Source organism: Streptomyces sp. S4.7 (genome assembly GCF_010384365.1).
In the GTDB taxonomy this organism is placed as follows: domain Bacteria; phylum Actinomycetota; class Actinomycetes; order Streptomycetales; family Streptomycetaceae; genus Streptomyces.
Window position 1 is genome coordinate 5,828,966 of record NZ_CP048397.1, and the last position, 57,671, is coordinate 5,886,636.

A 57,671-nucleotide genomic window follows, 5' to 3' on the forward strand; every position below is an offset into this window, starting at 1 on the left:
GCTCCGGACCGCCGGACGGGTCCGAGGGGAAGGGCTTCACCGTGCGTCTGCGAGTGCCCGTATGACGGCCCGGGTGATCGTGGCCGACGACCAGGCGGTGGTGCGCGAGGGCATCGTCATGCTGCTCGGGCTGCTGCCCGGCATCGAGGTCGTCGGCGCCGCGAAGGACGGCGAGGAGGCGGTGGCCCTCGTCGGTGAACTCGCCCCCGACGTCGTGCTGATGGACCTCCGTATGCCGCGCTGCGACGGGGTCGAGGCGACCCGCCGGATCCGCGAGCGGCATCCGGCGACCCAGGTCGTGGTGCTCACCACCTACGCCGACGACGACTCGCTGTTCCCCGCCCTGCGGGCGGGCGCGCGCGGCTATCTGACCAAGGACGCGGGCGGCGACGAGATCGTCCGGGCGGTCCAGGACGTCATGGCCGGGGACGCGGGGCTCGCCCCCGCCGTGCAGCGGCGGCTGCTGGAGCGGGTCAGCGCGGTCGCCCCCGTACCGGCGCGCGAGTCGCCGCCCGACGGGCTCACCGCCCGTGAGACCGAGGTGCTGTCCCTGGTCGCAGAGGGGTTCTCCAACAAGGAGATCGCCGGGCGCCTGCACATCGGAGCGGCCACGGTGAAGACCCACATCAACAACATCTTCGCCAAGGCCGGGGTGCGCGACCGGGCGCAGGCGGTGCGCTACGCCTATCAGCACGGACTCATCCGGTCACCCGGGACAAACGTCACCTGATGGGGTGAAGCCCAGGGGAGAAGAGTCCGGGATCTTCCCATTCCGCCCATCCTTGGGGCGCGGCCGAAAGGGTCGGCTGACAAGGAGAGTTGACCGGTGGAGAAGCAGGAAGGGCGCGGCGCCGCGACCGTGCGGACCGACGACCCCTGGTACGACGCGCTGGCCTCCGGCTGGGGCGAACTGGACGGTACGGGGGCGCCGACGACGCCTGTCGCGCCCGCGACCACGCCCGCCACAGCCACAGCGACAGCCACGGTTCATGCCGGCGGCGGAGCAGGTGAGCCCGGCGAGGCGGCGGAGCACGGGCTCGGCGCCGCCGACATCTATCTGGAGGTCCAGCGGAGCGCGGCGTTCCAGGAGGTACGCGCCCGCTACCGCCGGTTCGTCTTCCCTGCCACCGCCGCCTTCCTGGTCTGGTACCTGGCGTACGTCGTCGCCGCGACCACGGCGCCGGATCTGATGGCGCGCCCGGTGGCGGGGGCCGTGAACGTGGCGATGGTCGCGGGGCTCGGACAGTTCCTCAGCACGTTCCTGCTGACCTGGGCGTACTCGCGCCACGCCCGGCTGCACCTGGACCGGGACGCGCTCGATCTGCGCTGGAGCGTCTTCGACCTGACGAGGTCGCGGGAGCTCGGTACGGCGCGGCAGTCCGGGACGCCGGGCGAGCCCGGTACGGCGCGGGCAGGGGAGCGGCGGCGATGAGCGGCGATCACCAGAGCCTGGCGCTGCTGCTGTTCAGCGTTTTCGTCGCGGTCACCCTCGGCATCACCACCTGGGTGAGCCGCCACCGGCAGGGCTCGGCGGAGGAGTTCTACACCGGCGGACGCCTCTTCTCACCCATGGAGAACGGTTTCGCCATCGCCGGCGACTACATGTCGGCCGCCTCCTTCCTCGGTATCTCCGGCCTCATCGCCCTCTTCGGCTACGACGGCATGCTCTACTCCGTCGGCTTCCTCGTCGCCTGGCTGGTCGTGCTGCTGCTGGTGGCCGAACTCGTCCGTAACTGCGGCCGGTTCACCATGGCCGACGTCGTCGCCACCCGGATGCGCGAGCGCCCCGTCAGGATCGCGGCGGGCACTTCCTCCGTCGCCGTCTCCATTCTCTATCTGGTGGCGCAGATGGTCGGGGCGGGCAGTCTGGTCGCGCTGCTGCTCGGGGGAACGAGCGAGGCCGCGCGCGCCTGGACGGTGATCGGCGTGGGCGCGCTGATGGTCGTCTACGTGACGCTCGGCGGGATGCGGGCCACCACCTGGATCCAGATCGTCAAGGCCGTGCTGCTGATGGCGGGCACGGTCGCGCTGACCGTGCTCGTACTGGTCCGTTTCCACGGCGACTTCAACGCGCTGCTCAACACCGCCGCCGAACGCAGCGGCCACGGCAAGGAGTTCCTGTCACCGGGCCTCGCCTACGGCGGGGGCTGGACCGCGCGGTTCGACTTCATCAGCCTGGGGCTGGCCCTGGTGCTCGGCACGGCCGGACTGCCGCACATCCTGTCCCGCTTCTACACCGTGCCGACCGCCCGCGCCGCCCGCAGGTCGGTCGTCTGGTCCATCGGGCTCATCGGGAGCTTCTACCTGATGACGATCGTGCTCGGCTTCGGCGCCGCCGCCGTGGTCGGCACCGCCGAGGTGCGCGCGTCGAGCGCGGCGGGGAACACGGCGCTGCCGCTGCTCGCCCTGGACCTGGGCGGCGGCGCGGGGTCCACCGGCGGAACGGTTCTCTTCGCCGTGGTCGCCGCCATCGCCTTCGCGACGATCCTCGCCGTCGTCGCCGGCATCACCCTCGCCTCGTCGGCCTCCGTCGCGCACGATCTCTACGCCTCCCTCAAGAAGCCCGAGAAGCCCGAGAAGCCGAGAACCGGATCCTCAGCCGATGCCCGCTTTGGACTCCGCGCCGACTCCCGCGCCGACTCCCGCGCCGAGCCGCGCGGCGAGGTCGCCGTCGCCCGGATCGCGGCGGCCGGTATCGGCGCCGTGGCCATCGCGCTCGGGCTGCTCGCCCGCGACCTCAACGTCGCCTTCCTGGTGGGTCTCGCGTTCGCCGTCGCCGCCTCCGCCAATCTGCCGGTGCTGCTCTACTCGCTCTTCTGGCGGAACTTCACCACGCGCGGAGCGGTCTGGTCGGTCTACGGCGGACTGGTACCGGCGGTGCTGCTGGTGGCGTTCTCCCCCGTGGTGTCGGGGAGCCCGGAGGCGATCTTCCCGGGCGTCGACTTCCATGTCTTCCCGCTCCAGAACCCGGGCCTGGTCTCGATCCCGCTCGGCTTCCTGGCGGGCTGGATCGGCACGGTCCTCTTCCGCGAACACGCGGACGAGACCAAGCACGCGGAGTCCGAGGTGCGTTCACTCACCGGCGCGGGCGCCGTCTGAGCGGGCGCGGTCCCGCGTGCCCCGGTTCAGCCGCTCGTCGCCCAGGCGTAGCGGTGCTCCGGGCGGCCCGTCTCGCCGTACCGGAGACTGAGCCGGACCCGCCCCGCCCGCTCCAGCAGTTTGAGATAACGCTGCGCCGTCTGCCGGCTCATCCCGGCGCTCTCGGCGATCTCGTGGGCGGACAGCGGCCCTTCGGCGCCGAGCAGCACCTGGCGCACCACCTCGGCGGTGCTCGGCGAGTGCCCCTTGGGCAGTTCGGGCGTGGCGGACGCCGAAAGCGCGCCGAACATCCGGTCCACATCGGCCTGTTCGGCCTCGCCGCCGCTCTCCAGTGTGCGGCGCAGCGTCGCGTACGCCTCCAGCTTGGTCCGCAGCCCGGCGAAGTTGAACGGCTTGACCAGGTACTGGAGCGCCCCGTGGCGCATCGCCGACTGGACGGTGGCGACGTCGCGCGCGGCGGTCACCATGATCACGTCGGTCCGGTGGCCGAGCCCGCGCAGTTCCCGTACCACCGAGAGCCCGTCGCGGTCGGGCAGATAGTGGTCGAGGAGGATCAGGTCGACGGGCCGCTCGGTGAGCCGGGTGAGTGCCTCCGTCCCCGAGTGCGCCTTGGCGACGACCCGGAATCCGGCCACCTTCGCCACATAGGCGGTGTTGATGTCGGCGACCCGGATGTCGTCGTCCACGACCAGTACGTCGATCATCGTGTCTCCCCTGTGGTGACGGGCTCTGCCGGCTCGCGGACGACGTGGTCCGGTGGCGCGGCGTCCCGTGTCACGCGCTCCGTATCGGCGAGTGCCTCGGGCAGGACGACGGTGAACTCCGCGCCCCCGTCGGCGGATTCGGTGACGCGAGCGCTGCCGCCCTGGCGCTCGGCGAGCCTGCGCACCATGGCGAGGCCCAGTCCGCGCCGGCCGTGGGTGGGCAGTTCCTTCGTGGTCCAGCCCTCGGTGAAGACCAGTTCGCGCTGTTCCCGCGGGACGCCGGGGCCGCTGTCGGAGATCCGCAGGACGACCGTACGGCCCTCGGCCCGTACCTCCACCTCGATGCGCGGGTCCTCGGAGCCGGCCGCCGCGTCCAGCGCGTTGTCCACGAGATTGCCCAGGACCGTGACGAGCCCCTGCGGGTCGACGAGCCGGTCGGGCAGCAGGGTGGCCGGCGAGATGCGCAGCGAGACGCCCCGCTCGGCGGCGACGGTGGCCTTGCCCACCAGCAGCGCGGCCGGCAGCGGGTCGTGGATCCGCTCGGTGACCTGCTCGGCGGTGGCCCGGTGCACGCCGACGACCTCGGTCACGAACTCCACCGCCTCGTCGTGCATCTCCAGCTCCAGCAGGCCCATCACCGTGTGCATCCGGTTGGCGTGCTCGTGGTCCTGGGCGCGCAGGGCGTCGATGAGACCGCGGGTGGCGTCCAGCTCCCGGCCGAGCTGTTCCAGTTCCGTACGGTCACGGAGTGTGGCGACCGCGCCGCCGTCGTCGGTCGGCATCCGGTTGGCGATGAGCACCCGGGCGCCGCTCACGGTCAGCAGGTCGTCGCCGGCCACCCGGCCGGCCAGTACGTCGGTGGTACGGCCCGGTCCGAGGACCACGTCGAGCGGTTGTCCCGTGGCCTCGGGCCCGAGGCCGAGCAGCCGCTGCGCCTCGTCGTTCATCAGCCGGATCCGCCCCGTCCCGTCGAGTGCGATCACTCCCTCGCGCAGGCTGTGCAGCATGGCCTCGCGCTCCGCGAGCAGCGCCGAGATGTCGGAGAAGGCCAGGTCATGGGTCTGGCGCTGAAGGCGCCTGGAGATCAGGAAAGCGGCCAGCGCGCCGACGGCCAGGGCGCCGCCCGCGTACGCGAGCAGGCCGGGGATCGTGGCGAGCAGACGTTCGCGGACGCTGTCGTACGCGATGCCCACCGACACGGCGCCGACGATCCTCCCCGATTCGTCGCGCAGCGGGACCTTGCCGCGCGCCGAGCGGCCGAGGGTGCCGCTGTCGATCTCCATGACGTCGTGGCCGGCTATCGCCTCGCTGGGATCGGTGGAGACGATCCTGCCGATCTGGCCGGTGTCGGTGTGTGACCAGCGGACCCCGCGTCTGTCCATGATCACGACGTACTCGGCGCCGGTGGCCTCTCTGATGCGTTCGGCCTCCTCCTGCACCGGTCCGTCCACCGAGGGCCGCGACGCCAACAGCGCGTCCGCCACCGGTTCGGACGCCGTCGTCTCGGCGATCGCCAGTGCCCTGCGCATGGCCTGGTCGTCGAGCTGGTCGCTCAGCGGCCGGAGGAACATCCCCGTGGCGAGCACGGCGGTGCCCGCGGCGATGGCCAGCTGCATCAGCAGCACCTGGGAGAAGACGCGCCGTGGCCAGCCGAATCGCCGTCGTCGCGGTGGGGTCGTCGGTCCGGCGTTCATGTCTAGGAACGGTAGACGGCGCCGGTGCCTTTCTGAAATTTTCAGATTTACGCAAATGATTTACGTAGTTTGCGGCTCGCTTGCGGTGTGCTGAAAGTTCGCTGGAAAGCTGACAGATAGGAGCTGGTGGGTCCGGCTTGAGTGTCTTCGAGCCAGAGAACGGCCGGGTTGGTCCTGTCGCACTGGTGAACTCTCTCGCATTTCTCTGCAACTCTCTGACCGCACAACGCAAAAGATTTTGCTCCGCAGTGCAGAAACGCTAGTCACACCAGCCAGGTGGCACCAGCCATGCAGTCAGAGCCGCGCCTCGCCGCGCCCCCGCGCCGAGGCCGAAGATCGGGGACACATGAGATCTCACCGATGGAGATGGCGGGCGATCTCCGCCGCCCTCACCACCAGTCTCCTGATGGTCGGCGTGCCGTCGCTCACCGCTTCGGCGGCCGACGGACCCAACATCGCCGCGGGCGCCACCGCGGCGGCGAGCAGCGCGTCGAACGACCACTGAGCCCGAATGGTCGCCGACGGCAATCAGTCGACGTACTGGCAGGGCTCGGGCAAGAGCCTCCCCCAGTGGGTCCAGACCGATCTGGGCTCCGCCGCCCGGATCGACCAGGTGACGCTGAAGCTCCCCGCGCACTGGGAGACCAGACGGCAGACCCTCGCCGTCCAGGGCAGCGCCGACGGCACCAGCTTCTCGACCCTGAAGACCTCCGCCTCGTACACCTTCAATCCGGGCAAGGCCAACGAGGTCACCGTCTCGTTCCCCGCCACCCGGACGCGGTACGTCCGCCGCGTGAACATCACGAAGAACTCCGTCGCCTCCGCGGGCCAGCTCGCCGAGCTCCAGGTCCACAGGGCCGCCGCGGCGTCGGTCAACCTCGCCGCGGGCCGGACGCTCACCGAGAGCAGCCACACCGAGGTGTACGCGGCGGCCAACGCCAACGACGGCAACAAGGCCAGCTACTGGGAGAGCCGTAACGGCGCCTTCCCGCAGTGGCTCCAGGCCGACCTCGGCTTGTCCGTGGGCGTCAGCAGCGTCGTACTGAAACTCCCCGACGGCTGGGAGGCCAGGAGCCAGACGCTCAAGCTCCAGGGCAGCACCAACGGCTCGGCCTTCACCGACCTGACGGCGTCCAAGGCCTACCAGTTCGCGCCCGGGTCCGGTAACACCGTGACGATCCCCTTCGACGCCACCACCACGCGCTACGTACGGGTCCTGGTCACCGCCAACTCCGCCCAGCCCGGCGCCCAGTTCTCCGAGCTGGAGATCTACGGCCCCGAGACGGGGGACACCCAGGCCCCGACGGCCCCCACGGAGCTGGCGTGCACCGAGCCCGCCTCCGGTCAGATCAAGCTGACCTGGAAGGCGTCGACCGACAACACGGCGGTCACCGGCTACGACGTCTACGCCGACAACGTGCTGCGCACCAGCGTCGCCGGGAACGTCACCACCTTCACCGACACCCAGCCCGGCAACACCGAGGTCTCGTACCACGTACGGGCCAAGGACGCCGCGGGCAATGTGTCGGGCAACAGCAACACCGTCACCCGTAAGCCGGCCGGCGGCGACACCCAGGCGCCGACCGCGCCCACCGGCCTCGCCCACACGTCGCCCTCGTCCACCCAGGTCAAGCTCACCTGGCAGGCGTCCAGCGACAACACGGCGGTCACCGGCTACGAGATCTACGCCAACAACGTGCTGCGCGACACCGTCGCGGGCAACGTCCTGACCTTCACCGACACCCAGCCGGCCGGCACCATGGTCGCGTACTTCGTACGGGCCAGGGACGCGGCGGGCAACCGGTCGGGCAACAGCAACACGGTGACACGCACCGGCAGCAGCGGCTCGGTCTCCAACCTGGCCGTCGGCAAGCCGATCAGCGCCTCCTCCGTGGTCCACACGTTCGTGGCGGCCAACGCCAACGACAACTCGACGTCGACCTACTGGGAAGGCGCCGGCGGCAGTTACCCCAACACGCTGACCGTGAAGCTGGGCGCCAACGCCTTCGCCGAGAGCGTCGTCGTCAAGCTCAACCCGGACAGCGGCTGGGGACCGCGTACCCAGAACATCCAGGTGCTGGGCCGCGAGCAGAACGCCACGGCCTTCACCAGCCTGGCCGCCGCGAAGGACTACGCGTTCAGCCCGGCCTCCGGGAACCAGGTGACCATCCCGGTCTCCGGGAACGTCGCCGACGTCCAGCTCAGGTTCACCTCCAACACCGGTTCCGGCGCGGGCCAGGTGGCCGAGTTCCAGGTGCTCGGCGAGCCGGCGCCCGACCCCGACCTCCAGGTCACGGCCCTGACCGCCAACCCCGCCGAGCCGGTCGAGTCGAACCCGATCACCCTGACGGCGACGGTACGCAACAACGGCACGGTCGCCGCGGCGGCGAGCTCGCTGGAGTTCCGCCTCGGTGACTCCAAGGTCGGCACGGCGGCGGTGGGCACCCTCGCCCCCGGCGCGTCGGCCAATGTCAGCGCCGCGATCGGACCGCGCGACGCGGGCTCGTACGAACTCAGCGCGGTCGCCGACGTGGCGGAGGCGGTGATCGAGCAGAACGAGACCAACAACACCTACACCGCCTCGGCCCCGCTGGTGGTGAAGCCGGTCGCCAGCTCCGACCTGGTCGCGACGGTCGGCACCTCTCCGTCCGCCCCGGCGGCCGGAGACACGGTCAACTTCTCCGCCACGGTCAAGAACCAGGGCACCGTCGCCTCCGCGGGCGGCAGCCACGGCGTCACCCTGACCGTGCTCAACTCCGAGGGCGCCACGGTGAGGACCCTCACCGGCGCGCACACCGGGGTCGTCGCGGCGGGCGCCACCACCGCCCCCGTCCCGCTCGGCACCTGGACCGCGGCCAACGGCTCGTACACGGTGAAGGTGGTGCTCGCCGACGACGCCAACGAGGTGCCGGTCAAGCGCGAGAACAACACCAGCACGCAGTCGCTGTTCGTCGGCCGCGGCGCCAACATGCCGTTCGACAGGTACGAGGCCGAGGACGGCACCACCGGCGGCGGCGCCACGAAGGTCGGTCCCAACAGGACCGTCGGCGACATCGCGGGCGAGGCGTCGGGCCGCAGGGCCGTCAACCTCGACGCCACCGGCGAGTACGTCGAGTTCACCACCCGGGCCAGCACCAACACCCTGGTGACCCGCTTCTCCATCCCCGACTCGGCGGGCGGCGGGGGCATCAACTCCACGCTCAACGTCTACGTGGACGGCGTCTTCCTCAAGGCGATCGACCTCACGTCGAAGTACGCCTGGCTGTACGGCGCCGAGGCGGGACCGGGCAACTCCCCGGGCCAGGGCGCGCCCCGTCACATCTACGACGAGGCGAACGTGATGCTGGGCAAGACCGTCCCGGCCGGCAGCAAGATCAAGCTCCAGAAGGACGCGGCCAACAACACCACCTACGCGATCGACTTCATCAACCTGGAGCAGGTCGCGCCGACCGCCAACCCGGACCCCGCCACCTACACGGTCCCGGCCGGGTTCACCCACCAGGACGTGCAGAACGCCCTTGACCGGGTCCGGATGGACAGCACCGGCACCCTGAAGGGCGTCTACCTGCCCGCCGGTGACTACCAGACGGCCAGCAAGTTCCAGGTGTACGGCAAGCCCGTGCAGGTGATCGGGGCCGGTCCCTGGTACACCAAGTTCCACGCCCCGTCGACGCAGGACAACACCGACATCGGCTTCCGGGCCGAGGCCGCAGCCGCGGGTTCGTCGTTCAAGAACTTCGCGTACTTCGGCAACTACACCTCGCGCATCGACGGTCCGGGCAAGGTGTTCGACTTCTCCAACGTGCGCGACATCGAGATCGACAACATCTGGAACGAGCACATGGTGTGCCTCTACTGGGGCGCGAACACCGACGACATGACCATCAAGAACTCCCGTATCCGCAACATGTTCGCCGACGGCATCAACATGACCAACGGCAGCACCGGCAACCTCGTGACCAACAACGAGGCGCGGGCCACGGGAGACGACAGCTTCGCGCTGTTCTCGGCGATCGACGCCGGCGGCGCGGACATGAAGGACAACGTCTACGAGAACCTGACGTCGATCCTGACCTGGCGCGCGGCGGGTGTGGCCGTCTACGGAGGCTTCAACAACACCTTCCGCAACATCCATATCGCGGACACGCTCGTGTACTCGGGCATCACGGTCAGCTCGCTGGACTTCGGCTACCCGATGAACGGCTTCGGGACCGAGCCCACGACGATCGAGAACGTGTCGATCGTGAGAGCCGGCGGCCACTTCTGGGGCGCGCAGACGTTCCCCGGTATCTGGCTGTTCTCCGCGTCCAAGGTGTTCCAGGGCATCCGCATCAACAACGTGGACATCGTCGACCCGACGTACAGCGGGGTCATGTTCCAGACCAACTACGTAGGAGGACAGCCACAGTTCCCGATCAAGGACACCATCCTCAGCGACATCTCGATCACCGGTGCGAAGAAGAGCGGTGACGCCTACGATGCCAAGTCGGGCTTCGGGCTGTGGGCGAACGAGCTGCCGGAGGCGGGGCAGGGTCCCGCGGTCGCTGAGGTCACCTTCAACGGTCTCAGGATGAGCGGCAACGCATTGGACGTGAAGAACACCACGCCCAACTTCAAGATCCATATCAACCCGTAGCGGCAGGGCGCGCCGCTGTGGTGCCGACCGGGACCTCTCGGGCGGCACCATGGCTGTGCAGGCTCTTTACGCTCGGAAGCAAGTAGCTTGCATTATTTGCGCTAGTCTTGCGTGTATGACGCGACGACTTGCTCAGGTGGCTAAGAAGGTTGGGGTCAGCGAGGCCACGGTCAGCCGGGTGCTCAACGGCAAGCCGGGAGTTTCCCAGGCCACCCGGCAGTCCGTGCTGACGGCACTGGACGTGCTCGGGTACGAGCGGCCGACACAGCTGCGCGGTGAGCGCGCCAGGCTGGTCGGCCTCGTCCTGCCCGAACTCCAGAACCCGATCTTCCCCGCCTTCGCCGAGGTGATCGGCGGCGCGCTGGCGCAGCAGGGGCTGACCCCCGTCCTGTGCACACAGACCAAGGGCGGCGTCTCCGAGGCGGACTACGTCGAACTGCTGCTCCAGCAGCAGGTGTCCGGAGTCGTCTTCGCCGGCGGGCTCTTCGCCCAGGCCGACGCGCCCCACGAGCACTACCGCCAGCTCCACGAGCGCCGGATCCCGGTCGTGCTCATCAACGCGCCCATAGAGAACCTCGACTTCCCCACCATCTCCTGCGACGACGCCGTCGCCGTCGAGCAGGCGTGGCGGCATCTGGCGTCGCTCGGCCACGAGCGCATCGGCCTCGTCCTCGGCCCGGCCGACCACGTACCGTCACGGCGCAAGCTGGCCGCCGCCCTGGCGATCGTGAAGGCGGCGGGGGAGTCCCTGCCCGACGAGTACATCGAGCGGTCGATGTTCTCCCTGGAGGGCGGCCAGGCCGCCGCCGCGCGGCTGCTGGACCGCGGTGTCACCGGCATCATCTGCGCGAGCGACCCGCTGGCGCTGGGCGCCGTACGGGCGGCCCGCCGGCGCGGTCTGGACGTCCCCGGCGAGGTCTCCGTCGTCGGGTACGACGACTCCGCCTTCATGAACTGCACCGAGCCCCCGCTGACCACCGTCCGCCAGCCGATCGAGGCCATGGGCCGGGCGGCGGTGGAGCTGCTGTGCGCGCAGATCCAGGGCGGCGCCGTGCCGCCGGGTGAGCTGCTGTTCGAGCCGGAGCTGGTCGTACGCGGCTCCACGGCGCAGTCGCCGCGGTAGGCCGCCCGACCTGCTCACGCAAGCCCCTTCCAGGGCCCCCTCGGGGGCCCTGTGGCGCTCCCGGGGGTCCTGTCTGACAAATCCCGCCCTGTCCAACTCCGGCTCCCGGGGCGGCCCGTGGCCGATGCGGAGGACTGTCAAACTTTTACGAAAACAGCGCGAGATATTGCGGTCCCCTGTCGGCGGTGGTTGAGTGTGCCGCGCCCCGGCAGAGTTTCAGCCGTGGGCCTTCCACGCTCATGCCCGAAGGGGACCACCGATGAGAAGTGCTGGGTTCCGCCGTATTCGCCGTACCGACCGCACCGCCGCGGCCGCCATTGTCACCGTGCTCGCCCTGACTCTCGCCGCCTGCGGCACGAGCAGCAGCAGTAGCGACGACGACGGCGACTCCGGCGGCGGGTCGTCCGACCCGTCAGCGCCGTTGGACCCGAAGGCCAAGGTGACACTCTCGATCGACTGTATGCCGCCGGCCGCGAAGGCCGCGGAGCTGAAGGAGTGGAACGAGGACGTCAAGGAGTTCAACAAGACGTACCCGAACGTCAAGATCAACGGGAAGTCCACGCCCGGCCAGTGCCTGGAGCCGCCGCGCTTCACCGCGATGCTCAAGGCGAAGTCCCAGCCCGACGTGTACTACACGTACTTCACCGACCTCCAGCAGGTGCTGGACAACGACGGGGCCGAGGACATCTCGGCGTACGTCAACGACGAGTCCGTGCCCGCGCTGAAGGACATCGACCCCAACGTCCTGGACGTGCTGAAGCAGGACGGCAAGCTCTACGGCCTGCCGACCAGCAACTACACCATGGGTCTGCTGATCAACCGCAAGCTCTTCGAGGAGGCGGGACTGGACCCCAACTCGCCCCCCACCACGTGGGAAGAGGTCCGTACGGCCTCGAAGAAGATCGCCGGCATCGGCGGCGGCGTCTCCGGCTTCGGTGAGTACAGCGCCGGCAACAACGGCGGCTGGCACTTCACCGCGTCGATCTACGGTCTCGGCGGCGAGGTCGTCGACTCCACCGGCAAGAAGGCCGCGTTCAACACCGACCTGGGCAAGCAGGTCCTGCAGAACCTCCACACCATGCGGTGGGAGGACGACAGCATGGGCAAGACCCAGCTGCTCAAGTGGGGCGACCTGCAGAAGCAGATAGCCACCGACAAGCTGGGCATGTTCCTCGCCGCGCCCGACGACATCACGTACATGGTCCAGCAGCTCGGCGCCAAGTACGAGAACTTCGGCATGGGCCCGATCCCCGGCGCCGAGGCGACCCTCTTCGGCGGAAACAACTACATGATCAAGAAGGGCAGTTCGCCCGACAAGATCAAGGCCGCCGTCGCCTGGCAGAACTTCAAGTTCCTCACCCCCGGCAAGGGCCAGTTCCAGTGGGACCGCAGCAAGGCCGACAAGCTCCCCGTCGGACTGCCGCAGCCGAACTTCTGGCTCGGTGACTCCAAGGCCAAGGACGACGCGCTGCGCAGCGAGCACGCCACCATGCCCGTCGAGAACTTCAAGCCCTTCATGGACAACCCGGTCAAGGGCAAGGCCGAGCCGCCGAAGGCGCAGGAGATCTACAAGATCCTCGACGTCGCGATGTCCGGCGTGCTGACCAACAAGGACGCGGACCTCGACAAGCTCCTGTCGACCGCCGAGAAGCAGGTCAACCAAGTCCTGGCGACTCAGTAACGGACGGGCGGGACCGGGTCACGCGGACCCGGTCCCCGCCAGTCGGCGAGTGAACGAGTCTGCGCACCGGCACCGAGGAGAGACCATGTCGGCCCCCACCCTGTCCAAGAGCAAGGCGGCCCCGCCGGGCCACGGACGCCCCGGCTCCCGCCGGACGGACTTCGCCCGCGAGGAGTTCGTACGGTCCGTGCGCCGCAATCTCTCGGCGCACGGGTTCCTGATCGGAGCCGTACTCTGCTTCTCCTTCTTCTCCTGGTATCCGATGGTCAGGGAATTCATCCTGGCCTTCCAGAAGAACGAGAACGGGAAGACCACCTGGGCCGGCTGGTCCAACCTCACCTACATCTTCAACGACCCGGCCTTCTGGCAGGCGTGGCGCAACACCCTGCTCTTCACCGGTCTCGCCCTGCTGCTGGGATTCGTCGTCCCGTTCCTCGTCGCCGTCGTACTCAACGAGTTCCGGCACGGCCAGGGATATCTGCGGCTGCTCGTCTATCTCCCGGTGATGCTCCCGCCGGTCGCCTCCGTGCTGCTGTTCAAGTACTTCTACGACCCCGGATACGGCCTGTTCAACCGCATCCTGGAGACCTTCGGACTACCCGCCCAGCAGTGGCTCCAGGACACCGACACGGCCATGCTCTCCGTGGTCATCGCGGCGACCTGGATGAGCATGGGCGGCGCCACCCTGATCTATCTCGCCGCGCTCCAGTCGATTCCCGGTGAGCTGTACGAGGCGGCCGAACTCGACGGCGCGGGAATCCTCCGCAAGATCTGGCACGTCACCATCCCGCAGACCAAGCTCATTCTCTCGCTGATGCTGCTCATGCAGATCATCGCGACGATGCAGGTGTTCACCGAACCGTTCCTGCTCACCAACGGGGCGGGACCGGAGGGGTCGACGACGACGGTCGTCTACCTCATCTACCAGTACGCGTTCAACTTCAACAACTACGGCAGTGCGGCGGCGCTCGGACTCGTCCTGCTCGTACTCCTCGCGGGATTCTCCGCGGTGTACGTACGACTCAGCCGCGGCAACGAAGACTAGGAGGGGAGAGAAGGCATGACAGCGAACACCCTCATACCCCCGCGCAAGCGGGCCGCCGCCGTCGAGGTCGCCCGCCCGCGGACCCTGATCTCACCCGCCCAACTGGGCAGATCCCGTGGCAGAGCGGTCTACTGGATCGTCTTCGCCCTGGTGGTCCTCCTCTTCACCCTCGTCTTCCTCGGACCGCTCTACTGGATGGTCACCGGCGGTCTCAAGACCACCCAGGAAGTCGTGCAGAGCCCGCCGACGGCCTTCCCCACCTCCGTGCACCCGGAGAACTACGAGCAGGCGTGGAAGGTGATGGACCTGGCCAAGCTGCTCTTCAACACCCTCTACTACGCGTTCGGCGCGCTCGCCTTCCAGCTGATCTTCGACGTGGCCGCCGCCTACTCCCTCTCCAAGCTCCGGCCGATCTTCGGCAAGGCCATCCTCGGCATGATGCTGATGACGCTCATGATCCCGGCGACCGTCCTCGTCGTACCCCAGTACCTGACGGTGCTCGACGTACCCATCGTCGAACGCAACCTCCTCAACTCGCCCTGGGTGATCTGGCTGCCGTCCGTGACCAACGCCTTCAACATCTTCCTGCTCAAGAGATTCTTCGACTCGATACCGAGGGAACTGCTGGACGCCGCGGCCATCGACGGGGCCTCGGCGATGCGCACCCTGAGATCCGTGGTGCTGCCGATCTCCCGGCCGATCCTCGGAGTCGTCTCGATCTTCGCGGTCGTGGGGGTCTGGAAGGACTTCCTCTGGCCGATGCTCACCCTGCCCGATCCGGGCAAACAGACCCTGAACGTGGGCATCTACTCGCTCGCGAGCGGAGTACCGGAGAACGTCCTGATCGCCGCGCTCACCATCGCGTCCGTCCCGACGCTGCTCATCTTCCTGCTCTTCCAGCGCAACATCATGAGCGGTCTGACCGCGGGCGGCCTCAAGGGCTGATCGTCCTCTCCGCTCCGTCCGACCCACTCCCCACCAGCGCTCCGCCGCCCGCCCTCTCGTCCAGCGCCCCGTTGTCCGGGGGCCGGCGGCGGAGTCCCACCTGCCCGAAAGGACCGTCACGTGGCAGCCATCCAGCCGGCCGAGGCCACCGTCGAATGGTGGCGCGACGCCGCCATCTACCAGGTCTATGTACGCAGCTTCGCCGACGGCGACGGCGACGGCACCGGAGATCTCGCCGGCGTGCGGTCCAGGCTGCCGTATCTCGTGGAACTGGGCGTGGACGCACTTTGGTTCACCCCCTGGTACCTCTCACCGCTCGCCGACGGCGGCTACGACGTGGCCGACTACCGGACCATCGACCCGGCCTTCGGCACCCTCGCCGAGGCGGAGAAGCTGATCGCCGAGGCCCGCGAGCTGGGGATCCGCACGATCGTCGACATCGTGCCCAACCATGTCTCCGACCAGCACGTCTGGTTCAAGGCGGCCCTGGCGGCCGGACCCGGCAGCCCCGAGCGCGAGCTGTTCCACTTCCGCCAGGGGCGCGGGGAGAGCGGTGAACTGCCCCCGAACAACTGGGTGTCCGAGTTCGGCGGCGTCCCCTGGACCCGGCTGGACGACGGTGACTGGTATCTGCATCTGTTCGCCACCGGTCAGCCCGACCTCAACTGGGCCCATCCGGCGGTCCGCCGGGAACACGAGGACGTGCTGCGCTTCTGGTTCGACCGGGGCGTGGCCGGTGTACGGATCGACTCGGCCGTCCTGCCCGCCAAGGACCCCGCCCTGCCCGACTTCACACCCGGCAACGACCCCCACCCCTTCGTGGACCGCGACGAACTCCACGACATCTACCGTTCGTGGCGCGCCATCGCCGACGAGTACGAGGGCATCTTCGTCGGCGAGGTCTGGCTTCCCGACGCCGAGCGCTTCGCCCGCTATCTGCGCCCCGACGAACTGCACAGCGCCTTCAACCTCGGCTTCATGTCGTGCCCGTGGGACGCGGACCTGCTGCGGACAGCCGTCGACGACACACTCGCCGAGCACGCGCCGGTCGGTGCCCCCGCCACCTGGGTGCTCTCCAACCACGACGTCACCCGCACGGTGACCCGCTACGGACGCGAGGACACCGGCTTCGACTTCGCGGCCAAGGCCTTCGGCACCCCGACGAACCTGGAGCTGGGTACGAGACGGGCGCGCGCCGCCGCGCTGCTCTCGCTGGCACTGCCCGGCGCCGTCTACGTCTATCAGGGCGAGGAGTTGGGCCTGCCCGAGGCGGACATCCCGCGCGACCGCATCGAGGACCCGATGCACTTCCGCTCCGGCGGCACCGATCCCGGCCGCGACGGCTGCCGCGTACCGCTGCCCTGGCGGGCGGACGCGCCGTACGCCGGCTTCGGGGGGGACACCGAACCGTGGCTTCCGCAGCCGGAGTCCTGGGCGAAGTACGCCGCGGACCTCCAGACGGACGACCCGCACTCGATGCTCAGCCTCTACCGGGAGGCCCTGCGGCTGCGCCGTACGGAGCCGGGATTCACCACGGGGGCGTCGGGGGAGCCGGGGGACGGATCCGAGGGGGCGCTGACCTGGCTGCCCTCCGGCCCCGGGGTGCTCTCCTTCACCCGCACCGACGGCCTGATCTGCGTCGTCAACCTCGCCGGGCCCCCCACGGAGCTGCCCGGCCACAGAAGCGTTCTGCTCACCAGCGGCCCCCTGGACGACGAGGGGAGGCTGCCGCAGGACACCGCGGCCTGGCTGCGGAGCTGACTCCGCGGCCGAACCGTCCGCCCCGTACGCCCGACCGCGCGGAACCGCGGCCGGGGGCACGGGGCGGACGGGAGGCGTAGGCCCCCTGACATCCCTCCGCCCCACAGGAAGGTGCAGGACCCGCATGAAACTATCTGTCAGGAACGCGACATATCGCGGTACGGCGAGGAAGATGACACTGCCGATCGCCACCACCGTGGCCGTCGCGGCCACCGGACTCGCACTCGTCGCCCCCACGGCGACGGCCGGTCCGGCCGGCGCACCCGCCCCCGCGGGGGTCGCCGCGGCCGGCGCGACCCTCCCCTTCACCTCCGTCGAGGCGGAGGACGCCACCACGAACGGCACGGCCGTCGGGCCCGATTACACCCAGGGCACCCTCGCCTCGGAGTCCTCCGGCCGGCGCGCCGTCCAGCTCGCCGCGGGCCAGAGCGTGGAGTTCACGCTCCCCGCCGCCGCGAACGCGGTCAACCTCGCGTACAGCGTCCCGGACGGGCAGAGCGGCACCCTCGCGGTGTACATCGACGGCGAGAGGACCGACACGACGCTCGCCGTCACGTCCAAGTACTCGTACATCGACACGCCCTGGATCGCCGGCGCCAAGACGCACCATCTGCTCGACAACACCCGCGCGCTGCTCGGGCGCGACCTGTCCGCCGGCGCGAAGGTCAAGTTCGAGGCGAGCGTCCCGACCACGGTCGACGTCGCGGACTTCGAACAGGTCGCCGGGCCCGCCGGTGCCCCGTCCGGCGCGGTCTCGGTCGTCGACAAGGGCGCCGACCCGAGCGGGCAGGGGGACTCCACACAGGCGTTCCGCGAGGCGATCGCCGCCGCGAAGGGCGGCGTCGTGTGGATCCCGCCGGGCGACTTCAAACTGACCCAGTCGCTCAGCGGTGTGGACGACGTCGAGATACGGGGCGCGGGCAACTGGCACTCGGTGGTGCGCAGTTCGCGCTTCATCGACCAGTCGGGCGCCCCGACCGGCAGGGTGGGACTGCACGACTTCGCCGTCATCGGCGAGGTCACCGAGCGCGTCGACAACAACCCGGACAACTTCGTCAACGGCTCGCTCGGTCCGGACTCCGCCGTGTCCGGCATGTGGCTCCAGCACCTGAAGGTCGGCCTCTGGCTGACCGGCAACAACGACAACCTCGTCGTGGAGAGGAACCGCATCCTCGACATGACGGCCGACGGGCTCAATCTGAACGGCACGGCCAAGGGTGTCCAGGTACGTGAGAACTTCCTGCGCAACACCGGCGACGACTCGCTCGCCATGTGGTCGCTGGGCACCACCAACAGCTCCAGCACCTTCGCCGACAACACCGTCTCGCAGCCCAACCTCGCGAACGGCATCGCGATCTACGGAGGCCGCGACATCACGGTCAAGGACAATCTGATCCTCGACACCAATGCCCTGGGCAGCGGTATCGCGATCTCCAACCAGAAGTTCATGGACCCGTTCTTCCCGCTGGCCGGCACGATCACGGTCGCCGGGAACACCCTCGTACGCACGGGCGCCATGAACCCCAACTGGCAGCACCCGATGGGCGCGCTGCGGGTCGACGCGTACGACAGCGCCATCGAGGCGGACGTCAACATCACCGGCACCACCATCACCGACAGCCCCTACAGCGCCTTCGAGTTCGTCTCCGGCAGCGGAACGGGCAAGGCGGTCGCCCATGTGAGCGTCGACGGTGCGACCGTCGACGGGGTCGGGACGGTCGTGGTCCAGGCGGAGACACCCGGCGCGGTCGCGTTCAGCGGCGTCACGGCGACGGACGTGGGCGTCGCCGGGACGTACAACTGCCCCTACCCGGCGGGCAGCGGCACCTTCGAGATCACCGACGGCGGCGGCAACTCCGGCTGGGACACGGCCTGGGACGACTGCGCGACCTGGCCCGAGCCCGCGGAGTAGGACGGCTCCGGCTCTGCCCCCGACCGCCGGACGGGCTCCTTCGGCCCGTCCGGCGGTCGAGGACGAACCGGCCACCGGCCGGCACCGGTGAGCCGCTCTCCTATCCTGGAGCGGGCAGGCGCACGGCTCTGCCCGACCTCCTACGGAAAGGCGGGGCGCGGTCTTGAATCCGAGCACGGCCGGCAGGCAGATTCCGGTGGTCGTCCTCGCGGGCTTCCTCGGCTCGGGCAAGACGACCCTGCTCAACCATCTCCTGCGCCGCCGCGCCGGCAACCGCGTCGCCGTGATCGTCAACGACTTCGGGGCCGTCGAGATCGACGCCATGACGGTCGCGGGACAGATCGGCTCCACGGTCTCCCTCGGCAACGGCTGCCTCTGCTGCGCCGTCGACGCGAGCGAACTCGACGGCTATCTGGAGCGGCTGACCCGCCCCGCCGCGCGGATCGACATCATCGTCATCGAGGCGAGCGGCCTCGCCGAACCGCAGGAACTCGTCCGGATGATCCTCGCGGGCGACAACCCGCGCACCGTGTACGGGGGGGGTGCCCCTATCTGTTTCGTCAACCCCGGTGGGGTCGGCTTGTAGGGGTTGATCCTGGTTTTTTGGGACGTCCCGCGAAGCGGGATGTCCCCGACGGATCGGGTGGCTGATGGGCAGTGCGGTGGTCGGCGGGGCCGCGGTGGCCGTGCCGGTGCGCGGGTGTGATGGGGCCTGGAGGGCGGGGGCGGTGGAGTCGTCAGGCAGCGAGGTCGACGTCGCCCGGGGTGCGTGCTTCGTAGAGAGCCCCGGTGCGGATCATCGCGTGGATGACGTTCACGCGCTGGCGGGCCAGGCGGAGGATCGCCTGGGTGTGGGTCTTGCCGCGTGCGCGTTGGCGGTCGTAGTAGGTCCGGGAGGACGGGTCGGTTTTGCAGCCGATCGCGGCGAACGCGGCCTGGAACAGGGCCCGTTTGAGGAGCCGGTTGCCGCGGTGGGGTGCGTGTTCGCCGCGAATCGAGGTGCCGGAGGACTTCGTGGCCGGGGCGAGTCCGGCGTAGGAGGCGAGGTGTCCGGCGCTGGGGAAACCGGTGCCGTCACCGATCGCGACGATCACGGCGGCCGTGGTCCTGACGCCCAGGCCGGGCAAGGAGGTCAGGAGGTGGAAAAGAGGGAGGGCCTCCAGCAGGGCAGCGATCTCCTGCTCGGCCTGGCGGCGCTGAGTGTGGGCGGCGGCGAGCTGGGCGGCGAGTCCCGGCACGATCAGCGCGGATGCCGGTGCCGGGAACGACGAGGGTCTGCTCGGCGAGCGCGTCGAAGATCTCTGCGGTGAGGTGGTGGGCCTTGCGCGAACCGTGCGCCTTGAGCAGGGACTCGCAGCGGGCCCGGCCCAGTTTCTTCAGCCTGGCTGGGGAGTGGCGCTGGAGGAGAGCCTGGATGTAGGGGTACCAGGCGGGGGCCGAGGACACGTTCGAGGGAGGGATGGATCTGGGAGAGCAGGCCACGCAGCCGGTTGGTGGTGCGGTTGACCTCGCCGGCCAGGTCGTTGTCGTAACCGGTGAGCATCGTCAGCTCGGCCAGCACCTCGTCGTCGCGGTCCACCGCCCGCAGGGTGTGCGGCATCGTGCGGGCGGTCTCGGCGATCACGAACGCGTCGCGGGCATCGGTCTTGGCCTCGCCGGGATGCAGGTCGGCGGCCCGCCGCATCGACAGCCCGGGCAGGTAGGCCACCCGGCAGCCCGCCGCACGGGCCACCGTCAGCGGCAGCGCACCGATGTTCGCGACCTGGTCCACGATCACCAGAACGGTGCCGAACTTCGCCACCAGCCTGGTGAACAGCTCCAGCAGTCTCGGCTCGGTGTTGGGCAGCCGCTTGTCGTGCACGGTTCTGCCGTCCCGGGTCCGGCCGTGGGCGTGGTGGAACTCCTTGCCCAGGTCCAGGCCGAGGAAGAGATCTATCGCGGTCGTGTCGACCATGTGCGTGTGCCTCTCGCCACTCGTCTCCTGAAACTCCCGGCCGTCCCTGCGGCACCACACGCCGGCAACCACGTTACGCAGACATGCCGCCCGGTGAAGCGGCCCGGCATTGCGCCGGACCAGGCGGTCGTCAGGCCCCTCATCAGCGGTCAAGCGGTGCCCCGAAGCCCAGCGGCAACACCCCCCAGGTCATCGCCTTCGACAGGGGGCACACAGCCATACCGGACCCGGGGGCCAGGAACCCCATTGCGGGGCCACGAGAAAGGTAACGGGGCTGGTCGAGGTCGTGGACGCGGCCGAGTTCGACGCCACCCGCGAGCGGCACCCCGAGACCGACCGCCATCTCGCCATCGCCGACCTGGTCGTCCTGAACAAGACCGACCGTGTGACACCGGCCGAACACGAGCGCGTCCTCGGCGTGGTCGCGGAGCTGGGGCCGGACGCGGCGGTGGTCTCCGCGTCGTACGGGAGGATCGACCCCGGCCTGCTCTTCGACCCCGCCACCCGCCCGGCCGAGGACGAGAAGGTCCGCCAGCTCTCCTTCGAGGACCTGCGCGCCGACGAGGGGCAGGACGAGGGCCGGGGCGAGGGCCACGCGCACGCGCACCACCCGCACACCGGCTACGAGAGCCTGTCCTTCGACGAACCGGCCGCCATGGACCCCCGCCGGCTCATGGCCTTCCTCGACTCGCGGCCGGAAGGGCTCTACCGCGTCAAGGACTTCGTGGACTTCGGCGCGGCCGACCCGGACAACCGTTACGCCGTACACGCCGTCGGGCGCTTCCTGCGCTTCTACCCGGAGCCCTGGCCACGGGGTGCCGAGCGCCGCACGCAGCTCGTCCTCATCGGCTCCGGCATCGACCGCGACGCCCTGGACAAGGAGCTGCGGGTCTGCGCCGTCACCGGCGCCGACAGCGACCTCGGCGAACTCGGCGACGAGGCCGCCATGTGGGGCGTCCTGCGCTACGTACGGTCCGGGCCGGCGGCCGAAGAGGCCACCGACCCGGTCTGACCACCGAACACCCGCGTCAGCTCGCCGGACCCGCCAGGACGGCCACGACCGACGGCGGCGGCGTCCCCGAACCGTCCCTGCGCGGATCGGGCTCCGGCAGCGTGGCCGGTGAGCCGTTCTTCTGCGCGGCCCGGGCCGGGGCCGCGCCCGCCCAGGCGAAGATCAGCAGGTCCTCGCCCTTGAGGAAGCGCTGGCAGCGCACCCCGCCGGTGGCCCGCCCCTTGCGCGGATACTGGTCGAACGGCGTGAGCTTGGCCGTCGTCTCCGAGTCGTCCAGCGTGCCGTGCGAGCCCGCGACCGTGTAGACCACCCCGTCGCCCGCCGGGTCGACCGCCGTGAAGGAGATCACCGACGCGCCCTCGGCCAGCTTGATACCGGCCATGCCCCCCGCGGGCCGGCCCTGCGGCCGTACCTGCGACGCCTGGTAGCGCAGCAGTTGGGCGTCGGAGGTGATGAAGACCAGATCCTCCTCGCCCGTACGCAGCTCGGCCGCGCCCACCACCCGGTCACCCTCCTTGAGGCCGATGACCTCCAACTCGTCCTTGTTGGACGGATAGTCGGGGACGACCCGCTTCACGACACCCTGGAGCGTGCCCAGCGCCAGACCGGGCGAGGACTCGTCCAGCGTCGTGAGACAGACCAGGTCCTCGTCGGGCTCCAGCGTCAGGAACTCCGCAAGCGGCGCCCCGCCCGACAGGTTCGGCGCCGAGGCGGTGTCGGGCAACTGCGGCAGGTCGATGACGGAGATCCGCAGCAGCCGGCCGGCCGAGGTGACGGCTCCGACCTCGCCGCGCGCCGTCGCCGGCACGGCCGAGACGATCACGTCGTGCTTCACCCGCTTGCCGTCGCCGCTGCCCAGCGGGCCGCCGTTGGCCGTACGCGCCAGCAGCCCGGTGGAGGACATCAGCACCCGGCACGGGTCGTCGGCCACCTCCAGCGGCACCGCGGCGACCGGCGAACTGCCCGACTCCAGCAGCACCGTGCGCCGGTCGGTGCCGAACTTCTTGGCCACCGTGGCCAGTTCACCGGAGACGAGCTTGCGCAGCTCGCTGTCCGACTCCAGGATGCCGGTCAGCTCGTCGATCTCGCCGTTGAGCCGGTCGCGCTCGCTCTCCAGCTCGATCCGGTCGAACCGGGTGAGCCGGCGCAGCGGCGTGTCCAGGATGTACTGCGTCTGGATGTCGCTCAGCGAGAAGCGCTCGATCAGCCGTTCCTTGGCCTGCGCCGAGTTGTCGCTCGACCGGATGAGGCGGATGACCTCGTCGATGTCGACCAGCGCGACGAGCAGACCCTCGACCAGATGCAGCCGGTCGCGCCGCTTGGTCCTGCGGAACTCGCTGCGCCTGCGTACGACGGTGAACCGGTGGTCGAGATAGACCTCCAGCAGCTCCTTGAGCCCCAGCGTCAGCGGCTGGCCGTCCACCAGCGCCACGTTGTTGATGCCGAAGGTCTCCTCCATCGGCGTCAGCTTGTAGAGCTGCTCCAGCACCGCCTCGGGGATGAAGCCGTTCTTGATCTCGATGACCAGACGCAGCCCGTGCGCCCGGTCGGTGAGGTCCTTGACGTCGGCGATGCCCATCAGCTTCTTCGCCGAGACCAGGTCCTTGATCTTGGCGATCACCTTCTCCGGGCCGACGGTGAAGGGCAGTTCGGTCACGACGAGGCCCTTGCGGCGCGCGGTGACGTCCTCCACGGTGACCGTGGCGCGGATCTTGAACGTGCCGCGCCCGTTCTCGTACGCGTCCTTGATGCCCTGGAGGCCCACGATCCGGCCACCGGTGGGCAGGTCGGGCCCCGGCACGTACCGCATCAGCGTTTCCAGGTCGGCGCCCGGGTGCTTGATCAGGTGCCGTGCGGCGGCGATGACCTCGCCGAGGTTGTGCGGCGCCATGTTCGTCGCCATGCCGACGGCGATTCCGGAGGCGCCGTTGACCAGCAGATTCGGATACGCGGCGGGCAGCGTGACCGGTTCCCGCTCCTGGCCGTCGTAATTCGACTGGAAATCGACGGTGTCCTCGTCGATCGACTCGGTCATCAGTGACGTCGCGTCAGCCATCCGGCACTCCGTGTACCGCATGGCGGCCGGCGGGTCGTCGTTGCCGAGGGAGCCGAAGTTGCCGTGCCCGTCGACGAGCGGCAGCCGCATCGAGAAGGGCTGTGCCATCCGGACGAGGGCGTCGTAGATCGACGCGTCCCCGTGCGGGTGCAATTTACCCATCACCTCACCGACGACACGGGCGCACTTCACGTAGCCGCGGTCGGGGCGCAGGCCCATCTCGTTCATCTGGTACACGATGCGCCGGTGCACCGGCTTCATGCCGTCGCGGGCGTCGGGCAGGGCGCGGGAGTAGATCACCGAGTACGCGTACTCAAGGAAGGAGCCCTGCATTTCATCGACCACGTCGATGTCGAGGATCTTCTCCTCGAAGTCCTCCGGCGGCGGGGTCTTCGTGCTGCGGCGGGCCATCGCTGCTGCGGCTCCTTCACAGGTCTGTGCGGGTCTGGACGGACAACTTCGGGGACTCTGAGCGGACAACTTGAGGAACTGACGCGGACCATTGTGGCCCGCCGGACTGACAACGCCGACCTCGACCCGTCGTTGAACCGCCCGGGGCGCCCGTTTCCGGCGGAGCACCGCCGGGCTGTCAACGGGCCGCCGACCGGCGGACGGCGAGGTGGCACCCCTTCGCGCGACACGGAAACTTCGCCACGCGTCGGCGCGCTTGCATACAGTGGCAGGACTTCTTATATCGCGATCGAAGGGACGTACATGCCCATGGGTCACACGGCCACAGCGCAGGCCGGCTCCGGCGGCCTGACAGCGACCGAGCACCGGCTCGCCAACGGACTGCGCGTGGTGCTCTCCGAGGACCACCTGACCCCGGTCGCCGCGGTCTGTCTCTGGTACGACGTCGGTTCGCGCCACGAGGTCAAGGGCCGTACGGGCCTCGCCCACCTCTTCGAGCACCTGATGTTCCAGGGCTCCGCCCAGGTCAAGGGCAACGGTCACTTCGAGCTGGTGCAGGGCGCCGGCGGCTCGCTCAACGGCACCACCAGCTTCGAGCGCACCAACTACTTCGAGACCATGCCCACCCACCAGCTGGAGCTCGCCCTCTGGCTGGAGGCCGACCGCATGGGCTCGCTGCTCTCCTCCCTCGACGACGAGGGGATGGAGAACCAGCGCGACGTCGTGAAGAACGAACGCCGCCAGCGTTACGACAACGTGCCCTACGGCACCGCCTTCGAGCGCCTGACCGCGCTCTCCTACCCCGAGGGCCACCCCTACCACCACACCCCGATCGGCTCGATGGCCGACCTGGACGCGGCGACCCTCGACGACGCGCGGCAGTTCTTCCGTACGTACTACGCGCCGAACAACGCGGTGCTCTCGGTCGTCGGCGACATCGACCCCGAGCAGACCCTCGCCTGGGTCGAGAAGTACTTCGGCTCGATCCCCGGCCACGACGGCAAGCAGCCGCCGCGCGACGGCTCCCTGCCCGACATCATCGGCGAGCAGCTGCGCGAGGAGATCCACGAGGAGGTCCCGGCCCGCGCGCTGATGGCCGCCTACCGGCTGCCGCAGGACGGCACCCGCGAGTCCGACGCCGCCGACCTGGCGCTCACCGTCCTCGGCGGCGGCGAGTCCTCCCGGCTGCACAACCGCCTGGTACGCCGCGACCGTACGGCCGTCACCGCCGGATTCGGACTGCTGCGGCTGGCGGGCGCGCCCTCGCTCGGCTGGCTGGACGTGAAGACCTCCGGCGGCGTCGAGGTTCCGCAGATCGAGGCCGCTGTCGACGAGGAGCTGGCCCGGTTCGCGGCCGAAGGCCCCACGGCCGAGGAAATGGAGCGCGCCCAGGCCCAGTTGGAGCGCGAGTGGCTCGACCGGCTCGGCACGGTCGCGGGCCGCGCCGACGAACTGTGCAGGTACGCGGTGCTGTTCGGCGACCCGCAGCTGGCGCTGACCGCCGTCCAGCGGGTGCTGGACGTCACGGCCGAAGAGGTACGTGCCGTCGCCGAGGCGCGGCTGCGCCCCGACAACAGGGCGGTGCTCGTCTACGAGCCCACCTCCCCCGACGACGACGCCGACGACGCGGCTGCCGACACCGACGAGCACGAGGGGGCGGACCAGTGACCGACGCTGCCGTGACCATGGAGTTCCACCCGCAGCCGACCGCCGGAGAGGCCAGGCCCTGGGCGTTCCCCGCGCCCGAGCGCGGTGTCCTGCCCAACGGACTGACGGTGCTGCGCTGCCACCGCCCCGGCCAGCAGGTGGTGGCCGTCGAGATCTCCCTCGCCGCCCCGCTGGAGGCCGAGCCCGAGGGCCTCGACGGCATCGCCACGATCATGGCCCGCGCGCTGTCCGAGGGCACCGACAAGCACACGGCCGAGGAGTTCGCCGCCGAGCTGGAGCGCTGCGGCGCCACGCTCGACGCGCACGCCGACCACCCCGGCGTCCGGGTCTCCCTGGAGGTCCCGGTCTCCCGGCTGCCCAAGGCGCTCGGCCTGCTCGCCGACGCCCTGCGCGCCCCGCTGTTCTCCGAGAGCGAGGTCGGCCGGCTCGTCACCAACCGGCTCGACGAGATCCCGCACGAGCAGGCCAACCCGGCCCGCCGCGCGGCGAAGCAGCTCTCCAAGGAGCTGTTTTCGGCCACCTCGCGCATGTCGCGCCCGCGCCAGGGCACCGAGGAGACCGTCGGACGCATCGACGCGAAGGGTGTCCGCGCCTTCTACGAAGCGCACGTGCGCCCCGCCACCGCCACCGCGGTCATCGTCGGCGACCTCACCGGCGTCGACGTAGAGGCGCTGCTCGCCGAGACGCTCGGCGACTGGACGGGCGACACCTCCGAGCCGCGCCCCGTGCCGCCGGTGACCGCCGACGACACCGGCCGCGTGGTGATCGTGGACCGGCCCGGAGCCGTCCAGACGCAGCTGCTGATCGGCCGGGTCGGCCCCGACCGGCACGACCGCGTCTGGCCGGCCCAGGTGCTCGGCACGTACTGCCTGGGTGGCACGCTCACCTCCCGGCTCGACCGGGTGCTGCGCGAGGAGAAGGGCTACACCTACGGCGTGCGGGCCTTCGCGCAGGTGCTGCGCTCGGACCCGGACGGTACGGGCGCCTCCATGCTCGCCATCAGCGGCTCCGTGGACACCGAGTCGACCGGCCCCGCGCTGGACGATCTGTGGAAGGTGCTGCGTACGCTCGCGGCCGAAGGGCTGACGGACGCCGAGCGCGAGACGGCCGTGCAGAATCTGGTCGGAGTCGCGCCACTGAAGTACGAGACGGCCGCGTCCGTCGCCGACACGCTCGCCGACCAGGTCGAGCAGCACCTCCCGGACGACTTCCAGGCGCGGCTCTACGCACGCCTGGCCGAGACCGGCACCGTCGAGGCGACGGCCGCCGTCGTCAGCGCCTTCCCGGGCGACCGGCTGGTCACGGTGCTCGTCGGGGACGCCTCGGTGATCCGGGAGCCTGTCGAGGGGCTCGGCATCGGCGAGGTGAAGGTCGTCACCGGCTGAGGCCGGCCCACGAACCACGCGGCTCAATACGCACAAAGGGAACCCCGGTGACGAACCAGTCGCCGGGGTTTCCCGCTATGTCCGCATTCATAAGGAGGTTGCCTGAATGCCCTGTGGCGTGCGCTACAAAAGGGCCTGTCTGTTTGGTGATTGAAAGATGACCCCTTTAGCGTCGGTCCGGCTGTCCGCCAGAGCCCGCCGCATCCGCGGCACCGGACAGCCATCGCCGAGTCCCCGTCAGGCGCGAGCCTGGGGAGCCGGGGACCCATTTGCGTCCCTGGGGTGAATCGGGGGCCTTCGCGTGATCCGCGGAGGAGCCCGTAGGAGACCTTCCTGCTCCGAACCCGTCAGCTAACCCGGTAGGCGAGAAGGAAGGAAAGGACCAGCCACTTCATGGCGTTCACCCGTGCCACCGGGAAGCACCGTGCCCCGGGCCGAATGACGCGCCGGAGCGCGAACATCGCCGGAGTCGCCACTCTCACCGCGGCCGGTGTCATCGGCACCCTCGCCTCCCCGGCGCTCGCCGCCGAAGCGGGCGCGGCCCTCGCCCAGGAGGCGGCCCCGGCCGCCCCGGACCGCGCCATCGTCATCGACGACTCGCTCGCCGCGAAGATCGACGCCCAGGCCGACGCGCAGCGCCTGGCCGCCCGGAAGGCCGCGAAGGCGAAGGCGGAGGCCAAGGCCGCCGCTCGCGCCAAGGCCGAGGCGAAGCGCAAGGCGCAGGCCCGCGAGGCCGAGGAGCGCGCGGCACGCGCCGCCGAGCGCGAGCGCCTGAACGCCTACCGGCTCCCCGTCGCCGGCTCCTCCGTCACCACCGGCTACCGGACCGGAGGCGCGCTCTGGTCGTCCGGCAGCCACAGCGGCGTCGACTTCCGCGCCACGTCGGGCACTTCGGTCGTGGCCGTCGGCGCGGGCACCGTCGTCGAGGCCGGCTGGGGCGGCGCGTACGGCAACAACGTCGTCATCCGTATGAACGACGGCACGTACACCCAGTACGGACACCTCTCCTCGGTCGCCGTCAACGTCGGCCAGAGCGTCTCCCCGGGCACGTCGGTCGGCCTCTCGGGCTCGACCGGCAACTCCACGGGACCGCACCTGCACTTCGAGGCGCGGACGAGCGAGGAGTACGGCACCGACATCGACCCGGTCGCGTATCTGCGCTCGCACGGCGTCGGCGTCTGAGCCGGTACCCAGACACCACGAAGGCCCCGGCGTCCTGCCGGGGCCTTCGCCGTTTCGTACGTACGCGGCGCGGGTCAGACGGTCTCGGGAAGCTCGTCCAGGCCCTCGGCCACCAGCTTCGCCAGCCGGTCGAGCGCGACGTCCGCGCCGTCCACGTCGGAGGCCAGGACGATCTCGTCGCCGCCCTGCGCGCCCAGCCCCAGCACGGCGAGCATCGACGCCGCGTTGACCGGGCTGCCGTCGGCCTTGGCGATCGTCACCGGCACGCCGGAGGCCGTGGCGGCACGGACGAAGATGGAGGCGGGACGGGCGTGCAGGCCCTCGGCCCAGCCGACGTTGACGCGACGCTCAGCCATGGTGTTGCCCTTCAAGTCACAGTTGTTGTCTAGACCAGTGTGCCACGCGGCTCCGGACGGACCGACGAGGCACCCCTGGGGTCCGTCGACAGACCCCAGACTGCCCCGGCCCAGCACCCGCCGCTACCCGTGTGCGCGCCGTAGGCTCGTCCCATGACGACGCCGTCACAGCACGCGTACCCCGATCACTGGGAAGCAGACGTGGTTCTGCGCGACGGAGGCACCGCGCGCGTGAGGCCCATCACGACCGACGACGCCGAGCGGCTGGTCAGCTTCTACGAGCAGGTCTCCGACGAGTCGAAGTACTACCGCTTCTTCGCGCCCTACCCCCGGCTCTCCGACAAGGACGTGTACCGCTTCACCCACCACGACTACGTGGACCGGGTGGGACTCGCGGTGACCGTCGGCGGCGAGTTCGTCGCCACCGTCCGCTACGACCGGATCGACGCCCGGGGCATGCCCGCCTCCGCGCCCGCCGACGAGGCCGAGGTCGCCTTCCTCGTCCAGGACGCGCACCAGGGACGCGGGATCGCCTCCGCGCTCCTCGAACACATCGCCGCGGTGGCGCGCGAGCGCGGGATCAGGCGCTTCGCGGCGGAGGTGCTGCCCGCGAACACCAAGATGATCAAGGTGTTCCGGGACGCCGGGTTCACCCAGAGGCGCAACTTCGAGGACGGCGCCGTCCGCCTGGTCCTCGACCTCGAACCGACCGCCGAGTCCCTCGCCGTCCAGCGCGGCCGCGAGCAGCGCGCCGAGGCACGCTCCGTACAGAGGCTGCTCGGCCCCTCGTCGGTGGCCGTCGTCGGCGCCGGACGCACGGCGGGCGGTGTCGGGCGGGCCGTGCTGCGCAATCTCCTCGACGGGGGTTTCACGGGGCGTACGTACGCGGTGAACGTGGCCCTGCCCCCGGAGCTCACCGAGATCGACGGCGTCCCGGCCGTGCGCTCCCTCGCGGAGATCGACGAGCGCGTCGACCTCGCGGTCGTCGCCGTCCCCGCCGAGCGGGTGCCCGAAGCCGTCGCCGACTGCGGCGAACACGGCGTCCAGGGCCTGGTCGTGCTCTCCGCCGGATACGCGGAGAGCGGGCCGGCCGGGCGGGAGCGCCAGCGCGAACTCGTGCGACAGGCACGTTCGTACGGGATGCGCGTCATCGGCCCCAACGCGTTCGGCGTCATCAACACCGGACCGCCCGTCCGGCTGAACGCCTCGCTCGCCCCCGAGACACCCGGCCGGGGGCGGATCGGTCTCTTCACCCAGTCGGGCGCGATCGGTATCGCGCTCCTGGCCGGACTGGTCCGGCGCGGCGCGGGGGTGTCCACCTTCATCTCGGCGGGCAACCGCGCGGACGTCTCGGGCAACGACTTCCTCCAGTACTGGCACGACGACCCGGACACCGACGTCGTGCTCCTCTACCTCGAATCGATCGGCAACCCACGGAAGTTCACCCGGCTCGCCAGGCGCACCGGGGCCGCGAAGCCGGTCGTCGTCGCCAAGGGCGCACGCCACAGCGGCAGCGCGCCGCCGGGGCACGCGGTGCCGGTCACCGGTATCCCGGACGCGACCGTCTCGGCGCTGCTCAGCCAGGCGGGCGTGATCCGCGTGGACACCGTCACGGAGCTGGTCGACGCGGGTCTCCTGCTCGCGAACCAGCCCCTGCCGGCCGGCCCGCATGTCGCGATCCTCGGCAACTCCGAGTCGCTCGGCCTCCTTTCGTACGACGCCTGCCTGACCGAAGGTCTGCGCCCGCTCCCACCGCTCGACCTCACGACATCGGCCCGCCCCGAGGACTTCCGCACGGCGCTGGCCGCGGTGCTGGCGGACCCGGGCTGCGACGCGGTCGTCGTCACGGCGATCCCCTGGGTCGGCGAGAACGGCGCGATGGAGTCGGGTGACGGCGAGGTTCTGGCGACGGCGCTCCGCGAGGCGGCATCGACGGCTCCGGCGAAGCCGGTGGCCGTGGTCCACGTCGAGATCGGCGGCCTCGCGAAGGCGCTCTCGGCGGCCACGACGACGGCGCCCCGCCCGGGACCGGTGCCGGGCACGGGCGCCGCGCCGGACACCCCGCCGACGCCCGCTCCCGAGCCGGCCGGTGCCGTCCCCGTGCCGCCCCGGGAGCCCCGCACCGCCCCCCGGCGGATCCCCGCCTACCCCGCGGCCGAGCGCGCGGTCCGCGCGCTCGGCCAGGCCGTCACCTACGCGCAGTGGCGGCGGCAGGCCGCGGAGCCCGGCAAGGTGCCCGAGTACGACGACATCGACGAGAGCGGGGCCGCCGGGCTCATCGGCCGGGTGCTCGGCGAAGCGCCGGTCGACCCGCACGGGATGAGCCTCGGGGACGACGACACCCGGGAACTGCTCGCGCGGTACGGGATCGCCGTACGGCCCACCCTCCCCGCGTCCGGACCCGACGGCGCCGTCGAGGCCGCCGCGCGGCTCGGATACCCCGTCGCGCTCAAGACCACGGCGCCGCATCTGCGCCACCGGGCCGACCTCGGAGGCGTACGGCTCGATCTCGCGGACGAGGAGCGGCTGCGGGCGGCGTACGGCGAACTCACCGAGCTGCTCGGCGAGCCCGCCGAGCTGCGGCCCGTCGTCCAGTCGATGGCACCGCGCGGGGTGGACACCGTCGTGCGCGCCGTCATCGACCCGGCCGCCGGCGCGGTGCTCTCCTTCGGGCTGGCCGGGGTGGCCTCCGAGCTGCTGGGGGACGTGGCGCACCGGCTCGTGCCCGTCACCGACCGCGAAGCCGCGGAGCTGCTCCGGTCCGTCCGCACGGCGCCGCTCCTCTTCGGCTGGCGCGGCTCCGCGCCCGTCGACACCGCCGCGCTGGAAGAGCTGCTGCTCCGGGTGTCCCGGCTCGTCGACGACCACCCGGAGATCGTGTCCGTCGCGCTGGAACCGGTGGTGGTCGCCACACAGGGCCTCTCGGTGCTCGGCGCGAGCGTCCGCCTCGCGCCACCCCCCTCCCGCGACGACCTCGGCCCCCGCCGCCTGCCGAGCTACTAGTAGTGCTTGGTCAGGTTCAGTCGTCGGTGGCGTGTCCGACAAACCCCGCCTGGCCCGCGACGCCCGGCACGGCGCCTCGCCGCGCTGTCGGAGACGGTCGAGTACGCCCGGTACGAGCCCGCCCCTCCGCCTTGCGATGCACAGCACCAGCCGCCGCCGGCCCCGCCCTGTGGGCGGACGGCGCCATTTGTCGGACACGGCCCAGAGCGGTGGCCGGGAACGTCGACGGTCGCGCGACCGGCCTGCCGCGCGTGCCCTCGATCGCCGGGCGGGCTCAACAAGCCCGCCCGGCGATCGAGGGCGAACCGGTCACCGGCCGGATCCGGTGCGGCAAGCCCGGCCACAGTGCGAGCACCGGCCCCGAGCGAACCCGGCAGATCACGACAGAGCCGTCCACCCACTTCCGCCCCCGGCGGACTCGCGCGGTGCGGGCCATGCATCCCGCCACCGTAGGATGGGGACATGGCGAAGACCGGTACGACGACCCAGGGGCTGCGCACGGCGATCGAGCGCAGTGGCTACTACCCGGCTCTCGTGGCCGAGGCGGTCGAGGCCGCCGTCGGCGGCGAGCAGATCGCGTCGTATCTGGTGCACCAGGAGACGACCTTCGACTCCAACGAGGTCCGCCGGCATGTCACCGTCCTCGTCCTCACGGCCCACCGCTTCATCGTCAGCCACACCGACGAGCAGGCCGCCGACACCAGTTCACCGACCCCGTACGCCACCACCTCGACCGAGTCCGTCAAGCTGGACCGGATCTCGTCCGTCGTGGTCAGCCGCGTCGTCGCGAACCCCGAGTCGTACACCCCCGGCACCCTGCCCCGCGAGGTCGTCCTCACCATCGGCTGGGGCGCCGTCTCCCGGATCGATCTGGAGCCCGCCGCCTGCGGCGACCCCAACTGCGAGGCGGACCACGGCTACACGGGCAACTCCACCGCCGACGACCTGAGCCTGCGCGTCAGCGAGGCCGGTGACGGACCCGACACCGTACGGCAGACGCTCGTCTTCGCCCAGTCGCTCTCCGAAGCCACCGCGGCCGCCCCGTCGTCGACCGGCCGTTGATGGCCGCCCCGCCCACCGCATGGCAGGACCCGGTCCCGCTCGCACTGGACACCGCGCCCGTCCCCGAGTACGGCGGCGGCTCGCTCGCCGACCTGCTGCCCACGCTCGTCGCGGGCCAGGGCGTCCCCCTCCCGGGCGCTCCCGGTGCGGACGCCGCGGTCATCCCCGAACTCACCCCGGCCGACCGCAACTGCGTCTTCCTGATCGACGGCCTCGGCTGGCAGCAGATCAAGGACCATCCCGACGAGGCGCCGTATCTGACGTCGCTGCTGGGCACTTCACGCGGCGGCACCGGCCGGCCGATCACCGTCGGCTTTCCCGCCACCACCGCTACGTCCCTCGCCTCCGTCGGTACGGGGCTGCCGCCGGGCGCCCACGGTCTGCCCGGCTACACCGTGCGCGACCCCGCCACCGGCGCGCTGATGAACCAGCTCCGCTGGCGCCCGTGGACCGATCCGCACGTCTGGCAGCCCTACCCCACGATCTTCCAGCTCGCCGACGCGGCCGGGATCCACACCGCGCAGGTCTCGTCCCCGGCCTTCGAACGCACCCCGCTCACCGAGATCGCCCTGAGCGGCGGCACCTTCCACGGCCGTCTCTCCGGTGAGGACCGGATGGACCTCGCGGCCGTCCAACTGGCCGCGGGGGACCGGTCGCTGGTCTACACGTACTACAGCGAGGTCGACGGCAAGGGCCACAAGTTCGGCATGGACTCCGACGCCTGGCGCGGTCAGCTGATGTACGTGGACCGGCTCGCCCAGCGTCTCGCCGAGCAACTGCCGCCCCGGTCGGCCCTGTACATCACCGCCGACCACGGCATGATCGACATCCCCTTCGACGAGCGGTCGCGCATCGACTTCGACGAGGACTGGGAGCTGCGGGCCGGTGTCGCGCTCCTCGGCGGCGAGGGCCGGGCCCGGCACGTCTACGCGGTGCCGGGTGCCGAGGCGGACGTCCTCACGGTCTGGCGCGAGGTGCTCGGCGAGCAGTTCTGGGTCGCGAGCCGCGACGAGGCCGTCGCGGCGGGCTGGTTCGGCCCGCCCGGCACGGTGGAGGAGCGGGTCCACGGCAGGATCGGCGACGTCGTGGCAGCCGCGCACGACGACGTGGTGATCACCGCGTCCGTCAACGAGCCGCGCGAGTCCCAGATGGTCGGGATGCACGGCTCGATGACCCCCGTCGAGCAGTTGGTGCCGCTCCTCGAAGTACGCTCGTAACGCCCGCCCCGGTCCTACTCCGGCGCATCCGTCCCCCGGACGACGCCCCGTACCGGCGCGCGCCACCTGCCCCGTCCGTACCTGAAAGGCCGTCACTTCCTCATGCCCGAGCTGGTGTTCTTCTCCGGAACGATGGACTGCGGAAAGAGCACCCTGGCTCTTCAGATCGAGCACAACCGCTCCGCCCGCGGTCTGCTGGGCATGATCTTCACGCGTGACGACCGCGCGGGCGAGGGAAAGCTGTCCTCGCGGCTCGGTCTGGTCACCGACGCCGTCGAGGCCGCGGACGGCTTCGACTTCTACGCCTACATAGTCGACCGGCTCTCGCAGGGCGGACGTTGCGACTACGTGATCGCCGACGAGGCACAGTTCCTCGCGCCCGGACAGATCGACCAGCTCGCCCGGATCGTGGACGACCTCGACCTGGACGTCTTCGCGTTCGGCATCACCACCGACTTCCGCACCGAGCTCTTCCCCGGCTCCCGGCGCCTGGTGGAACTCGCCGACCGCGTCGAGGTCCTTCAGGTCGAGGCACTGTGCTGGTGCGGGGCGCGCGCCACGCACAACGCCCGAACCGTCGGCGGGCGGATGGTGGTCGAGGGCGCGCAGGTGGTGGTCGGCGACGTGCACCGGTCGCAGGACGAGGTGGGCTACGAGGTGCTCTGCCGACGCCACCACCGCCGCCGGATGACAAGCGGTGCCGTCCGCGCCGGCGCGCTCTCCCCGGACGTCCTGCCGGTGGCCTCCGACTGAGGCGTGTGGACGACCCCGCTGGATAAGGGCTTCGAACCCGGCATACCCTCACGGAATGCAGAGCGAGGCGAGCGATGTCGAAGGCTGTCTGACCGAGGTTCCTCGGGAACGCAGGGCCGCCCTGGCCCGGCTGCGGCAGCTGTGCCGCGCGGAGCTGGCGGGCTTCGACGAGGTCATGGCGTACGGGATGCCCGCGTACGAGCGCGACGGCGCCTGCGAGATCGCGTTCGCGAGCCAGAAGCGGTACATCTCCTTCTACCTCATGCGCGGTGACGTCCGCGAGGCGTTCGAAAAACGGCTGGCCGGGCACGACATGGGCAAGGGCTGTCCGCGGTTCCGCACACCGGAGGGCGTCGACTTCGGCCTGTTGCGCGATCTGCTCAAGGCCACCGCGGCCCGGCCCGGCACGATCTGCTGACACCACCACCGGGCGGATTCCGGCGGCGGCCTAGGACGAGCGCCCGAGGGCGTCGCGTACCGCCTCGTCCGTGCGCGCCACCACCGCCGTGCCGTCGTCCGCCGTGATGATCGGCCGCTGGATCAGCTTCGGACGCGCCGCGAGCGCCGAGATCCACCGCTCCCGCGAACCGGCGTCCCGCGCCCACTCCTTGAGCCCCAGCTCCTTCGCGTCGGCCTCCCCGGTCCGGGTGATCTCCCAGGGTTGCAGCCCGAGCCGGTCGAGCACGGACCGGATCTCGTCCTCGGACGGCACGTCCTCCAGGTATCGGCGGACGGTGTACGAGGCGCCCTCCTCGTCCAGCAGTGTCAGCGCGCCGCGGCACTTCGAGCACGCGGGATTGATCCAGATCTCCATGGCCCGAACGGTACGGCACATGCCCCCTGGGCAGGGACGATCGCGCCGGTGCGGATCGGCGACCGCCCGACCGTCCGGCCGCCGCTCAGCGACCGGCCGACCGCACCACACTGAAGACCGCGCCCCCGGGATCCGTCACCGTCGCGACCCGCCCAGCGGCCGTCTCCCGCGGCCGGTCGATCACATGCCCGCCCAGCTCGACGACCCGCAGCGCCGCCGCGTCCGTGTCGGCCACCTCGAAGTACGTCATCCAGTGCGAGCCGCGCACCCGCCCGAGGCCCTCGCCCACGCCGTGCAGCGTCGCCACCGGGCGCCCGTCGAGGCGCAGCGTCAGCACGTCGGCCCCGTCCCGGCCGGTCGTCTCCACGGCGTAGCCGAAGACCGACCGGTAGAACGTGCCGACCCAGGCGGTGTCATGCGTCACCAACTCGTTCCAGACGGGCGTTCCGTGCGCTCGGGATCCCGCCCCCACTCCCACTCCTGCCGCCGCCCCGACGTCAGCAGAGCCGGTGCCGCCGCCGGTGCGCGCCTTGGCCTGCCGGATCCCGAAGACCGCGCCGGCCGGGTCCGAGGCGATCGCGACGCGCCCGTCCACGCCCGTGTCGAGCGGCCCCACGCCGACGGTGCCGCCGGAGCACCTGATCGCCTCCGCCGTCATGTCGGCGTCGTCCGTGGCCAGATACGTCGTCCACGCGAGCGGCAGTCGCCGCTCCGGCGGCAGTTGGCCGATTCCCGCCACGTCCTGTCCGTCGAGTACGCCGCGTACGTACGCGCTCAACGGCTCGGGCCCCGGCACCCATACGAACTTCCAGCCGAACAGCGCTCCGTAGAAGTCCTGCGTCGTGTCAAGGCCGTGCACCATCAGACTCACCCAGCAAGGTGTACCGGGTCTGTACCGTTTCGCTGCTTCGGTCATCGTCACTCTCCCCTCGGACCGTTCGGGGACGGCCGTGATCGCGATCGGTCGGCGGAGAACGGGCCGCGCGCCTCGGGCGGCGCGGCCGGTTGCCCGAGCATGGTTCCACTCCGCGCCGCGCGTCGCGCCCCGGCCGCGCCGCTTTTGGCGCGATCCAGCAAGTGGACGACTGTTTTGACATTTACGTAACGTCGCCGTGGTATCACGCACCGCGTCGGATCCGAACGCCCTTGCCGGTGCGCGAGGATGGCCGTATGACAGTCATCATCTCCGCGTCCGAACTCGCCGCCCTGATCGCCGGGCCCAGGCCGCCGGTCCTGCTCGATGTCCGTTACGCGCCCGGCGCCCCGCCCGGCCGCCCGGAGTACGAGGCGGGCCATCTGCCCGGTGCCGTGTTCGTCGACCTCGAAGCGGAACTGTCCGCCCCGCCCGGCGCCGGCGGCCGTCATCCGCTGCCCGATGTCGCGGCGTTCGGCGCGGTGATGCGCCGCGCGGGCGTCTCGGCCGGCACCCCGGTCGTCGTCTACGACGGGGGTCAGGGCTGGGCCGCGGCCCGCGCGTGGTGGATGCTGCGCTGGGCCGGCCACCGCGACGTCACGGTGCTGGACGGTGGACTTCCGGGCTGGGAAGGCCCGTTGACCACGGAGATCCCGGCCACGGAGGAGGGCGACTTCCGCCCCGTACCGGACTCGCTGCCGCTGCTCGACGCGGACGGCGCCGCCGCGCTGGCCCGTGACGGCGTGCTGCTGGACGCGCGGGCGGCGGAGCGCTACCGGGGCGATGTCGAGCCGCTGGACCGCGTCGGCGGGCACATTCCGGGCGCGGTGTCCGCGCCCACCTCGGAGAACGTCGGTCCGGACGGCCGTTTCCTCCCGGCCGAGACGCTCGCGGCCCGCTTCAAGGCGCTGGGCGCGACGGCCGGCTCAGGCGGCCCCGAGGTCGGCGTGTACTGCGGCTCCGGGGTCTCCGCCGCGCACCAGTTGGTGGCGCTGGAGATCGCCGGTCTTCCCGCGGCGCTGTACGCCGGTTCCTGGTCGGAGTGGACGGCGGACCCCTCGCGCCCGGTGGCGACGGGTCCCGACCCCGAGTGACACCGCCCGACGCGGGCGGTCATGAACAGGGGGCCGGGGCCGTACGCGTGCGTCGCGTACGGCCCCGGCCCACCAGTGACGATCCCGCTCCCGCTCAGTCCTGTTTCTTGCGGCGCGTGCCGAAAACGATCTCGTCCCAGCTCGGCACCGCGGCACGGCGGTTGGGCCGTACGCCGTCGGCCTCCGCCTGACGGTCCGTCGTACCGGTCAGCCGGTCGCGGTGGCCCGCCACCGAGCGCGGCATCAGCACATCCGCGTACGCGGACCCCGCGCCCGCCGAGGCGGCCGGTGCCACCGGCTCCTCCTCGTCGTCCACCTGACCGGGCTCGATCGCCGGCGGCTCGGGCGGCGACGGCCGCTCCGGGACCACCATGTCGCCACGGAAGCTCGGCACCGCCTCCAGCAGGCTGGTCAGGGTGTCGCGCTCACTGGTGTCCTCGTCCGGGTCCGGCGCCGTCGGCCGCTCCATCTGCCGTTCCATGGCACGGTCGAGGGGCCGCTCACGATCCCTCGGCAGCCGCGCGATGCGCGGTACGAACGGAAAGCTCGGCTCCTTCGTGCCGACGGCCAGCGAGTCGTCCGTCTCGCCGATCAGCGAGCGCGCCTCGTCGTCGACCGCCTGGACGAGCCGCCGGGGCGGGTCGTACGTCCAGCTCGCCGAGTGCGGTTCGCCCGCGACCCGGTAGACGAGCAGGACCTCCCAGGTGCCGTCGTCGCGGCGCCACGAGTCCCACTGCGCGGTCTCCTTCTCGGCGCCGCGCATCAGCAGCCGCTCGTTCACCGCCTCGCCCAGCTGGGGACCGGTGTTCTCGCCGGGGCGGCGCACCGCCGTCTTCCTGGCGCGCTCGGCCATGAAGGCGCGCTCGGCCAGCACGGGACCCTCGAAGCGCCGGACCCGGTCGACCGGGATCCCGGCCATCTGGGCGACCTCCTCGGCGGAGGCTCCGGACCTTATCCGCGCCTGGATGTCACGGGGCCTGAGGTGGCTCTCCACCTCGATCTCGATCTGGCCGAGGCGGGCGCGGTCGTTGCGCACGGCCGCGCGCAGCCGCTCGTCGATGGGGAGCGTGTACTCCGTGCTGTCGGCAGCCTTGAGCACCAGTCGTGTGCCGTCGTTGGAGACGGCCACGACACGCAGTTCGGGCATGGGGACCTCCCGGGTGGTGCCTGCCGACGTCACGTGCGTCGCTGCTTCCGCTAGTCGAGTGTGACTTGCCCGGGTGCAGCCTGCCACAACCTTGCCGAGTTGCCCGGCGTGTCGGGCATGGGCCCTGGAACGCCGTCATGACACGGTTGCCTGTTTGCGACTCAGAGTGACAGACCTGGTCACACTGTGTAGCAGGCGCCCGTTCGGTGCCATCGCGCCGCCGGATCGAGTGCCACTTCGGCCCCCTCCCGTAGACCCGGACACCTGTGAGGGAGTCCGGCCCCAGGGCTCGCCACAGTACTCCATTCGGGCCATCGGGGTGGACTGCCACGCCACCGAAGTTCTCCGGGGGCAGGGGAGTTGAGAGGGTGTTCGTACCCCCCACGCGTGTCCCAATTCACACAATCTCCAGAAGCGGAACTATCCGATTCGCTCAAATGTCTCTTCCTGGTGCACGGTGGCACAGATGGGCGAGCAGAGGTTGGAGATGGATCAGAGGCAGAACCCGGACATTCGGACCGGTGGCGGGGTGGCGACGCAGCGGCTCGAACTGAGCGTGCCGCAGGTCGCGGGGAGCGCGCTCGCCGCGATCGCGGCGGCGGTGTTCGCCTCCAAGCTGGGGGTGTACGGCACGATCATCGGCGCCGGAGTGGTGAGCGTGATCGCCACCTGCGGCGGCACGGTCTTCCAGCACCTGTTCCGGCGCACCGGCGACCAGATACGCGAGGTCTCGGTCCAGGTGAAGCCGAAGGCACGCCAGGTGTACGACTCCGAGCCGGCCCCCGCCCCGACCCCGGCCCCCGCCGAGCGGTCTCCTCAGGAGGCCGCCGCCCGGGACGCGTTCGGGGGAGCCACCACGTACGGCACACGCGGACGCGGCTGGAAGCGGCCCGTCGTCGCGGCCGCGGTCGTCTTCGCCGTGGCGATGCTCGGCATCACCGGCTACGAACTGGCCGCCGGACAGGATCTGAGCGGCGGCAAGGGGACGACGTTCAGCTCCGTCGTACGGGGCGGGGACAGCGGCGGGGACTCCGCGCCCGACGGACCGGCCGGGCCGCGGGACGGTGGACCGACCCCCTCCGGCGACGGCACGGGGACGGACAAGGACAAGGGCACCGGGACCGTCGAGTCGCCGACCCCGACCCCGGCCCCCTCCGCACCCGGCACCGGGCAGAGCCCGAATCCGAACCCGGACCCGCCCGAGAGCGGCGGTCCTTCGACCGCGCCGACGCCGGAGCCCTCGCGGCCGGACGGCGGATCCGGCGACTCGTCGGGCGAGGGCATCTCGCCACCGACGCACGAGTCCACGGTCCCGTCGCCGTAGGGCCTGTCCTCGATCGCGGACAGACCGGCCACTACGCGCCGATGACCCGCCGCAGATACGGATTCCCGAACAGCCGCTCCGGGTCCAGCCGGTCGCGCACCGCCGTGAACTCCTCGAAGCGCGGATAGACCCCGGCCAGATACGCCGCGTCCCGCGTGTGCACCTTGCCCCAGTGCGGCCGGCCGCCGTGCGCGGTCATGATCCGTTCCACCGCCGTGAAGTACGAGCGGTAGGGCGTGCCCCGGTACAGATGCACCGCGATGTAGGCGGTCTCGCGGCCCGACGCCGTCGACAGCGGGATGTCGTCGGCGGGCGCGGTCCGCACCTCCACCGGGAAACTCACCCGCAGGGGGGACCGCTCGATCATGGCCTTGACCTCGCGCAGCGCGCCCACCGCCGACTCGCGCGGCAGGGCGTACTCCATCTCCACGAACCGAACGCGGCGCGGGCTCGTGAAGACCTTGTAAGGAATGTCCGTGTACATCCTGGCGGAGAGGGCGCGGCTGGAGACCCGGGCGATCGCGGGGATGGTCCCGGGCACCGCGCGGCCGAGCGAACACGCCACCTGGAACAGCCCGTTGGAGAGGAGTTCGTCCTCGATCCAGCCGCGGACCGGGCCGGCGGGGGCCGCGGGGCCGGCGCTGCGGTTGTTGCGCTTGGTGTTGCAGTTGCCGGTGTGCGGAAACCAGTAGAACTCGAAGTGCTCGTTCTCGGTGACGAGCGCGTCGAACTCCGACGTCACCCGGTCGAAGGACATCGGCTCCTCGCGGGCCGTCAGCAGAAAGACCGGCTCGACGGCGAAGGTGATCGCGGAGACGACACCCAGCGCGCCCAGTCCGATCCTGGCGCTCGCGAAGATGTCCGGATTCTCGTCCGCGGAGCACGTCAGCACGGACCCGTCCGCCGTGACGAGTTCGAGCGCCCGGATCTGTGCGGCGATCGAGGCGGACTCGCGGCCGGTGCCGTGCGTGCCCGTGCTCGTCGCGCCGGCGACGGTCTGGTCCATGATGTCGCCCATGTTGGTGAGCGACAGGCCCTCCCTGGCCAGGGCCTCGTTCAGCCGCTTCAGCGGGGTGCCCGCCTCCACGGTGACGGTGCCGGCCTTCCGGTCGATCGCACGGATGCCGGTGAGCAGGTCGGGCCGTATCAGCAGACCGTCGGTGGCCGCCGCGGAGGTGAACGAGTGCCCCGTGCCGACCGCCTTGACCCGCAGACCGTCCTCGGCGGCCTTGACGACCGCCTCGGCCAGCTCCGCCACGGAGGCCGGGCAGGCGACGCGGGTGGGCCGCGCGCTCACGTTCCCCGCCCAGTTACGCCAGGTGCTTGTCGCGTTCCTCGTCACCGCCGCGCCCGTACCGGTGTTGGTCATCAGCCCCGCGCCCCTCCCCATCCGTTGACCGCTCCAGCAGTCTGCGGTGACCCGGCAGCGCCACCAGGGCCGCGACGGCTCCCGCCACGACGGGCACAGCGAACCCCGTCCGGGCTCCCGACGCGTCGACCACCCATCCCCCCGCGGACGAGCCGAGCGCCACTCCGACGGCGAGTCCGGTACTGGTCCAGGTCATGCCCTCGGTGAGCTTCGTACGAGGTACGTGCGCTTCGACGAGTGCCATCGTCGTCACCATCGTCGGTGCGATCGAGAGGCCGGCGACGAAGAGCGCCACGGCCAGGATCTGCAGACTCCCGGCCAGTTGGAGGGGGATCATACTCACGGCCATCGCGCAGACTCCCACCAGCCACCTCCTGGACGCGCTGCCCCGGGGGTGCAGCAGTCCGAAGACGGCGCCGGCGAGGCAGGAGCCGAGCGCGTACACGGCGAGCACGAGGCTCGCCGCGGTCTTGTTCCCCCGCTCCTCCGCGAACGCCACGGTCACCACGTCGACGGCCCCGAAGATCGCACCGGTCGCCACGAACGTGACCACCAGCACCTGGAGACCGGGGGAGTGCAGCGCGGTGCCCCCGGTGCGGTGCTCACGCGACTGCGGCACCGGCTCGGTGGCGCGCTGCGCCGTCAGCCAGAAGACGCCCACCAGCAGGAAGAGCGCGGCCAGCAGCGGCCCCGACTCGGGGAACCAGGCCGTGGACAGACCGATCGCGATGATCGGGCCGAAGATGAAGCACACCTCGTCGACGATCGACTCCCAGGCGTACGCGGCGTGCAGCTCACGCGGTGACCCCCGGTGGATCTCCGCCCAGCGCGCCCGGACCATCGACCCCACGCTCGGCACACAGCCCGCGCCGGCGGCGAAGACGAAGAGCGTCCACTCGGGCGCCGAGCGCTGGGCGCACACCAGCAGTCCGGCGACGGCCGTCACGGCGGTCAGCGCGGCCGGCCGCAGCACCCGCCGCTGGCCGTGCCGGTCCACCAGCCGTGAGATCAGCGGACCCATCCCCGCGGCGGACAGCGCCAGCGTCGCCGACAGCGCGCCGGCCAGCCCGTATCGCCCGGTGAGCTGGGAGACCATCGTCACGACGCCGATGCCCATCATGGACAGCGGCATCCGGCCGACGAGGCCGGCCGCGCTGAATTCCAGAGTTCCGGGCGCGGCGAAGATCGCGCGGTAGGGACTGGCCACGGGGCGCTCCGGAGGGCACTGTCGCGAGTGACGGCGCGTACGGCCGCTGACCACGGGCGGTAAGGAATGAACAGGCGCAGACAGCTTACGGCCCGGCGGCGCCCCAGCGCGCCGCGATTTACCCCCGCCCAGCGGCGGATGGCAGGATCGGGACATGCCCGAACAGCGTGCGACTTCACCCTACGACGCCCTTCTCCTGCTGTCCTTCGGCGGCCCCGAAGGCCCGGACGACGTGGTTCCGTTCCTGCAGAACGTGACGTGTGGCCGGGGCATCCCCGAGGAGCGGCTCAAGGAGGTCGGGCAGCACTACTTCCTGTTCGGCGGGGTCAGTCCGATCAACGAGCAGAACCGCGTCCTGCTGGAGGCCCTGCGCACGGACTTCGCCGAGAACGGCCTGGAACTGCCCGTCTACTGGGGCAACCGCAACTGGGCGCCCTATCTGACCGACACCCTGCGGGAGATGACCCGGGACGGCAGGCGCCGCGTCGCCGTCCTGGCCACCAGCGCCTATGCCTCCTACTCCGGCTGCCGCCAGTACCGCGAGAACCTCGCGGACGCGCTCGCCACGCTCGTGGACGAGGGCCTGGAGCCGCCCCGCGTCGACAAACTGCGGCACTACTTCAACCACCCCGGCTTCGTACGGCCCATGGCCGAGAGCGTGCTCGCGTCCCTCGCGGACCTTCCCGAGGAGGTGCGCGCGGGCGCCCACCTCGCCTTCACCACGCACTCCGTGCCGGTGGCCGCGGCCGACACCTCGGGCCGCGCCGAGGACCACGGCGACGGCGGCGCGTACGTCGCCCAGCACCTCGACGTGGCACGACTGATCGCCGACACGGTGCGTGAGGAGACCGGTGTCGAGCACCCCTGGCGGCTCGTCTACCAGTCCCGCAGCGGCGCCCCGCACATCCCGTGGCTGGAGCCCGACATCTGCGACCACCTGGAGGCCCTGCACGGCGCGGGGGCCCCGGCGGTCGTGATGGTGCCCATCGGGTTCGTCTCGGACCACATGGAGGTGCTGTACGACCTCGACACCGAGGCCGCGGCGAAGGCCGCCGAACTCGGCCTGCCGGTCCGGCGCTCGGCGACGGTCGGCGCCGACGAGCGGTTCGTCGGGGCCGTACGCGATCTGCTCCTGGAGCGTGCGGCGACCGAGCGCGGGCGTCCGGTGGAGCGGTGCGCGCTCGGGGCGCTCGGTCCCAGCCACGACGTCTGCCCGGTCGGCTGCTGCCCCGCGAGGGCGCCCCGGCCGGCCGCCGCGGGCGCCGACAGCCCGTACGCCTGACGTCCCGCGCCCGGCGTCCCGTACGCCGGCGTCTCCCACGTCCCGTACGCCCGCCACCCGTCCCACCGCCCGGTGCCCTCCCGAGGAGTGACCTGCCCGTGACCGAGTCCCGCCCGGACGTCGACAACGACGCCCTCACCTGCGAACTGCTCGCCCTCGCCCTGGAGGCCGCGAGCCGGGCCGGGGCGCTGCTGCGCGACGGACGCCCCGCCGACCTGGGCGTGGCCGCGACGAAGTCCAGCCCCATCGACGTCGTCACGGAGATGGACATCGCGGCCGAGAAGCTGATCACCGGATTCCTCGCCGAGAACCGCCCCGACGACGGCTTCCTCGGTGAGGAGGGCGCCAGTTCGGCGGGCAGCAGCGGTGTCCGCTGGGTGATCGACCCGCTGGACGGCACCGTCAACTACCTGTACGGGCTGCCGACCTGGGCCGTCTCCATCGCCGCCGAACGCGACGGCGTCACGCTCGTCGGCGTCGTCGAGGCCCCGATGCGCCGCGAGACCTTCCGGGCCGTGCTCGGCGGCGGCGCGTACCTCAACGACCGGCCGGTGCGCTGCCGCCCCGCACCGTCGCTGGAGCAGGCGCTGGTCTCGACGGGCTTCAACTACGTCACCACCGTCCGCGCCCACCAGGCGTCCGTGGCGGCGCGGCTGATCCCGCAGTTGCGGGACATCCGGCGCGGCGGCTCGGCCGCCGTGGACCTCTGCGACGTCGCCGCCGGCCGGCTGGACGGCTACTACGAGCGCGGGCTGTATCCGTGGGACCTCGCGGCCGGCGATCTCGTGGCACGCGAGGCGGGCGCGCTGACGGGCGGCCGTCCCGGCGCCCCGGCCGACGGCGATCTCACGGTGGCGGCCACCCCCGGCGTCTTCGAACCGCTCCAGGCGCTGCTGGAGGAGTACGGCGCCTGGCACGACTGATCCGCCGCGACCTCGCACCGGCAGATCCGGCACCGACCGGCCCCGCGGCGGCCACCCGGCGCCGAGCGACCCCACCCGGACATGGAAGGACCCCGGCGCCGTCCCATGGCACCGGGGTCCTTCCCGTGCGGGTCACACGTTCGCGGCGCCGAACTGAACGCCGTGCTCGGCGGCGAGGCGGTGCAGGTCCTCCAGCTCCTCCTGCTCGACCTCCGCGAGGAAGTCGTCGCCCGTCTCACGAGCTCGTGTGAGATCGGATTCCGTGGCCCTTATACGCTGCAGAAGCCCTGCGGTGAATGCGTCCATTGCGCCCCCTCGGCGTGGGTCGATGGCACGGGGGTGTGCCGACGTCGTGGTCACGTGGCACCTGGAAGTGCCGACGGCGGTCGATCACGCACCACTCCCTCTGGGGGACAGAGCGGGTAGTGGCATGCCACGTAAAGGGCGTGATCTCTGGTGTGCACTCGTCATCCCCAGGGCGTGTCCGGGAGAAACCTCTCCTCATTCAAGAATCTTGCGTATTCCTTCCGTATGCCGGACGGACGGCATTGTCTTACCGCCGGTTTATGCGCGTAGCGGGCAGGATGGGCCCGCACAACCAGTGCTACGACCTGCCCGGTTCCCCGGATCCCCGGCGATGGGCCCCACAGGAAGGACTTCGACGTGCGCGTACTCGTCGTCGAGGACGAGCAGCTGCTCGCCGATGCGGTGGCCACCGGGCTGCGCCGGGAGGCCATGGCCGTCGACGTCGTGTACGACGGCGCCGCGGCACTGGAGCGGATCGGGGTCAACGACTACGACGTCGTCGTGCTCGACCGGGACCTCCCACTGATCCACGGCGACGACGTCTGCCGCAAGATCGTCGAACTGGGCATGCCCACCCGTGTGCTGATGCTCACGGCGTCCGGCGACGTCAGCGACCGGGTCGAGGGCCTGGAGCTGGGCGCCGACGACTACCTTCCGAAGCCGTTCGCCTTCACCGAGCTGACCGCCCGCGTGCGCGCGCTCGGCCGCCGTACGACCGTCCCGCTGCCGCCGGTCCTGGAGCGGTCGGGCATCAAGCTCGACCCGAACCGCCGCGAGGTCTTCCGGGACGGCAAGGAGATCCAGCTCGCGCCCAAGGAGTTCGCCGTCCTCGAAGTGCTGATGCGCAGCGAGGGCGCCGTGGTCTCCGCCGAGCAGCTTCTTGAGAAGGCGTGGGACGAGAACACCGACCCGTTCACCAATGTCGTGCGCGTCACGGTCATGACGCTGCGCCGCAAGCTCGGCGAGCCGCCCGTGATCGTCACCGTGCCCGGCTCCGGTTACCGGATCTGATGCCCGTGGCGACGACCCCGGCGCCGCCGTCGGCGCCCCCGAAACCGACCTGGGACCCCCGGCGGCCCGACCAGGCCCTGCCGTGGGTCCGGCCGACGATCCGGATACGTCTGACGCTGCTGTACGGCGGGATGTTCCTCATCGCCGGCATCCTGCTGCTGTCGATCATCTATCTGCTGGCCGCGCAGGCCATCAACGAGGGCAGTGAACTGGCCCTGAAGGTGACCGGGGTCAATGTCCAGCTGACAAGCCCCACTTGTCCGGGTCTGAACGAGGCCGTCAACAACGACCAGCTGAACGCTTCACTCAAGGCGTGCATGTCCGCCCAGCGCCAGCAGGCGCTCGACGACCTGCTCACCCGCTCGCTGTTCGCCCTGACGGGCCTGTCCATCATCGCCTTCGCGTTCGGTTACGCGATGGCCGGACGGGTCCTGTCGCCGCTGGGCCGGATCACCCGCACCGCGCGCCGCGTGGTCGGCTCCGACCTGGCCCGCCGGATCGAGCTGGACGGCCCGGACGACGAACTGAAGGAACTGGCCGACACCTTCGACGAGATGCTGGAGCGCCTGGAGCGGGCCTTCACCGCGCAGCAGCGCTTCGTCGCCAACGCCTCCCACGAACTGCGCACACCCCTCGCGATCAACCGGACACTGCTGGAGGTCCAGCTCTCCGACCCCGCGGCGCCCGTGGAGCTCCAGCAGCTCGGCCGGACGCTCCTGGCGACCAACGAACGCAGCGAACAGCTGGTGGAGGGCCTGCTGCTGCTGGCCCGCAGTGACAACCAGCTCGTCGAGCGCAAGCCCGTCGATCTCGCCGAGGTCGCCACCCGCGCCGTCGACCAGACGCGCGGCGAGGCCGAGGCGAAGGGCGTCGAGATCCGTGGTGAGCGTGCGCCGGCGGTCGTGCAGGGCAACGGCGTCCTGCTGGAGCGGATCGCGCTCAACCTCGTACAGAACGCCGTGCGTTACAACGTGAAGGAGGAGGGCTGGGTCGAGGTCACGACAGCGGTGGAGCACGGTCAGGCGGTGCTGCTGGTGTCGAACACCGGGCCGGTGGTTCCCGCGTACGAGATCGACAACATCTTCGAACCGTTCCGCCGCCTCCGTACGGAGCGCACCGGCAGCGACAAGGGCGTGGGCCTCGGCCTGTCGATCGCCCGCTCGGTCGCGCGGGCCCACGGGGGCCGTATCATCGCGGAGCCCCGCGAGGGAGGCGGGCTCGTGATGCGTGTCACTCTGCCTGTCTGAACTTTCGCTCCGGATCGGAGCGAAGTTCGCTTTGCGCGGAATTTTCGGGACCCGTTCCCGGTTGGGTCGTGTGTGATCGATCACAGAGGCGAATTCAAGCCTCGCACTCTCTGTGATCAAGCCCCTGACGGAAAGCCGGGAAAATCCGGGTTTCCGGGGGTCGGGATCACGGGAAGTACACGGGGTGGCGCCCGTGAAGTACGACATTCGGACCGTGTACGGTCCGGTTCGCACCCAAAGCCGATCACTCGGAAAGAGTCCGGTTGGGTGTCGATTGAGTAACAGACCTTGATGTGAGGCAAAATCTCCGCCTCAGGTCGGGCACAAGTCCGGCCTCTCACGCGTTACGTGCGCTGAGACACCGATGACACCCAGAGGGGGAGAAGCGACATGGCAACGGATTACGACACCCCACGCAAGACCGACGACGACGTCGATTCCGACAGTCTTGAGGAACTGAAGGCTCGCCGGAACGACAAGTCGACATCCGCGGTCGACGTGGACGAGTTCGAGCAGGCCGAGGGACTTGAGCTGCCCGGGGCCGACCTCTCCAACGAGGAGCTGTCGGTTCGTGTACTGCCCAGGCAGGCCGACGAGTTCACCTGCATGAGCTGCTTCCTCGTGCACCACCGCAGCCAGCTGTCCCGGGAGAAGAACGGTCAGCCGATCTGCCGCGACTGCGACTGAGGAGCGGTCGGCCGTGGCAGGTGACACACCGTCCAGGAAACGGCGTTTCCGGCGCGAGAAGGCGCCGGAGGCGTCCCAGAGCGGTCCGGGCCCGGCAGAAGGCACCACGCCCGCTGCCGAGCACTCCGCTCTCCTGCCCCACCCCGGCGTATCCGACGACGACGAGCGAGGCCTCCCGGCCTCGCTCGAAGCGGCACAGGGCGGCCAGGACGGGCCCGCGAGCGGCGCCCGGCGCCCGGGCAGGGTCAGGCGGGGCATCCAGAAGGGCGGCGCGAGCGCCAGGGCGGGACTCGCGCATCTCGCCGACCGGATCATCGACAACGCACCGCGCGTTCCCGTCCGTGATCTGGCCACGCTCCGAAGGCAGTTCCCGGGTCTCGGGCCCGAAGAGCTCGCCGACAAACTCGTCGCGGGCGCGGCGAACAGCAGCTCCACCGTGGGCGCCGGGATCGGCGCCGTCGCGATGATGCCCGTACCGCCCGCGATGCCGGCCGAACTGGCCGCGGAGATCACGGCGGTCGCCGCGATCGAACTGAAACTCATCGCCGAGCTGCACGAGGTCTACGGCCTGCGTCCGCCCGGCAATCTGAAGGAGCGCAGCACCGCGTATCTGACCTCGTGGACCGAGGAACGCGGCGTCGACATCACGAAACCGACGACGATCAACTCGGCGCTCTCCGGCCGGATGAAGCGCGAACTGCGCCAGCAGATCATGAAGCGCACGGTCCGCAGCCTGCCCAACCTGGTGCCGTTCATGATCGGAGCGGCCGTCGGCGCGATGATGAACCGGCGTGACACCCAGAAGGTCGCCGAGCGCATCCGCAAGGACCTTCGCGCACGCCAGGTCTCCTGGGACGCCCTGCCCGCGCTGCCGCCGCTGGAGCAGCCGAAGATGCTGCCCCCCGAGCTCCCGAAGGAACTGGGCCGCTAGGGTCTGTCGTCTGGATCTTGCCGGGCTCGCGGTCCCTGGCACGCACGCCCGCCGCGTTGTCGTACTTGTCCGAGTACGCCCGGTACGGATGCGATCCTCCGTCTTGCGATCGCACGCACCAGAGGTCGTGAGCCCCGCCCTGCGGGCGGACGACGCCAGTTCGAAGGCAGGACCTGGACCGGCGGACCCTCAAGCGGGGCCGGACGCTTCCTTCTTCTCGCTCCCGCTCCGCCGCGCCGCGTCCAGCGCCGCCGCGAGCGCCCTCGGGCTCCGCGTCGACACATAGACGTACGGTGTCGGGTCGGCCGGGTCCGTGATCTCCACCCGCAGCGCCGTCGGGATGTAGCTGCGCAGCAGCATGAAAGCGCGGGGATCGGCCTTGTGCATACGCCAGGCGCGCGCCTCCTCACCGGCCAGCGCCTCGGCGTCGCCGAGCGCCGCCACCGGGATCCGGGCATCGCCCACGACCAGCGAACCGGCCACCACCCGGATCCGCGCGGAGCCGTACGAGCTGACGGCCACCGCGGCCAGCAGACCCGTCACCACCACCGCCCCGAGCATCGGCACCGTGCCCAGCGGCAGCAGGATCAGACCGCCCGAGAGCGCGACGAGCGCGGTGATCACCCACCAGGAACCCGGTGCGGTGAGACGTTCGTCGTAGGGCGCCGCTGAATGCTCCATGAAGCCAAGCTTGGCACGGTGCGACCGGCGGGTAGCCGCGCGGGTAAGGTCTGCGCCTGTGAGTACTGTGCCCTCCGGGGGGAACACCCCCCGTTCCGCCGCCCGGTCCCCGGCCCTGACGCCGCCGGCCGACGCCATAGCGCCGGTACGGCACCCGGACGCCCCCGCCCCCGGTGAACCGCTCGGCTCGCACTACGCGCACTGCTTCGGCTGCGGCGACGAGCAGCCCCACGGCCTCCACCTCCAGGCCAGGGCCGGCGAAGGCGTCACGATCACGGCCGAGTTCACCGTACGCCCCGCCCACCAGGGCGCCCCCGGCCTCGCACACGGCGGCGTCCTCGCCACCGCGCTCGACGAGTCGCTCGGCGCGCTCAGCTGGCTGCTGCGCGTGGTCGCGGTGACCGGGAAACTGGAGACCGACTTCGTCCGCCCCGTACCCGTGGGCTCGGTGCTGTTCCTGGCGGCCGAGGCCACCGCCGTGAGCGGCCGCAAGATCTTCTGCTCCGCGACCGGCCGGCTCGGCAGCCCCGAGGGACCCGTCGCGCTGCGCGCCGACGCCCTCTTCGTCGAGGTCAAGGTCGACCATTTCATCGACAACGGCCGCCAGGAGGAGATCCGGGTGGCCATGGCCGATCCCGACCAGGTCAGGCGCGCCCGCGCCTTCGAGGTGAACCCATGAGTCCTGCCCCCGGCACTCCTGTCGACGTGTTGATCCGCCGGACCGACCCGCAGGTGCCGCTCCCCTCGTACGCGCACCCGGGCGACGCCGGCGTCGATCTGGTCACCACCGAGGCCGCCGATCTCGCTCCGGGCGAACGCGCCGTGCTGCCCACCGGGGTTTCCATCGCGCTGCCCGACGGGTACGCCGCCTTCGTGCACCCGCGATCCGGGCTGGCCGCTCGTTGTGGGGTGGCCTTGGTGAATGCCCCGGGGACGGTGGATGCCGGGTACCGTGGGGAGGTCAAGGTGATCGTGGTCAATCTCGATCCGTGCGAGACGGTGCGGTTCGAGCGGTTCGACCGGATTGCCCAACTGGTCGTCCAGCAGGTCGAGAGGGTGCGCTTCCACGAGGTGGCGGAGCTTCCCGGCTCGGCAAGGGCCGAGGGGGGCTTCGGGTCCACCGGAGGTCATGCCGCGGTGGGCGCTTCACAGGGCGGGAATCGATACGCATCGGTCGTATCCGACCGGGAAGGACAGTGACGTGTTCGGACGTCGCAAGAAGAGCGGTGCCGCCGATGACACGGCGGGCGAGGCCGAGCAGGTCGTCGACGACATCGACGCCGATGACACGGAGGACGGGGCCGAGCAGCCCCGCAGGGTGAACCTTCCCCCGGCTCCCAGGCCCGACGGGCCGTGGGACATCTCCGAGGTCTCCAAGCCCGACGAGGGCCGGGTCGACCTGGGCGGCATCTACGTCCCCGGGGTCGACGGAATGGAGCTTCGTGTAGAGGTCGCGGGTGACGCGATCGTCGCGGCGACCGTGGTCGTACGCGACAGCGCCGTACAGCTCCAGGCCTTCGCCGCTCCCAAGAAGGAGGGCATCTGGAGCGAGGTGCGCGAGGAGATCGCCTCGGGCATCACGCAGCAGGGCGGCATCATCGACGAGGTCGAGGGCCCGCTCGGCTGGGAGCTCCGGGCCCAGGTGCCGGTGCAGCTCCCGGACGGAACCGGTGGCGTACAGCTCGTGCGCTTCATCGGCGTCGACGGCCCGCGCTGGTTCCTGCGCGGAGTGATCTCCGGACAGGGCGCGGTGCAGCCCGAGGCCGCCGGACTGCTGGAGCAGATCTTCAAGGACACGGTCGTCGTGCGCGGCGAGGGCCCGATGGCCCCCCGCGACCCGATCGTCCTGAAGCTGCCGGACGACGCACAGATGGTTGCCGAGGGCGTCCAGCAGGCCGAGGAGCAGGAAGGCTCGCGCTTCGCCGGTGGCATGGGGCAGCTTCAGCGCGGCCCCGAGATCACCGAGGTGCGCTGACCCGAGGGGCCCGAGACCCCGGGACTTCCCGGGGCCCACGCCGGGGACGCCCGGACACGCTCGACCCGCACCGGTGGGCCGCGCTCCCGTGACGGGGGCGCGGCCCACCGGTACGTGCGACCGCCACCATTGCCCGGCCGCACACGTCCCGCACATACTGACGCCCGGCATCCGGCACCGCACGGGGGAGCACTCATGACCGAGACCAGCAGCAGCGGCACGGCCGTCGTCGACGGGACGGCCGGCCCCATGGTGCGGGTGACCGGCCTGCACCGCTCGTACGGCACCGGCGCCGCCGCCGTCCACGCGCTGCGCGGAGTGTCGTTCACCGTGCCGCGCGGTGAGCTGATCGCGCTCAAGGGCCGCTCCGGATCCGGCAAGACGACCCTGCTCAACCTCGTCGGCGGCCTCGACACCCCGGACGACGGACAGATCACCGTCGACGGCACGGACCTCGCCACGCTCGGCGAGAGCGGCCTGCTCGAAATGCGCCGCGACCGCATCGGCTTCATCTTCCAGTCCTTCGGGCTGATCCCCATCCTCACCGCCGCCGAGAACGTCGGCGTACCCCTGCGGCTGCGCCGGGCCGACCCGCGCGAGCGCGAGGAGCGCGTGGCGCTGCTGCTCGCCCTCGTCGGCCTCGGCGACCACGCGGCGCAGCGGCCCGGCGAACTCTCCGGCGGCCAGCAGCAGCGCGTGGCCATCGCCCGCGCCCTCGCGAACCGGCCCGCCCTGCTGATCGCCGACGAACCCACCGGACAGCTCGACGCGGAGACCGGCCTCGCCGTGATGGAACTGCTGCGCGCGGTCGTACGCAGCGAGGGCGTCACCGCGCTGGTGGCCACCCACGACGCCCAGCTCCTCGGCCTCGCCGACCGCGTGCTCGAACTCGCCGACGGCCATCTCGTGGAGCACGAGCCGACCCCGCGGCCGTAGCCGCAGGATCATCAGAATCGTGTCAAGACGGACCCCCACCCCGCCAAATGTCCGTTTCGGGGCCATCCTGGGCTGTAGCTTCGAGCGCGAGGCCGTGACGGGACGCGGCGGCTCGGTGGGAAGACAATGGGGCCATGGGACGCGGCAAGCTGAGGATCTATCTGGGCGCGGCACCGGGCGTCGGCAAGACGTACGCGATGCTCTCCGAGGCGCACCGGCGCGTCGAGCGCGGCACCGACTGTGTCGTGGCCTTCGTCGAGCACCACAACCGGCCGCGCACCGAGGTCATGCTCCAGGGCCTCGAACAGATCCACCGCCGGGAGCTGCCGCACCGGGGCACCGTCTTCACCGAGATGGACGTCGACGCGGTCATCGAGCGCCGCCCCGCCGTCGCCCTGGTCGACGAGCTGGCCCACACCAACGTGCCGGGCTCCCGCAACCCCAAACGCTGGCAGGACGTCGAGGAACTGCTCCAGGCCGGGATCGACGTCGTCTCCACCGTCAACATCCAGCACCTGGAGTCACTCGGTGATGTCGTCGAGTCGATAACGGGCGTACGGCAGCGCGAGACCGTACCCGACGAGATGGTCAGACGGGCCGACCAGATCGAACTCGTCGACATGTCGCCCCAGGCGCTGCGCCGCCGCATGGCGCACGGCAACATCTACCAGCCCGACAAGGTCAACGCCGCGCTCTCGCACTACTTCCGCCCCGGCAACCTCACCGCGCTGCGCGAACTCGCCCTCCTCTGGACCGCCGACCGCGTCGACGAGTACCTCCAGCAGTACCGCGGCGAGCACAACATCCGCACCACCTGGCAGGCCCGCGAGCGCATCGCCGTCGGCCTCACCGGCGGGCCCGAGGGCCGTACGCTCATCCGCCGCGCCGCCCGCATGGCCGCCAAGGGATCCGGCAGCGAGATCCTCGCCGTCTACATCGCCCGCAGCGACGGCCTCACCTCCGCTTCGCCCAAGGAACTGACCGTCCAGCGCACCCTGGTCGAGGATCTCGGCGGCACCTTCCACCACGTCATCGGGGACGACGTGCCCTCAGCCCTGCTGGAATTCGCCCGCGGCGTCAACGCCACCCAGATCGTCCTCGGCTCCAGCCGCCGCAAGGCCTGGCAGTACATGTTCGGGCCCGGCGTCGGCGCCACCGTCGCCCGCGAGTCCGGACCCGACCTGGACGTCCACATCGTCACCCACGAGGAGGTCGCCAAGGGCCGGGGCCTGCCCGTCGCGCACGGCGCCCGCCTCGGCCGCTCCCGGATCATCTCCGGCTGGCTGGCCGGCGTCGTCGCACCCGTCCTGCTGACGCTGCTGCTCACCGCGCTGCACGACACCCTCGGCCTGGCCAACGACGTCCTGCTCTTTCTCTTCCTGACCGTCCTCGCCGCACTGCTCGGCGGACTGCGACCGGCCCTGGCGTCGGCCGCCGTCGGCTCGATCCTGCTGAACTTCTACTTCACCCCACCGACCCACAACCTCACCATCCAGGACCCCAGGAACCTCGTCGCCATCGTGATCTTCTTCGCGGTCGCCGTCGCCGTGGCGTCCGTGGTCGACCTCGCGGCCCGGCGTACCCACCAGGCCGCCAGACTCCGCGCCGAGTCCGAGATCCTGTCCTTCCTGGCCGGCAGCGTGCTGCGCGGCGAGACCACCCTGGACGCGCTGCTGGAGCGCGTGCGCGAGACGTTCTCCATGGAGTCCGTGGCACTGCTGGAACGCGCCGGCGACGTCGACCCGTGGACCCGCGCGGGCAGCGTCGGACCCCGGCCCGTCGACCGCCCCGAGGCCGCCGACGTCGACATGCCCGTCGGCGACCACATGGCGCTCGCGCTGTCCGGCCGGGTACTGCCCGCCGAGGACCGCCGCGTGCTCTCCGCCTTCGCCGCCCAGGCCGCCGTCGTACTGGACCGCCAGCGCCTGGTGGGCGAGGCCGAGGGCGCCCGCAGGCTCGCGGAGGGCAACCGGATACGCACGGCCCTGCTCGCCGCCGTCAGCCACGACCTGCGCACCCCCCTCGCCGCCATCAAGGCCGCCGTCACCTCGCTCCGCTCCGACGACGTCGAATGGTCCGACGAGGACCACGCCGAACTCCTCGAAGGCATCGAGAACGGCGCCGACCGCCTCGACCATCTCGTGGGCAACCTCCTCGACATGTCGCGGCTCCAGACCGGCACCGTCACCCCGCTGATCCGCGAGATCGACCTGGACGAGGTCGTCCCCATGGCGCTCGGCGGCGTCCCCGAGGACAGCGTCGACCTGGACATCCCGGAGTCGCTGCCGATGGTGGCCGTCGACCCCGGCCTGCTGGAGCGCGCGGTGGCCAACATCGTCGAGAACGCCGTCAAGTACAGCCCCGACGGCACCCGCGTCACCGTCGCGGCCAGCTCGCTCGGCGCCCGCGTACAGGTACGGGTCGTGGACCGCGGTCCCGGCGTCCCCGACGAGGCCAAGGAACGCATCTTCGAGCCCTTCCAGCGCCACGGGGACGCCCCGCGCGGGGCGGGCGTCGGCCTGGGCCTCGCCGTCGCCCGCGGCTTCGTGGACGCGATGGAGGGCACCCTCACCGCCGAGGACACCCCCGGCGGCGGACTCACCATGGTCCTCGATCTCACGGCCGTACCGGGCCTCGCGCCGGCCGGCCCCGAACTACCCGCACAGGTCGTGTCATGACCGGCGGCCCGGGGCCCGCCGTTCGGATCAGGCCGGGCTCGCGGTCCCTGGCACGCGCCCTCCCGGCGTTGTCGTCGGTCGGCATGGCTCCGCCATGCCTCTCTCCTCCGCCCTGAGAGCGCACGCACCAACGTGACATCAGCCGCTACCGCGGCGGGCGCTCCTTGATCCGGCCTGATCCGAACGACAGGCCCCAGCAGAAAGGCAGGCCACCATGGCGCCTCCCGCCGGGGGAGACCCCCGAGGGCCCGTGAGGGTGCTCGTGGTCGACGACGAGCCGCAGATCGTGCGCGCTCTCGTGATCAACCTGAAGGCCCGCAAGTACGAGGTCGACGCCGCCGCCGACGGCGCGAGCGCCCTGGAACTCGCCGCCGCCCGCCACCCCGACGTCGTCGTGCTCGACCTCGGCCTGCCCGACATGGACGGCGTGGAGATCATCAAGGGCCTGCGCGGCTGGACCCGCGTACCGATCCTGGTGCTCTCCGCGCGCCAGACCTCCGACGAGAAGGTCGAGGCGCTGGACGCGGGCGCCGACGACTACGTCACCAAGCCCTTCGGCATGGACGAACTCCTCGCCCGGCTGCGCGCCGCCGTCCGCCGCGCCGAGCCCGTCGGCTCCGGCGACGACGGCGGGGTCGCGATGGTCGAGACGGAGGGCTTCACCGTCGACCTGGTGGCCAAGAAGGTGCACCGGGAGGGCCGCGACGTACGGCTCACCCCGACCGAGTGGCACCTCCTGGAGGTGCTCGTGCGCAACACCGGCCGCCTCGTCAGCCAGAAACAGCTCCTCCAGGAGGTCTGGGGGCCCTCCTACGGCACGGAGACCAACTATCTGCGGGTCTACATGGCCCAGCTCCGCCGCAAGCTGGAGGCGGACCCCTCGCACCCCAGGCACTTCGTCACCGAGCCCGGTATGGGCTACCGGTTCGACCGATGATCCGGTGCCCGCGGACCCCGGTACGCTTCTGCCATGAGTGCTGAGAAGCCGACCGGCCGCTTCCGCCGGATGCTCGACCGGCTGTCCAGCTCCCAAGGGGACCTGGAATCCGAGGAGCTGCGTGAGGACACGCAGGCCTCGGGCTGCACACGCATCAGCGACTGCGGCGACCGCCAGATAGTCACGGTGACTGGTACGTTGCGGACGGTCACCCTGCGTCCACGGGCCGGTGTGCCCGCGCTGGAGGCGGAGCTGTTCGACGGCACCGCGCCGCTGGACGTGGTGTGGCTGGGACGGCGCTCCATCGCGGGCATAGAGCCGGGCCGCAAGCTCATCGCATCCGGCCGGATCTCCATGAGCCACGGCCGTAGGGTGCTGTTCAACCCCAAATACGAACTCCGACCGCTCGGACAGGAGTAGCCGGTGACGTCAACCGACAAGCCCGCGACGACAGACCCCAGTACCTCGGGCGCCCCCCAGGGCGCCGACCCGCAGACCGACGCCGATGCCAAGGCCGTCACCGAGGCCGCGCTCTTCGAGGCGTTCGGCGGCGTGCGCGGCATGGTGGAGACGGTCGTCCCCGGACTGCTCTTCGTCACGATCTTCACGATCAACAAGGACCTGCACGTCTCGGCGATCGCCGCGCTCGCGGTGTCGCTGCTGCTGGTCGCCGTCCGGCTGATCCGCCGCGACACGGTGAAGCACGCCTTCAGCGGCGTCTTCGGGGTCGCCTTCGGTGTGGTCTTCGCGATGATGACCGGCAACGCGAAGGACTTCTATCTGCCGGGCATGCTCTACACGCTGGGGCTGGCCGTCGCCTACATCGGGACCAGCGTCGCGGGGGTGCCGCTGATCGGGTTGATCCTGGGGCCGGTCTTCAAGGAGAACCTGTCCTGGCGCACGCGGAACCCGGGGCGCAAAGCGGCGTACACGAAGGCGAGTTACGCGTGGGGGTTCATCCTCCTCGCGAAGTGCGCGATCCTCTTCCCGCTGTACTGGTGGGCGGACACGACGCAGCTGGGCTGGGTACTGGTGTCGCTGAAGATCCCGCCGTTCCTGCTGGCGGTGTATCTGACGTGGGTGTTCCTGGCGAAGGCGCCGGCGCCGATTGACGTCTTCGCCGAGATGGAGGCGGAGGAAGCTTCGCGGGAGCAGCGGTAGGTGGTTGCTGTTTCGTTGCCGGGGGTGGGGGCCCTTCCGGGGGTGGGGCGGTTGCGGTTGTCGGTCGTGGGCGGGGTTCGGGGTCTCCGGAGGGGCATGTCCGGACGGCGTGATTTACGGCGCGTGCAGGGCTCGTTGGACCCGCTGACCCATCGTGTTCACGCGCCACAAATCAGCCTGAGTGTCCGAACACACCCCCTCCTGCGCCCCCGCCCCCCTCACACCGGCGACCTCAACGGTCACCGATCCACCGTCCCCCTCCCGCGGGTTGGAAGGGGGACGCGCAGGGGTCGTGTCCGGACACTCGGGCTGATTTGTGGCGCGTGAGAAGCCCGGTTCCCGATACACCAACGAGCCTTGCACGCGCCGTAAATCACGCCGTCCGGGCA

At 70.9% G+C, this 57,671-nt stretch carries 46 protein-coding genes, 3 pseudogenes and 1 riboswitch (1 of these 50 cut by a window edge); of the genes and pseudogenes, 37 read left to right on the forward strand and 12 right to left on the reverse strand.

Going from position 1 to position 57,671, the window contains the following annotated elements; translation table 11 throughout:
• From SSPS47_RS25975 to SSPS47_RS25990, 4 genes are all read left to right on the forward strand, one after another.
• A protein-coding gene (locus SSPS47_RS25975) for a histidine kinase (protein ID WP_164253076.1) crosses the window boundary here: on the forward strand, positions 1-65 show its 3' portion. It extends 1,150 nt beyond the left edge of the window; 65 of the gene's 1,215 nt are visible here — the last part of the coding sequence; the start codon falls outside the window, past its left edge; the stop codon is at positions 63-65.
• A complete protein-coding gene (locus SSPS47_RS25980) occupies positions 62-730 on the forward strand; it encodes a response regulator transcription factor (protein WP_164253077.1) in 669 nt (222 codons plus the stop codon). Before SSPS47_RS25975 ends, SSPS47_RS25980 begins: the two co-directional genes overlap by 4 nt.
• A 96-nt stretch (positions 731-826) precedes the next feature.
• On the forward strand, positions 827-1,432 hold the full coding sequence (locus SSPS47_RS25985) for a DUF485 domain-containing protein (protein ID WP_164253078.1): 606 nt from the start codon (positions 827-829) through the stop codon (positions 1,430-1,432).
• On the forward strand, positions 1,429-3,099 hold the full coding sequence (locus tag SSPS47_RS25990; RefSeq protein WP_164253079.1) for a cation acetate symporter: 1,671 nt from the start codon (positions 1,429-1,431) through the stop codon (positions 3,097-3,099). The genes SSPS47_RS25985 and SSPS47_RS25990 overlap by 4 nt, the downstream gene beginning before the upstream one ends.
• Positions 3,100-3,125: 26 nt before the next feature.
• Here the strand turns inward: SSPS47_RS25990 and SSPS47_RS25995 are convergent, their stop codons facing one another.
• Together SSPS47_RS25995 and SSPS47_RS26000 are read right to left on the reverse strand one after the other, a co-directional pair.
• Complete coding sequence (locus SSPS47_RS25995) at positions 3,126-3,803, reverse strand: response regulator (RefSeq protein ID WP_147878149.1); 678 nt, start codon at positions 3,801-3,803, stop codon at positions 3,126-3,128.
• The gene (locus SSPS47_RS26000; protein WP_164253080.1) at positions 3,800-5,497 is read right to left on the reverse strand and encodes a sensor histidine kinase; all 1,698 of its coding nucleotides are present in this window, start codon (positions 5,495-5,497) and stop codon (positions 3,800-3,802) included. Before SSPS47_RS26000 ends, SSPS47_RS25995 begins: the two co-directional genes overlap by 4 nt.
• 346 nt (positions 5,498-5,843) lie before the next feature.
• Between SSPS47_RS26000 and SSPS47_RS26005 the strand changes: the two are divergent.
• From SSPS47_RS26005 to SSPS47_RS26040, 8 genes and pseudogenes are all read left to right on the forward strand, one after another.
• A pseudogene (locus SSPS47_RS26005) lies at positions 5,844-10,133 on the forward strand (discoidin domain-containing protein).
• Positions 10,134-10,248: 115 nt separating this feature from the next.
• Positions 10,249-11,256 carry a LacI family DNA-binding transcriptional regulator gene (locus SSPS47_RS26010; RefSeq protein WP_147878146.1) on the forward strand — a complete coding sequence of 336 codons (1,008 nt, stop codon included), beginning with the start codon at positions 10,249-10,251 and terminating at the stop codon, positions 11,254-11,256.
• A 259-nt stretch (positions 11,257-11,515) separates the two neighbouring features.
• Positions 11,516-12,937, forward strand: a complete 1,422-nt coding sequence (locus SSPS47_RS26015) for an extracellular solute-binding protein (protein ID WP_164253081.1) — start codon at positions 11,516-11,518, stop codon at positions 12,935-12,937.
• A gap of 85 nt (positions 12,938-13,022) precedes the next feature.
• Positions 13,023-13,982 (forward strand): sugar ABC transporter permease, encoded by a 960-nt coding sequence (locus SSPS47_RS26020; RefSeq protein ID WP_164253082.1) that lies wholly within the window; start codon positions 13,023-13,025, stop codon positions 13,980-13,982.
• 15 nt (positions 13,983-13,997) lie between these two features.
• Positions 13,998-14,927 carry a carbohydrate ABC transporter permease gene (locus tag SSPS47_RS26025; protein WP_164253083.1) on the forward strand — a complete coding sequence of 310 codons (930 nt, stop codon included), beginning with the start codon at positions 13,998-14,000 and terminating at the stop codon, positions 14,925-14,927.
• 120 nt (positions 14,928-15,047) lie between these two features.
• Positions 15,048-16,688, forward strand: coding sequence for a glycoside hydrolase family 13 protein (locus SSPS47_RS26030; RefSeq protein ID WP_164253084.1), 1,641 nt, complete (start codon positions 15,048-15,050; stop codon positions 16,686-16,688).
• A gap of 172 nt (positions 16,689-16,860) precedes the next feature.
• The gene (locus SSPS47_RS26035; RefSeq protein WP_164255013.1) at positions 16,861-18,600 is read left to right on the forward strand and encodes a glycosyl hydrolase family 28-related protein; all 1,740 of its coding nucleotides are present in this window, start codon (positions 16,861-16,863) and stop codon (positions 18,598-18,600) included.
• A 163-nt stretch (positions 18,601-18,763) separates the two neighbouring features.
• Positions 18,764-19,141 (forward strand): annotated as a pseudogene (locus tag SSPS47_RS26040) (GTP-binding protein); the annotation flags it as partial.
• A 196-nt stretch (positions 19,142-19,337) separates the two neighbouring features.
• On the opposite strand, the pseudogene SSPS47_RS26045 reads toward SSPS47_RS26040, so the two are convergent.
• Positions 19,338-20,554, reverse strand: a pseudogene (locus tag SSPS47_RS26045) (IS110 family transposase).
• Between the two features lie 109 nt (positions 20,555-20,663).
• Here SSPS47_RS26045 and SSPS47_RS26050 point away from each other — a divergent pair.
• Positions 20,664-21,566: a GTP-binding protein gene (locus SSPS47_RS26050; RefSeq protein ID WP_164253085.1), complete on the forward strand. Its 903-nt coding sequence runs from the start codon at positions 20,664-20,666 to the stop codon at positions 21,564-21,566.
• 16 nt (positions 21,567-21,582) lie between these two features.
• On the opposite strand, the gene SSPS47_RS26055 is transcribed toward SSPS47_RS26050, so the two are convergent.
• Positions 21,583-24,033, reverse strand: a complete 2,451-nt coding sequence (locus tag SSPS47_RS26055) for a DNA topoisomerase IV subunit A (RefSeq protein WP_164253086.1) — start codon at positions 24,031-24,033, stop codon at positions 21,583-21,585.
• Between the two features lie 303 nt (positions 24,034-24,336).
• Here SSPS47_RS26055 and SSPS47_RS26060 point away from each other — a divergent pair, with 303 nt between their 5' ends.
• From SSPS47_RS26060 to SSPS47_RS26070, 3 genes are all read left to right on the forward strand, one after another.
• Entirely contained in the window at positions 24,337-25,701 is a 1,365-nt protein-coding gene (locus SSPS47_RS26060; RefSeq protein ID WP_187280357.1) for a pitrilysin family protein, read from the forward strand.
• A 17-nt stretch (positions 25,702-25,718) separates the two neighbouring features.
• The gene (locus SSPS47_RS26065; protein WP_164255015.1) at positions 25,719-27,086 is read left to right on the forward strand and encodes a pitrilysin family protein; all 1,368 of its coding nucleotides are present in this window, start codon (positions 25,719-25,721) and stop codon (positions 27,084-27,086) included.
• A 214-nt stretch (positions 27,087-27,300) separates the two neighbouring features.
• Positions 27,301-27,467: riboswitch (cyclic di-AMP (ydaO/yuaA leader) on the forward strand.
• A 12-nt stretch (positions 27,468-27,479) separates the two neighbouring features.
• Entirely contained in the window at positions 27,480-28,268 is a 789-nt protein-coding gene (locus SSPS47_RS26070) for a M23 family metallopeptidase (RefSeq protein WP_164253087.1), read from the forward strand.
• Between the two features lie 74 nt (positions 28,269-28,342).
• Here SSPS47_RS26070 and SSPS47_RS26075 read toward each other — a convergent pair whose 3' ends face one another.
• The gene (locus SSPS47_RS26075) at positions 28,343-28,624 is read right to left on the reverse strand and encodes an HPr family phosphocarrier protein (RefSeq protein ID WP_147878137.1); all 282 of its coding nucleotides are present in this window, start codon (positions 28,622-28,624) and stop codon (positions 28,343-28,345) included.
• Positions 28,625-28,777: 153 nt separating this feature from the next.
• On the opposite strand from SSPS47_RS26075, the gene SSPS47_RS26080 reads away from it, so the two are divergent.
• The 5 genes from SSPS47_RS26080 (at position 28,778) to SSPS47_RS26100 (ending at position 35,077) form a co-directional block, all read left to right on the forward strand.
• Entirely contained in the window at positions 28,778-31,627 is a 2,850-nt protein-coding gene (locus SSPS47_RS26080) for a bifunctional GNAT family N-acetyltransferase/acetate--CoA ligase family protein (RefSeq protein ID WP_203557930.1), read from the forward strand.
• Between the two features lie 462 nt (positions 31,628-32,089).
• Entirely contained in the window at positions 32,090-32,689 is a 600-nt protein-coding gene (locus SSPS47_RS26085; protein WP_147878732.1) for a DUF5998 family protein, read from the forward strand.
• Positions 32,689-33,906, forward strand: coding sequence for a nucleotide pyrophosphatase/phosphodiesterase family protein (locus tag SSPS47_RS26090; RefSeq protein ID WP_164253088.1), 1,218 nt, complete (start codon positions 32,689-32,691; stop codon positions 33,904-33,906). The genes SSPS47_RS26085 and SSPS47_RS26090 overlap by 1 nt, the downstream gene beginning before the upstream one ends.
• Before the next feature lie 102 nt (positions 33,907-34,008).
• The gene (locus SSPS47_RS26095) at positions 34,009-34,659 is read left to right on the forward strand and encodes a thymidine kinase (protein WP_164253089.1); all 651 of its coding nucleotides are present in this window, start codon (positions 34,009-34,011) and stop codon (positions 34,657-34,659) included.
• A 55-nt stretch (positions 34,660-34,714) separates the two neighbouring features.
• The gene (locus SSPS47_RS26100; RefSeq protein ID WP_164253090.1) at positions 34,715-35,077 is read left to right on the forward strand and encodes a DUF1801 domain-containing protein; all 363 of its coding nucleotides are present in this window, start codon (positions 34,715-34,717) and stop codon (positions 35,075-35,077) included.
• 30 nt (positions 35,078-35,107) lie between these two features.
• Here SSPS47_RS26100 and SSPS47_RS26105 read toward each other — a convergent pair whose 3' ends face one another.
• Both SSPS47_RS26105 and SSPS47_RS26110 read right to left on the reverse strand, forming a co-directional pair.
• Positions 35,108-35,473 (reverse strand): arsenate reductase family protein, encoded by a 366-nt coding sequence (locus tag SSPS47_RS26105; RefSeq protein WP_164253091.1) that lies wholly within the window; start codon positions 35,471-35,473, stop codon positions 35,108-35,110.
• Between the two features lie 85 nt (positions 35,474-35,558).
• Positions 35,559-36,389 carry a VOC family protein gene (locus tag SSPS47_RS26110; protein ID WP_164253092.1) on the reverse strand — a complete coding sequence of 277 codons (831 nt, stop codon included), beginning with the start codon at positions 36,387-36,389 and terminating at the stop codon, positions 35,559-35,561.
• Positions 36,390-36,643: 254 nt separating this feature from the next.
• Here SSPS47_RS26110 and SSPS47_RS26115 point away from each other — a divergent pair, with 254 nt between their 5' ends.
• A complete protein-coding gene (locus SSPS47_RS26115; RefSeq protein ID WP_164253093.1) occupies positions 36,644-37,480 on the forward strand; it encodes a sulfurtransferase in 837 nt (278 codons plus the stop codon).
• A 94-nt stretch (positions 37,481-37,574) separates the two neighbouring features.
• On the opposite strand, the gene sepH is transcribed toward SSPS47_RS26115, so the two are convergent.
• Positions 37,575-38,627 (reverse strand): septation protein SepH, encoded by a 1,053-nt coding sequence (gene sepH, locus SSPS47_RS26120; RefSeq protein WP_164253094.1) that lies wholly within the window; start codon positions 38,625-38,627, stop codon positions 37,575-37,577.
• Positions 38,628-39,093: 466 nt separating this feature from the next.
• Between sepH and SSPS47_RS26125 the strand changes: the two genes are divergently transcribed.
• On the forward strand, positions 39,094-39,951 hold the full coding sequence (locus tag SSPS47_RS26125; RefSeq protein WP_164253095.1) for a hypothetical protein: 858 nt from the start codon (positions 39,094-39,096) through the stop codon (positions 39,949-39,951).
• 31 nt (positions 39,952-39,982) lie between these two features.
• On the opposite strand, the gene SSPS47_RS26130 is transcribed toward SSPS47_RS26125, so the two are convergent.
• Together SSPS47_RS26130 and SSPS47_RS26135 are read right to left on the reverse strand one after the other, a co-directional pair.
• Complete coding sequence (locus SSPS47_RS26130) at positions 39,983-41,320, reverse strand: D-arabinono-1,4-lactone oxidase (RefSeq protein ID WP_164253096.1); 1,338 nt, start codon at positions 41,318-41,320, stop codon at positions 39,983-39,985.
• Positions 41,262-42,527 (reverse strand): MFS transporter, encoded by a 1,266-nt coding sequence (locus tag SSPS47_RS26135; protein ID WP_164253097.1) that lies wholly within the window; start codon positions 42,525-42,527, stop codon positions 41,262-41,264. The genes SSPS47_RS26130 and SSPS47_RS26135 overlap by 59 nt, the downstream gene beginning before the upstream one ends.
• Positions 42,528-42,681: 154 nt before the next feature.
• Between SSPS47_RS26135 and SSPS47_RS26140 the strand changes: the two genes are divergently transcribed.
• Positions 42,682-43,809 carry a ferrochelatase gene (locus tag SSPS47_RS26140; protein ID WP_164253098.1) on the forward strand — a complete coding sequence of 376 codons (1,128 nt, stop codon included), beginning with the start codon at positions 42,682-42,684 and terminating at the stop codon, positions 43,807-43,809.
• 98 nt (positions 43,810-43,907) lie between these two features.
• Positions 43,908-44,732 carry an inositol monophosphatase family protein gene (locus tag SSPS47_RS26145; protein ID WP_164253099.1) on the forward strand — a complete coding sequence of 275 codons (825 nt, stop codon included), beginning with the start codon at positions 43,908-43,910 and terminating at the stop codon, positions 44,730-44,732.
• A 132-nt stretch (positions 44,733-44,864) separates the two neighbouring features.
• On the opposite strand, the gene SSPS47_RS34915 is transcribed toward SSPS47_RS26145, so the two are convergent.
• Positions 44,865-45,038 (reverse strand): hypothetical protein, encoded by a 174-nt coding sequence (locus SSPS47_RS34915; protein ID WP_187280419.1) that lies wholly within the window; start codon positions 45,036-45,038, stop codon positions 44,865-44,867.
• Between the two features lie 357 nt (positions 45,039-45,395).
• Here SSPS47_RS34915 and SSPS47_RS26150 point away from each other — a divergent pair, with 357 nt between their 5' ends.
• The 4 genes from SSPS47_RS26150 to SSPS47_RS26165 all read left to right on the forward strand — a co-directional run bounded on the left by SSPS47_RS26150 (position 45,396) and on the right by SSPS47_RS26165 (position 48,914).
• A complete protein-coding gene (locus SSPS47_RS26150; protein WP_023538150.1) occupies positions 45,396-46,049 on the forward strand; it encodes a response regulator transcription factor in 654 nt (217 codons plus the stop codon).
• A 5-nt stretch (positions 46,050-46,054) separates the two neighbouring features.
• A complete protein-coding gene (locus tag SSPS47_RS26155) occupies positions 46,055-47,296 on the forward strand; it encodes a HAMP domain-containing sensor histidine kinase (protein WP_147878719.1) in 1,242 nt (413 codons plus the stop codon).
• A gap of 390 nt (positions 47,297-47,686) precedes the next feature.
• Entirely contained in the window at positions 47,687-47,983 is a 297-nt protein-coding gene (locus tag SSPS47_RS26160; protein WP_023538148.1) for a DUF4193 domain-containing protein, read from the forward strand.
• A gap of 13 nt (positions 47,984-47,996) precedes the next feature.
• Positions 47,997-48,914 (forward strand): hypothetical protein, encoded by a 918-nt coding sequence (locus SSPS47_RS26165; protein WP_164253100.1) that lies wholly within the window; start codon positions 47,997-47,999, stop codon positions 48,912-48,914.
• Between the two features lie 189 nt (positions 48,915-49,103).
• Here the strand turns inward: SSPS47_RS26165 and SSPS47_RS26170 are convergent, their stop codons facing one another.
• The gene (locus SSPS47_RS26170) at positions 49,104-49,595 is read right to left on the reverse strand and encodes a DUF3093 domain-containing protein (protein ID WP_147878717.1); all 492 of its coding nucleotides are present in this window, start codon (positions 49,593-49,595) and stop codon (positions 49,104-49,106) included.
• Between the two features lie 58 nt (positions 49,596-49,653).
• Here SSPS47_RS26170 and SSPS47_RS26175 point away from each other — a divergent pair, with 58 nt between their 5' ends.
• From SSPS47_RS26175 to SSPS47_RS26210, 8 genes are all read left to right on the forward strand, one after another.
• Positions 49,654-50,274 (forward strand): PaaI family thioesterase, encoded by a 621-nt coding sequence (locus tag SSPS47_RS26175; protein ID WP_239065048.1) that lies wholly within the window; start codon positions 49,654-49,656, stop codon positions 50,272-50,274.
• On the forward strand, positions 50,271-50,795 hold the full coding sequence (gene dut, locus SSPS47_RS26180) for a dUTP diphosphatase (protein ID WP_164253102.1): 525 nt from the start codon (positions 50,271-50,273) through the stop codon (positions 50,793-50,795). The genes SSPS47_RS26175 and dut overlap by 4 nt, the downstream gene beginning before the upstream one ends.
• Before the next feature lies 1 nt (position 50,796).
• Entirely contained in the window at positions 50,797-51,570 is a 774-nt protein-coding gene (locus SSPS47_RS26185) for a DUF3710 domain-containing protein (protein WP_147878714.1), read from the forward strand.
• A gap of 195 nt (positions 51,571-51,765) precedes the next feature.
• A complete protein-coding gene (locus SSPS47_RS26190; protein ID WP_147878713.1) occupies positions 51,766-52,506 on the forward strand; it encodes an ABC transporter ATP-binding protein in 741 nt (246 codons plus the stop codon).
• Positions 52,507-52,640: 134 nt separating this feature from the next.
• On the forward strand, positions 52,641-55,184 hold the full coding sequence (locus SSPS47_RS26195) for a sensor histidine kinase KdpD (RefSeq protein WP_164253103.1): 2,544 nt from the start codon (positions 52,641-52,643) through the stop codon (positions 55,182-55,184).
• 214 nt (positions 55,185-55,398) lie between these two features.
• Positions 55,399-56,121 (forward strand): response regulator, encoded by a 723-nt coding sequence (locus tag SSPS47_RS26200; RefSeq protein ID WP_164253104.1) that lies wholly within the window; start codon positions 55,399-55,401, stop codon positions 56,119-56,121.
• A 33-nt stretch (positions 56,122-56,154) separates the two neighbouring features.
• The gene (locus SSPS47_RS26205; protein ID WP_164253105.1) at positions 56,155-56,541 is read left to right on the forward strand and encodes an OB-fold nucleic acid binding domain-containing protein; all 387 of its coding nucleotides are present in this window, start codon (positions 56,155-56,157) and stop codon (positions 56,539-56,541) included.
• A gap of 3 nt (positions 56,542-56,544) precedes the next feature.
• A complete protein-coding gene (locus tag SSPS47_RS26210) occupies positions 56,545-57,282 on the forward strand; it encodes a DUF3159 domain-containing protein (RefSeq protein ID WP_147878710.1) in 738 nt (245 codons plus the stop codon).
• Positions 57,283-57,671: the final 389 nt, after the last annotated feature.

Bases quoted from the DNA above. Each gene is read 5' to 3' on its own strand.
- SSPS47_RS26095 (WP_164253089.1), top strand. From the start codon at position 34,009: ATGCCCGAGCTGGTGTTCTTCTCCGGAACGATGGACTGCGGAAAGAGC.
- SSPS47_RS26105 (WP_164253091.1), bottom strand. From the start codon at position 35,473: ATGGAGATCTGGATCAATCCCGCGTGCTCGAAGTGCCGCGGCGCGCTG.
- SSPS47_RS25995 (WP_147878149.1), bottom strand. From the start codon at position 3,803: ATGATCGACGTACTGGTCGTGGACGACGACATCCGGGTCGCCGACATC.
- SSPS47_RS26080 (WP_203557930.1), top strand. From the start codon at position 28,778: ATGACGACGCCGTCACAGCACGCGTACCCCGATCACTGGGAAGCAGAC.
- SSPS47_RS34915 (WP_187280419.1), bottom strand. From the start codon at position 45,038: ATGGACGCATTCACCGCAGGGCTTCTGCAGCGTATAAGGGCCACGGAA.
- SSPS47_RS26205 (WP_164253105.1), top strand. From the start codon at position 56,155: ATGAGTGCTGAGAAGCCGACCGGCCGCTTCCGCCGGATGCTCGACCGG.
- SSPS47_RS26070 (WP_164253087.1), top strand. From the start codon at position 27,480: ATGGCGTTCACCCGTGCCACCGGGAAGCACCGTGCCCCGGGCCGAATG.
- SSPS47_RS26090 (WP_164253088.1), top strand. From the start codon at position 32,689: ATGGCCGCCCCGCCCACCGCATGGCAGGACCCGGTCCCGCTCGCACTG.
- SSPS47_RS26195 (WP_164253103.1), top strand. From the start codon at position 52,641: ATGGGACGCGGCAAGCTGAGGATCTATCTGGGCGCGGCACCGGGCGTC.
- SSPS47_RS26170 (WP_147878717.1), bottom strand. From the start codon at position 49,595: ATGGAGCATTCAGCGGCGCCCTACGACGAACGTCTCACCGCACCGGGT.
- SSPS47_RS26200 (WP_164253104.1), top strand. From the start codon at position 55,399: ATGGCGCCTCCCGCCGGGGGAGACCCCCGAGGGCCCGTGAGGGTGCTC.
- SSPS47_RS25990 (WP_164253079.1), top strand. From the start codon at position 1,429: ATGAGCGGCGATCACCAGAGCCTGGCGCTGCTGCTGTTCAGCGTTTTC.
- SSPS47_RS26020 (WP_164253082.1), top strand. From the start codon at position 13,023: ATGTCGGCCCCCACCCTGTCCAAGAGCAAGGCGGCCCCGCCGGGCCAC.
- SSPS47_RS26015 (WP_164253081.1), top strand. From the start codon at position 11,516: ATGAGAAGTGCTGGGTTCCGCCGTATTCGCCGTACCGACCGCACCGCC.
- SSPS47_RS26075 (WP_147878137.1), bottom strand. From the start codon at position 28,624: ATGGCTGAGCGTCGCGTCAACGTCGGCTGGGCCGAGGGCCTGCACGCC.
- SSPS47_RS26060 (WP_187280357.1), top strand. From the start codon at position 24,337: ATGCCCATGGGTCACACGGCCACAGCGCAGGCCGGCTCCGGCGGCCTG.
- SSPS47_RS26010 (WP_147878146.1), top strand. From the start codon at position 10,249: ATGACGCGACGACTTGCTCAGGTGGCTAAGAAGGTTGGGGTCAGCGAG.
- SSPS47_RS26140 (WP_164253098.1), top strand. From the start codon at position 42,682: ATGCCCGAACAGCGTGCGACTTCACCCTACGACGCCCTTCTCCTGCTG.
- dut (WP_164253102.1), top strand. From the start codon at position 50,271: ATGAGTCCTGCCCCCGGCACTCCTGTCGACGTGTTGATCCGCCGGACC.
- SSPS47_RS26160 (WP_023538148.1), top strand. From the start codon at position 47,687: ATGGCAACGGATTACGACACCCCACGCAAGACCGACGACGACGTCGAT.
- SSPS47_RS26125 (WP_164253095.1), top strand. From the start codon at position 39,094: ATGGGCGAGCAGAGGTTGGAGATGGATCAGAGGCAGAACCCGGACATT.
- SSPS47_RS26115 (WP_164253093.1), top strand. From the start codon at position 36,644: ATGACAGTCATCATCTCCGCGTCCGAACTCGCCGCCCTGATCGCCGGG.
- SSPS47_RS25980 (WP_164253077.1), top strand. From the start codon at position 62: ATGACGGCCCGGGTGATCGTGGCCGACGACCAGGCGGTGGTGCGCGAG.
- SSPS47_RS26100 (WP_164253090.1), top strand. From the start codon at position 34,715: ATGCAGAGCGAGGCGAGCGATGTCGAAGGCTGTCTGACCGAGGTTCCT.
- sepH (WP_164253094.1), bottom strand. From the start codon at position 38,627: ATGCCCGAACTGCGTGTCGTGGCCGTCTCCAACGACGGCACACGACTG.
- SSPS47_RS26000 (WP_164253080.1), bottom strand. From the start codon at position 5,497: ATGAACGCCGGACCGACGACCCCACCGCGACGACGGCGATTCGGCTGG.
- SSPS47_RS26065 (WP_164255015.1), top strand. From the start codon at position 25,719: ATGGAGTTCCACCCGCAGCCGACCGCCGGAGAGGCCAGGCCCTGGGCG.
- SSPS47_RS26035 (WP_164255013.1), top strand. From the start codon at position 16,861: ATGACACTGCCGATCGCCACCACCGTGGCCGTCGCGGCCACCGGACTC.
- SSPS47_RS26055 (WP_164253086.1), bottom strand. From the start codon at position 24,033: ATGGCCCGCCGCAGCACGAAGACCCCGCCGCCGGAGGACTTCGAGGAG.
- SSPS47_RS26190 (WP_147878713.1), top strand. From the start codon at position 51,766: ATGACCGAGACCAGCAGCAGCGGCACGGCCGTCGTCGACGGGACGGCC.
- SSPS47_RS26025 (WP_164253083.1), top strand. From the start codon at position 13,998: ATGACAGCGAACACCCTCATACCCCCGCGCAAGCGGGCCGCCGCCGTC.
- SSPS47_RS26085 (WP_147878732.1), top strand. From the start codon at position 32,090: ATGGCGAAGACCGGTACGACGACCCAGGGGCTGCGCACGGCGATCGAG.
- SSPS47_RS26130 (WP_164253096.1), bottom strand. From the start codon at position 41,320: ATGACCAACACCGGTACGGGCGCGGCGGTGACGAGGAACGCGACAAGC.
- SSPS47_RS26110 (WP_164253092.1), bottom strand. From the start codon at position 36,389: ATGACCGAAGCAGCGAAACGGTACAGACCCGGTACACCTTGCTGGGTG.